Source organism: Stenotrophomonas sp. YJH_SMC_6, from assembly GCF_059371335.1.
The window spans coordinates 333,583-383,453 of record NZ_JCAFUM010000001.1; the positions used below are offsets into that span (position 1 = coordinate 333,583).

36 protein-coding genes are annotated in these 49,871 nt (G+C 66.4%); 12 read left to right on the forward strand and 24 right to left on the reverse strand.

The annotated features are described in order from the left end of the window. Positions 1–243: 243 nt before the first annotated feature. From AC5P9N_RS01630 to AC5P9N_RS01655, 6 genes are all read left to right on the forward strand, one after another. Positions 244–1,920 carry a ShlB/FhaC/HecB family hemolysin secretion/activation protein gene (locus AC5P9N_RS01630; protein ID WP_239498914.1) on the forward strand — a complete coding sequence of 559 codons (1,677 nt, stop codon included), beginning with the start codon at positions 244–246 and terminating at the stop codon, positions 1,918–1,920. A gap of 21 nt (positions 1,921–1,941) precedes the next feature. Further along, on the forward strand, positions 1,942–14,271 hold the full coding sequence (locus AC5P9N_RS01635) for a hemagglutinin repeat-containing protein (RefSeq protein ID WP_239500696.1): 12,330 nt from the start codon (positions 1,942–1,944) through the stop codon (positions 14,269–14,271). A gap of 188 nt (positions 14,272–14,459) precedes the next feature. Continuing rightward, complete coding sequence (locus AC5P9N_RS01640) at positions 14,460–14,822, forward strand: DUF596 domain-containing protein (protein ID WP_158230120.1); 363 nt, start codon at positions 14,460–14,462, stop codon at positions 14,820–14,822. A gap of 424 nt (positions 14,823–15,246) precedes the next feature. Further along, entirely contained in the window at positions 15,247–15,729 is a 483-nt protein-coding gene (locus tag AC5P9N_RS01645) for a hypothetical protein (RefSeq protein ID WP_099484369.1), read from the forward strand. 272 nt (positions 15,730–16,001) lie between these two features. Next, positions 16,002–18,224, forward strand: a complete 2,223-nt coding sequence (locus tag AC5P9N_RS01650) for a methyl-accepting chemotaxis protein (RefSeq protein ID WP_099484370.1) — start codon at positions 16,002–16,004, stop codon at positions 18,222–18,224. A 166-nt stretch (positions 18,225–18,390) separates the two neighbouring features. Beyond that, the gene (locus AC5P9N_RS01655) at positions 18,391–18,759 is read left to right on the forward strand and encodes a glycine zipper 2TM domain-containing protein (protein ID WP_032965667.1); all 369 of its coding nucleotides are present in this window, start codon (positions 18,391–18,393) and stop codon (positions 18,757–18,759) included. A gap of 128 nt (positions 18,760–18,887) precedes the next feature. On the opposite strand, the gene AC5P9N_RS01660 is transcribed toward AC5P9N_RS01655, so the two are convergent. The 5 genes from AC5P9N_RS01660 to AC5P9N_RS01680 form a co-directional block, all read right to left on the reverse strand. Then, a complete protein-coding gene (locus tag AC5P9N_RS01660) occupies positions 18,888–20,015 on the reverse strand; it encodes an ABC transporter permease (protein ID WP_099484371.1) in 1,128 nt (375 codons plus the stop codon). Then, on the reverse strand, positions 20,012–21,199 hold the full coding sequence (locus AC5P9N_RS01665) for an ABC transporter permease (RefSeq protein WP_005412688.1): 1,188 nt from the start codon (positions 21,197–21,199) through the stop codon (positions 20,012–20,014). The genes AC5P9N_RS01660 and AC5P9N_RS01665 overlap by 4 nt, the downstream gene beginning before the upstream one ends. Next, positions 21,184–22,197, reverse strand: coding sequence for an HlyD family secretion protein (locus AC5P9N_RS01670; RefSeq protein ID WP_099484372.1), 1,014 nt, complete (start codon positions 22,195–22,197; stop codon positions 21,184–21,186). The genes AC5P9N_RS01665 and AC5P9N_RS01670 overlap by 16 nt, the downstream gene beginning before the upstream one ends. Beyond that, positions 22,190–23,590 (reverse strand): TolC family protein, encoded by a 1,401-nt coding sequence (locus AC5P9N_RS01675; RefSeq protein ID WP_099484373.1) that lies wholly within the window; start codon positions 23,588–23,590, stop codon positions 22,190–22,192. The genes AC5P9N_RS01670 and AC5P9N_RS01675 overlap by 8 nt, the downstream gene beginning before the upstream one ends. 78 nt (positions 23,591–23,668) lie before the next feature. After that, positions 23,669–24,565: a LysR family transcriptional regulator ArgP gene (locus tag AC5P9N_RS01680; protein ID WP_012479551.1), complete on the reverse strand. Its 897-nt coding sequence runs from the start codon at positions 24,563–24,565 to the stop codon at positions 23,669–23,671. A 106-nt stretch (positions 24,566–24,671) separates the two neighbouring features. Between AC5P9N_RS01680 and AC5P9N_RS01685 the strand changes: the two genes are divergently transcribed. Next, the gene (locus tag AC5P9N_RS01685; protein ID WP_043035546.1) at positions 24,672–25,286 is read left to right on the forward strand and encodes a LysE/ArgO family amino acid transporter; all 615 of its coding nucleotides are present in this window, start codon (positions 24,672–24,674) and stop codon (positions 25,284–25,286) included. On the opposite strand, the gene map is transcribed toward AC5P9N_RS01685, so the two are convergent. The 15 genes from map to AC5P9N_RS01760 form a co-directional block, all read right to left on the reverse strand. After that, entirely contained in the window at positions 25,283–26,065 is a 783-nt protein-coding gene (gene map / locus AC5P9N_RS01690; RefSeq protein ID WP_180863364.1) for a type I methionyl aminopeptidase, read from the reverse strand. The two genes, AC5P9N_RS01685 and map, sit on opposite strands and share 4 nt — an antisense overlap. 10 nt (positions 26,066–26,075) lie before the next feature. After that, on the reverse strand, positions 26,076–26,288 hold the full coding sequence (locus AC5P9N_RS01695; RefSeq protein WP_005412680.1) for a ParD-like family protein: 213 nt from the start codon (positions 26,286–26,288) through the stop codon (positions 26,076–26,078). A 68-nt stretch (positions 26,289–26,356) separates the two neighbouring features. Beyond that, positions 26,357–26,716, reverse strand: a complete 360-nt coding sequence (locus tag AC5P9N_RS01700) for a bleomycin resistance protein (protein ID WP_043035544.1) — start codon at positions 26,714–26,716, stop codon at positions 26,357–26,359. A 145-nt stretch (positions 26,717–26,861) separates the two neighbouring features. Continuing rightward, the gene (locus AC5P9N_RS01705) at positions 26,862–27,746 is read right to left on the reverse strand and encodes an arginase family protein (RefSeq protein WP_043035543.1); all 885 of its coding nucleotides are present in this window, start codon (positions 27,744–27,746) and stop codon (positions 26,862–26,864) included. 3 nt (positions 27,747–27,749) lie between these two features. Beyond that, on the reverse strand, positions 27,750–28,814 hold the full coding sequence (locus AC5P9N_RS01710; RefSeq protein WP_043035542.1) for a GNAT family N-acetyltransferase: 1,065 nt from the start codon (positions 28,812–28,814) through the stop codon (positions 27,750–27,752). 29 nt (positions 28,815–28,843) lie between these two features. Beyond that, a complete protein-coding gene (locus AC5P9N_RS01715) occupies positions 28,844–30,244 on the reverse strand; it encodes an aspartate aminotransferase family protein (RefSeq protein ID WP_099484375.1) in 1,401 nt (466 codons plus the stop codon). Between the two features lie 63 nt (positions 30,245–30,307). Then, complete coding sequence (locus tag AC5P9N_RS01720; RefSeq protein ID WP_099484376.1) at positions 30,308–31,024, reverse strand: MtnX-like HAD-IB family phosphatase; 717 nt, start codon at positions 31,022–31,024, stop codon at positions 30,308–30,310. Positions 31,025–31,198: 174 nt separating this feature from the next. Then, positions 31,199–32,401 (reverse strand): DegT/DnrJ/EryC1/StrS family aminotransferase, encoded by a 1,203-nt coding sequence (locus AC5P9N_RS01725; RefSeq protein WP_099484377.1) that lies wholly within the window; start codon positions 32,399–32,401, stop codon positions 31,199–31,201. 10 nt (positions 32,402–32,411) lie between these two features. Then, positions 32,412–32,810, reverse strand: a complete 399-nt coding sequence (locus tag AC5P9N_RS01730; protein ID WP_005408666.1) for a DMT family transporter — start codon at positions 32,808–32,810, stop codon at positions 32,412–32,414. After that, a complete protein-coding gene (locus tag AC5P9N_RS01735) occupies positions 32,807–33,166 on the reverse strand; it encodes an EamA family transporter (RefSeq protein WP_012479558.1) in 360 nt (119 codons plus the stop codon). The genes AC5P9N_RS01730 and AC5P9N_RS01735 overlap by 4 nt, the downstream gene beginning before the upstream one ends. A gap of 1 nt (position 33,167) precedes the next feature. Continuing rightward, positions 33,168–34,004: an alpha/beta hydrolase gene (locus AC5P9N_RS01740; protein WP_005412675.1), complete on the reverse strand. Its 837-nt coding sequence runs from the start codon at positions 34,002–34,004 to the stop codon at positions 33,168–33,170. Positions 34,005–34,083: 79 nt separating this feature from the next. Then, positions 34,084–35,463 (reverse strand): sensor histidine kinase, encoded by a 1,380-nt coding sequence (locus AC5P9N_RS01745; RefSeq protein ID WP_005412674.1) that lies wholly within the window; start codon positions 35,461–35,463, stop codon positions 34,084–34,086. Beyond that, positions 35,460–36,143: a response regulator gene (locus AC5P9N_RS01750; RefSeq protein WP_076739576.1), complete on the reverse strand. Its 684-nt coding sequence runs from the start codon at positions 36,141–36,143 to the stop codon at positions 35,460–35,462. Before AC5P9N_RS01750 ends, AC5P9N_RS01745 begins: the two co-directional genes overlap by 4 nt. A gap of 131 nt (positions 36,144–36,274) precedes the next feature. After that, positions 36,275–37,402, reverse strand: coding sequence for a metallophosphoesterase (locus AC5P9N_RS01755; protein ID WP_062606839.1), 1,128 nt, complete (start codon positions 37,400–37,402; stop codon positions 36,275–36,277). A gap of 73 nt (positions 37,403–37,475) precedes the next feature. Continuing rightward, positions 37,476–37,925 carry a winged helix-turn-helix transcriptional regulator gene (locus AC5P9N_RS01760; protein ID WP_062606841.1) on the reverse strand — a complete coding sequence of 150 codons (450 nt, stop codon included), beginning with the start codon at positions 37,923–37,925 and terminating at the stop codon, positions 37,476–37,478. 75 nt (positions 37,926–38,000) lie between these two features. On the opposite strand from AC5P9N_RS01760, the gene AC5P9N_RS01765 reads away from it, so the two are divergent. Next, positions 38,001–39,221 carry an MFS transporter gene (locus AC5P9N_RS01765; protein ID WP_099484378.1) on the forward strand — a complete coding sequence of 407 codons (1,221 nt, stop codon included), beginning with the start codon at positions 38,001–38,003 and terminating at the stop codon, positions 39,219–39,221. Between the two features lie 95 nt (positions 39,222–39,316). On the opposite strand, the gene AC5P9N_RS01770 is transcribed toward AC5P9N_RS01765, so the two are convergent. After that, on the reverse strand, positions 39,317–40,732 hold the full coding sequence (locus AC5P9N_RS01770) for a GGDEF domain-containing protein (protein WP_099484381.1): 1,416 nt from the start codon (positions 40,730–40,732) through the stop codon (positions 39,317–39,319). Between the two features lie 287 nt (positions 40,733–41,019). On the opposite strand from AC5P9N_RS01770, the gene AC5P9N_RS01775 reads away from it, so the two are divergent. Next, positions 41,020–43,269, forward strand: a complete 2,250-nt coding sequence (locus AC5P9N_RS01775) for a TonB-dependent siderophore receptor (protein ID WP_043035536.1) — start codon at positions 41,020–41,022, stop codon at positions 43,267–43,269. 45 nt (positions 43,270–43,314) lie between these two features. Here the strand turns inward: AC5P9N_RS01775 and AC5P9N_RS01780 are convergent, their stop codons facing one another. Beyond that, positions 43,315–44,241, reverse strand: coding sequence for a hypothetical protein (locus tag AC5P9N_RS01780; protein ID WP_005408676.1), 927 nt, complete (start codon positions 44,239–44,241; stop codon positions 43,315–43,317). Positions 44,242–44,462: 221 nt separating this feature from the next. On the opposite strand from AC5P9N_RS01780, the gene AC5P9N_RS01785 reads away from it, so the two are divergent. Further along, positions 44,463–45,443 (forward strand): cation diffusion facilitator family transporter, encoded by a 981-nt coding sequence (locus tag AC5P9N_RS01785; protein WP_005412668.1) that lies wholly within the window; start codon positions 44,463–44,465, stop codon positions 45,441–45,443. A gap of 236 nt (positions 45,444–45,679) precedes the next feature. Here AC5P9N_RS01785 and nfi read toward each other — a convergent pair whose 3' ends face one another. Next, positions 45,680–46,354 (reverse strand): deoxyribonuclease V, encoded by a 675-nt coding sequence (gene nfi / locus AC5P9N_RS01790; RefSeq protein ID WP_099484379.1) that lies wholly within the window; start codon positions 46,352–46,354, stop codon positions 45,680–45,682. Positions 46,355–46,448: 94 nt separating this feature from the next. Between nfi and gpmA the strand changes: the two genes are divergently transcribed. Further along, complete coding sequence (gene gpmA / locus AC5P9N_RS01795; RefSeq protein WP_005408679.1) at positions 46,449–47,198, forward strand: 2,3-diphosphoglycerate-dependent phosphoglycerate mutase; 750 nt, start codon at positions 46,449–46,451, stop codon at positions 47,196–47,198. Positions 47,199–47,359: 161 nt separating this feature from the next. Next, positions 47,360–49,453, forward strand: a complete 2,094-nt coding sequence (locus AC5P9N_RS01800; protein ID WP_099484380.1) for a M13 family metallopeptidase — start codon at positions 47,360–47,362, stop codon at positions 49,451–49,453. Positions 49,454–49,743: 290 nt separating this feature from the next. Here the strand turns inward: AC5P9N_RS01800 and AC5P9N_RS01805 are convergent. After that, the coding region (locus AC5P9N_RS01805) for an integrase core domain-containing protein (protein ID WP_146256670.1) at positions 49,744–49,871 on the reverse strand (128 nt) is incomplete at its 5' end.

A 49,871-nucleotide genomic window follows, 5' to 3' on the forward strand; every position in this document is an offset into this window, starting at 1 on the left:
GCAATCTTTCCTATAGAAGTGCCTGAGGCGGCCGATACCCTTTGCGCCTTTCTGCGCTTCGCGTAGCGGCGTGCTGTCGCCTGTGCGTCGGCAGACCCGAATCAAGCCGGCACGTCGATGCGTTGTCCTTTTCCGGACAGAGCGCCTGACGGCCTGCATCAATATCAGGAAAACACTGTGCGGTCAGGGAAGAAGCAGGCACGACAGGCGTGCCGTGGTGGTGGGTGGGTGGTGTTGCTTGGCATGACCTTCGGTGTTGCCGCCCAGCAGGCCGGTGATCCAGCCGCGCAGGAACTGCTGAGGCAACAGGAACGCGAACGCGTGCTGCGCGAGCAGCAGGAACAACGCCCCGACGTCCGCCTGGAGCGGAACGCGCAGAAGGAGGGCGACCGCCTGCCGGCGCAGGAGCGCCCCTGCGTGCGCATCGATCGCATCGTGCTGGAAGGCGAGGACAGCCAGCGCTTCGGCTGGGCACTGGCGGCTGCCGACCCGGTCGACGATCCGGCCACAGGCCGTTGCCTGGGGACCGAAGGCATCAACGTGGTGATGAAGCGCGTGCAGAACGCGATCATCGCCCGCGGCTATGTCACCACGCGGGTGCTGTCGGCACCGCAGGACCTCAACCAGGGCACGCTGACGTTGTCGGTGGTGCCAGGCCGGTTCCGCGAGGCCGTGTTCTCCGACCCGCAGGGACGGCATCCGGCCCTTGCCAATGCACTGCCGATCCGCAGCGGCAGCCTGCTCAACCTGCGCGACATCGAGCAGGGGCTGGAGAACCTGCAGCGCGTGCCCACCGTCAGCGCCGACATCAAGATCGCGCCGGCCGACGGCGAGGGCGCGGCGCCGGGCCAGAGCGACCTGCAGATCGACTGGACGCAGCGTTCACCGGTACGCGCCAGCGTCACCCTGGACGATGCCGGCAGCCGTGGCACCGGCAAGCTGCAGGCCAATGCCACGCTGTCATTGGACAATCCGCTGGGCCTGAACGAGCTGTTCTACATCAGCGCCGGCCGTGGCGTGTTCAATGGCCGAGGCAAGGACACCAACAGCTGGACCGCGCACTACGACGTGCCCTACGGGTATTGGCTGTTCGGTGCCACCGCCAGCGCTTACGACTACAGCCAGAACGTGGTGGGTGCCTTTGAAAGCTATGACTACAGCGGCCGCAGCCAAAACGCCGAAGCGCGGGTAGACCGGCTTTTGCTGCGCAATGCCAAGGTCAAGTTCAGCGCCTACGCGCGCGGCTGGCAGCGAGAGTCGAAGAACTACATCGACGATACCGAGATCGAAGTACAGCGCCGCCGCACCGCGGGCTGGGAACTGGGCCTGACCCACAAGCAGTTCATCGGCAACGCCACGCTCGATGCCAGCGTGGCCTACCGGCGTGGCACGGGGGCCTTCCACGCCCTGCGCTCGCCAGAAGAGATGGCGCAGCAGTGGGATCCGACGCTGCCTCTGGAAGGGACCTCGCGGATGAAGCTGATCACCGTCGACGCGCAGTTCAGCGTGCCGTTCCAGCTGGGCAAGCAGCGCCTGCGCTACACCGCCGCATGGCGGGCGCAGTGGAACCGCACGCCGCTCTCGCCACAGGACCGCTTCGCCATCGGCGGCCGCTATACCGTGCGCGGTTTCGATGGTGAAAGCTCGCTCAGCGGTGAGCGCGGCTGGTCGCTGCGCAACGATCTTTCGCTGGGCATCGGCGGTGGCCAGGAGTTCTACGTCGCCGCCGACTACGGCCGCATCGGCGGCCCATCCGCGCAGTGGCAGTCCGGCCGTGACCTGGCGGGCATGGCGCTGGGCCTGCGCGGCGGCTGGCAGCAGCTTTCCTGGGATGGCTTCGTCGGTTCGGCACTGCACAAGCCCGCCCATTTCCCCACCGACTACACCACATTCGGCTTCAGCCTGGCCTGGCGCTACTGATCTGCCACAAGGACACGTGACATGAACACTATCTATCGTCTGGTTTTCAACCGCGCGCTGCGCGTCTGGCAGGTGGCGTCGGAGCTGGTGAAGGGTGGCGGTGGCCTGGTCGGCCATGCGCCGGGCCGGCGGAGCGCCGCGCTGTCGCCGCTGGGCTTCGCACTGATGTGCTCACTGGGCTGGGTCAGCCTGGCAACTCCTGCACTGGCGCAGTCCGATGCGCGCATCATTTCCGACCCCAATGCGCCGGGCCGTGAACGGCCGACGATGGTGACGGCCCCCAATGGTGTGCCGATGGTGAACATCACCACGCCGTCGGCGGCGGGTGTGTCGCGCAACCGCTATTCGCAGTTCGATGTCGGACGCGAGGGCGTCATCCTCAACAACGCCCGCGGCCAGGTGCAGACGCAGCTGGGTGGCTGGGTGCAGGGCAATCCGTGGCTTGCCACCGGCAGTGCGCGGGTCATCCTCAATGAAGTGAACGGTCCGGCCAGCCGCCTCAACGGCTACGTGGAAGTGGCCGGGCAGCGCGCCGAGGTGATCATCGCCAACCCGGCCGGCATCCAGGTCAACGGCGGCGGCTTCCTCAACGCCAGCCGCGTGACCCTGACCACCGGCACGCCGATGTTCACGGGTGCTGGGGCACTGGAGGGCTACCGCGTCATCGGTGGTGCGATCCAGATCGATGGAGCGGGCCTGGACACCAGCCGCGCTGATTACACCGACCTGATCACCCGGTCACTGAAGGTCAACGCCGGCATCTGGGCCAACCAGTTGCAGGCCACGCTGGGCAACAACGTGGTCAATGCCGACCACAGCCAGGCCAGCCTGATCCCGGCCAATGGCGAGGTACCGACCTTCGCGCTGGACGTGGGCGCTCTCGGCGGCATGTTCGCCAACAAGATCTGGCTGGTCGGCAACGAGCACGGCGTGGGCGTGCGCAATGCCGGCAGCATCGGCGCGCAGGCCGGTGAGCTGGTGGTGACGGTGGGCGGCCGCCTGGAAAACACCGGCGCACTGCAGTCGCTGCAGAACGTGCGCTTGCAGGCGCGCGGTGATCTTGCAAATGCCGGCACCATCGCCGCCACGCGCGAGGTTGCGATCACCACCGGCGGCACGCTGGACAACAGCGGCGGCAAGCTCAACGCACAGCGCCTTCAGGTCGAGGCGCAGGGCCTGCGCAACCATGGCGGCACCATTGAACAGACTGGTGTGCAGGCGCTGGCGCTCAAGGCCGAAGCGGCCCGCAACCGCAGCAACGGTCTGCTGGGTGCGCTGGATGCCGTCGCGTCCGGTGGCAACGGCGGTGGCCCAGGGGGCGGCACGTCGCCGGGCAGCGGCGGAGGAACGCCGGGAACCGGTGCCCCGGGTACGGGGACGCCGGGTACCGGCGGCGGCTCGACCGGCACGCCGACCTCGCCAGTGGTACCGATGGCCGAGGGCCTGATCGCCATCGCCGGCATGCTGGACAATGACGGCGGCAGCATCGCCAATGGTGGTGCGGTATCGCTCGCCGCACGTGCCGGACTCGACAACAGCGGCGGTCGCCTGGGAGTGAGCGCGCTGCAGGCTGGGGGCGAGCTGCGCAATGATGGCGGCACGCTGCAGGTGCATGGCGATGCCGCGTTGCATGTGGGCCTGTTGTCGAACCAGAAGGGTGCGCTGAGCGTAGCCGGCGGCCTGCGGCTGGATGCGCAGTCGCTCGACAACCGCGGGGGTGAACTGCGGCACGCCGGCAAGGCGGCATCGTCGTGGACGGTGCAGGGTCTGTTCAACAATGACGGCGGCCTGCTAGCCACCAACGCCGCGCAGTTGGCGCTGCAAGCAGGCCAGGTCGGCAATGCCGGTGGCCGCATTGAACATGCCGGTGAGGGTGGCCTCACGCTGGACACGGGTGACTGGGCTGGTCCCGGTGGACGGCTGAGCACGGTGGGGCGCCTGCACTGGACGACTGGCAGCGCCGACCTGCGCAACGGTGCGCTCAGTGCGGCGGGATTCGACATCGTGGCTGGCATGCTGGACAACCGCGGCGGCAGCCTGCTGTCGCTCGGAACCGGCGCCAGTTCGGTGAAGGCGTCGAACCTGGATAACGGCGCAGGTGGCACGTTGGCCGGCAACGGCGACCTGATAGTGACCGCGACCACGCTCGACAACAGCAAGGGCCTGGTGCAGCAGGCTGGCACCGGGAGCTTGAGCGTGCAGGCCAATACGCTGCATGGCAGCGAGGGGCGCCTGCTCAGCAACGGTGCACTGGTGCTGTCCGGGGGCGAGCTGGATGTGAGCGGCGGTACGACGTCGGCGCAGAGTGTGCAGATCCACGCCAGGGCACTGCGCAACCGCCAGGGCCAGATCGTCTCGCAGGGTGTCTCGGAGCTGGCACTGGACGTACGCGATGCGCTCGACAACCAGGGCGGCCAGATCGTCGGCAACGGCGGCCTGCGCATCGACGCCGGTCGCATCGACAACCAGAAGGGCACGCTGAAGTCGGCCGGTACGCAGGGCGTGGCGCTGACGGTGCGCGACACGCTGGATAACAGCGGCGGCGGCATCTCCGGCAATGGCCAGGTGCAGCTGCAGGTTGGCGGCCTGGTCAACCAGCGCGGCAAGGTGCTGGCGGCAGGCAGCGGCGCGCTGCAGGTGCAGGCCCGAGAGCGCTTGGACAACAGCGACGGCGGCCGCCTGGCCGGTACCGGTGATCTGCGGCTGCAGGCGGCAAGCCTGGACAACCGCAGCGGTGCAATCGAACACGCCGGCGGCGGTACGTTGCAGATCCGCGCCGACAGCCTGCAGGGTGCGGGCGGCCGCATCCTCAGCCAGTCGGCGCTGGAACTTGAGGGCGGCGACCTGCTGCTGGGGGCCGGCAGCACTACCCAGGCAGAGCGCATTGCCATCGATGCGCAGCGCTTGGACAACACCGGCGGCAACCTCAGCGCGACCGGCAGCGACGCGCTGCGGCTGCACGTGGCGCAGCGCGTGGACAACAGTGGCGGCACGATCGCCGGCAACGGGGCACTGGATGTGCAGGCCGGTGAACTGATCAACCGCACGGGCACGCTCAGCGGCGCCGGAACGGCCGACAGCACGTTGCAGATCGTCGGTGCGCTGGACAATCACGAAGGCACGATCGCCAGCAACGCCAACCGCCTGACGATCGCCGCCGCACGGCTGGACAACAGTGGCGGCAGCATCCGCCAGGCCGGCAACCAGGGCCTGGACATCACCACCGGCCGCCTGGACGGCAGCAAGGGCACGCTGGTCTCCTCGGCCACACTGACCTTGCGCGCCGACGACGTGGATCATCGTGACGCGACGCTGGGCGCCGATCGCTTCGACCTTGAGGCCACCACGCTCGACAACGCCGGTGGCCGCATCATCGCCAGCGGCGAAGGCGCCAGTCGCGTCAAGGCGACGGCGCTGGGCAATGCCGGTGGCACGCTGGCCAGCAATGGCGACCTGACCCTGCTGGCCCGGACGCTGGACAACAGTGCAGGCAGGATCCAGCACGCCGGCAGCGGCCAGCTGCAGGTCTCGGCGCAGGCCCTGCTGGGCAAGGGCGGCAGCGTGCTCAGCAACGGCAGCTTCGTGCTGGATGGCGCCTCGCTCGATCTGAGTGGAGCGACCACCTCGGCGCGTCGCGTCGCCATCAGCGCCGGCACCCTGACCACCGCCGGTGGCACGCTCACCGCAACCGGTGAAGATGCGCTGCGCCTGCGCGTACAGGGTGTGCTGGACAATCGCGGCGGTTCGCTCGCCAGCAATGGCGCGCTGGATGTCATCGCGCAGCAGCTGAACAATGCGCAGGGCACGCTGCAGGGCGCAGGCGCCGGGCACTCCACGCTGGCGATCGGCCAGGCGCTGGACAACCAGAAGGGCCGCATCCTGCTCGGCGGTGCCGGCACGGTCACCGCGGCCAGCCTTGGTAACCAGGGCGGCACCGTGCATGCGGGCGGCAGCACGCTGGTGCTGGGCGTTGACGGTCGTCTCGACAATGGCGAGCAGGGCCTGCTGTCCAGCACCGGCACGGTGACCCTGGACGCCGGCAGTCTCGACAACCGCCACGGCACCCTGGTCGCTGGCAAGGACCTGACGGTGACCACGGCGGCAGGCGTGGACAACAGCGACGGCGCGATGCAGGCCGGCGAACGGCTGCAGCTGCAGGGTAACGGCCTGGACAACCAGCGGGGCACGCTGCTGGGTGGCCAGCTGGACATCGATACCCGCGGCCAGCGGCTGGACAACCGCGCCGGCACGCTGGGTACGCAGAAGGGCGCGCTGAATGTGCACAGTGGCGTTCTGGACAACCAGGGCGGTCGCGTGCAGTCGGCGGCCGACCTGACCATCAACACGGCCGGGCAGGACATCGACAACCGTTTCACGGCCGGCAGCGGTGGGCTGCTGGCGGCCGGGAAGCTGCAGCTGGAAGGCAGTGTGCTGGACAACCGTGGCGGCGCAGTCAATGCACAAGGCGATGCGCGTCTGCTGCTGGCCCGCGTTGACAACAGTGCCGGTGGAACACTTGCCAGCGCTGCGGATCTTTCGCTGCGGGCGGCGAGCCTGGCCAATGCCGGTGGTCGCGTGCAGGCCGGACGCAACCTCGACCTGACCCTCGACGGGCACCTGGACAACGCCGCCGGCGCGATCGCGGCCGGCCAGCGGTTGACCCTCACGGCCGCCAGCGTGGACAACCGCAACACCCGTGGCGGTGACGGCACGCATGGGCTGCAGGCGGGCCAGCTGCAGTTCGGTGCACAGTGGCTGGACAACAGCCAGGGCCAGGTCGTCACCGATGGCAGTGCGCGGCTGCAGATCAACGGCCAGCTGCAGAACACCGGCGGCGTGATCAGCACCGGCGGCAACCTGGACAGCCAGGCGGACAACGTCGCCAACAGCGGTGGCCTGCTGCGCGCTGATGGCAGCCAGACCCTGGTGGCACGTGTGCTCAGCGAAGACGGCCAGGTGCATGCGCAGCGTGACCTCGGCCTTACCCTGCAGCAGGGCATGCGCCATCGTGGCGAATGGATCGCCAACGGCACGCTGTCGCTGAACCTGTCCGGCGACCTCGACAACCAGGGTGTCGTGCGCGGTGGCAACCTCGACCTCAACGCCCAGAACATCACCAACGCAGCCTCGGGTGAGATCTCCAGCCAGGGTACGACCCACCTCAATGCCCGTGGCCAGCTGACCAACCGCGGCCTGATCGATGGCGCGCTGACGCACCTGGAGGCCGGCGAGATCGACAATCTCGGCACCGGACGCATCTACGGTGACCACGTGGCGATCTCCACCGGCGTGCTGAAGAACCGCGCCGAAGAGGCCGATGGTGCCACCCGCGTCGGCACCGTGGCCGCACGCGAGCGGCTGGACCTGGGCGTGCGCGAACTGCAGAACACCGGCAAGGGCCTGATCTACAGCGGCGGTGATGCGGCCATCGGTGGCGCGCTCGGCGCCGACCGGATCGCCAGCGGCATTGCAGGGCGGATCGACAACATCAGCTCGGTCATCGATGTGGGCGGCAATCTGTCCATCGATGCGCAGGTGGTCAACAACATCCGCGAGAACGTGGTCATCTCGCAGACCAGGTCCGTGATGGATCCGGTACGCCTGGATCGCCCCGCATGGTGGCGCAATGGCAAGAACGGCACAGAGGACATCCGCAGTACCAGCCATTACTCCGCTCACGAGGTGTACTACCTCGACCCTGCCGACATCCTCGAAGACACGCCGCACATCACGCCCGATGGATTCGTCGTGCACCGTGCCGTGGTCCGCCTCAGTTCGAAGACCAGTGCCTACTTCTTCGGACGTGGCGGCCTGTATGCCGGTCTGGGTGAGCGTGCACGCCTGAACGTGCAGGACGGCACGGTGGTCATGTACTACGTCGGTCGCCAGGACAACCAGGTCAATCCGGACCAGGTGCGGGTGGGGGCGGATGACCCCTTTACTGAACTTAGCGGCCTGCATCCCAATGCACCCGCATTCCGCTATGTCGACGACAAGCTGACCTATTCCAGCAACTACGGAACCTGCACCACCAACTGCGTGCAGTTGTGGACCTACAAGGACTACAGCGATCCGGACCACACGCTGACCAACCCGCGTGGCTCCGGTGGTAGCGATGTCAGCAGCAACGAGCAGTACCGTATCGCTACCCGGACCGTGACCGAAGATGTGCTCGGCGCCGGGGTGGGGGCCGATGCGGTGATCCGCTCCGGTGGCGCGATGCGCATCGGCACGGATAATCTGAAGAACCACTACGGCAGCATCGCCGCAGGGGGCAATCTGAGCATCGTGGGGCTGACCGCGACGGCGAAGGTGGAGAATCTGGCACAGACGCTGTTCCGCACCCATGAATTCAACAATGTGGGCCACACCTACAGCAACGAACGGGTCACCTGGAGCAATGAGACGATCTCGGAGGAGATCGGCAGGATCGGCGGCAGCATCACCAGTGGTGGCACGCTTGTCATCGATGTCGGTGACCTGAGCAACCTCAACCAGGGGCGCAACGCACCGAACGTGCAGAACGGTTCGGCCATGGCCAACCTCAACGTGCAGGGGCCCAAGGCGCTGCCGGATGGGCCGGGCCAAGGCGGTGCGCAGGGGCCGGGCCAGTCCACCGGCACCGGTGCCGAACGCGCGCTGGCGCAGGCGGCCGATGCCGCCGGCACCCAGCAGGGCGGCAGCGTCGGCGGTGTGACCGGCAACAGCGCCACGTCCGGGCCGCGCGTGGTTGCGGCCAGCGGCGGATCGCCGGACCGCATCGCGATGGGCGCACCGGACACGCGCGCGCCGAGCGCCAGCCTGTTCAACGTCAATCCCAACGGTGGCCACTACCTGGTCGAGACCGATCCGCGCTTCACCGACCACAAGACCTGGCTGAGCTCGGACCACCTGCTGGGCCAGATGGGCTACTCGCCCGATACCGTGCAGAAGCGGCTCGGTGACGGCTACTACGAGCAGAAGCTGGTACGCGAGCAGATCGGCCAATTAACCGGACGCCGCTTCCTCGACGGTTACGCGAGCGACGAGGCGCAGTACCGCGCGCTGCTGGAAGCCGGTGCAACCGTGGCCAGCGAGTGGGGCCTGCGCCCCGGCGTAGCGCTGACCGAAGCACAGATGGCACAGCTGACCAGCGACATCGTCTGGCTGGTCGAGCAGACCGTCACCCTGGCCGATGGCAGCACCGCCACCGCGCTGGTGCCGCAGGTCTACCTGCGCCTGCGCCCGGGCGACCTGGATGGGCAGGGTGCACTGCTGGCCGGCGCCAATGTCGATATCAAGCTGGGTAATGGCCTGGTCAACACCGGCAACATCGCGGGCCGCAAGCTGGTAACCATCGACGCGGGCAACATCGAGCACCTGGGCGGCGGGATTTCCGGCCAGTACGTCGGTCTGTCGTCAGACAAGGACATCCGCATCACCGGTGCCACTGTGACGGCCACCGATGCGCTGTCGGTCAAGGCAGCGGGCAATGTCACGGTAGCCTCCACGGTGGAGACACAGCGGGGCGGTGGCACCTACCAGTACGAGACCAATCGCATTGATCGGGTTGCCGGATTGTATGTGACCAACCCCAATGGTGATGGTGCGTTGTCAGTCGCGGCGGGTGGCGACATCAGCCTGAAGGCGGCGCAGATCCACAACGCCGGAAAGGAGGGCATCACCCAGCTTGTGGCCGGCGGCAACATCGAACTCGGAGCGCTCGCGTTGGATCAGCGCCAGGATGCGACTTTCGATGATCGAAACCATCAGCACGGCAGCCAGACCACCCACGCCGTGTCGTCGGTGCAGGGCGGCGGTGACGTGGTGCTTTCGGCAGGAAAGGACATCACGCTGGCCGCGGCCCAGCTTGCCGCGGCTGGCGGCATGGCGCTGCGCGCGGAGGGGGATATCAACAGCCTCGCAGTAGTGGATGGCAAAAGTTTCGACAGCGCGGTTGCAGGCAAGCGCAGTTCGCGTCAGGTCACCCAGTCCGACGAGGTCGTACGTGGAAGCCAGCTGCAGGCCAATGGCAGTCTGCTGCTCGCGGCCGACCGGGATGTGAATCTGACCGCTGCCAAGGTTGCCAGTGCCGATGGCACGCTGAGCGTGGCGGCGGGACGCGACGTCAATCTTCTCTCGGCGAACGAGGCACATCACTTCACGCTCGATACCTACGACAAGAAGAGAAAGACGCTGTCGAGCACGACTACCACCACGCACGCCGAGAGCGACGGCAGTTACGCGATCGGTACTGGATTGCAGGGCGAGCGCATCAGCGTCAGCGCAGGGCGAGATCTCACGGCCGTTGGTGCGGTAGTCGATGCCACCGGCAATGTGTCGCTGGCAGCGGGCAACAACGTGCTGATCGCCGCCGCAGAGGATCACCTCAGCCGCGAATCGAGCGAAAGCAGGAAAAAGTCCGGCGTTACAGGAGGCTTCTCCAACGGAACGGCCTCGGTGGGCTACTCGAGTTCCAGGAGCAACAGCGCGCAGGCTGAGCAGTCCACCACCCAGGTGGGATCGGCAATCGCGTCGCGCGAGGGAAGCGTGGTGATCAGCGCCGGCAACCAGCTGACCATTGCAGCTTCCGATGTAGCCGCCAGCAGGGATCTGGCCCTGGTCGGCAAGGACATCAACCTGCTCGCTCGCCAGGACACGGTGGACAGCCAGGTCAGCCAATCGAGCAAGTCCAGCGGGTTCTCGGTGGGCGTCACCTATGACCCGGCCAAGGCCTATCGCAGTGCGCGCGATAAGGCCACCGAAGGCATGGCCGACAGCGGCACGATGATGGGGCGTATCACGCGTACGGGCGAGGGGATGGCGGCCGGTGTGGCTGCAGCGGTGATGCCAGCGGTGACAGCGGGCAGCCAGCGCTCGAACAGCAACCAGACCCACTCCAGCAGTGACGCGCGGGTCACGCAGTTGAGCGCGGGCGGCAATCTTTCGCTGATCGCCAACGGTGGATCGATCACCAGCCAGGGTGCGCAGATGTCAGCGGAAGGCGATGCCGTGCTGCTGGCTACGCGCGATATCGCCTTTGACGTGGCCCACAACACCGAGCGCAGTGACCGCGACAGCCGCGGCAAGGGGTGGGGCCTTGCCACCAACAGCTCCGGCCTTCCGGTCGGCACCAACAACGCGCGCAGTGAGGGTATGGGCCAGAGCGACACCATCACCGGCACGCAGTTGTCGGTAGGTGGTAGCGTGCGCATGGCGACCACGGAGGGCGACATCAGCCTGACCGCAGCCAACATCGCGGCACAGAAGGACGTCACGATCCGTTCAGCGGGTGACCTGACGATCCGCAGTGGACAGGATACGGTCACCAATGCCAACCACTCCGACAGCAGGGCGATCGGCACGGTGCAGATCTCCGATACGGAGAAGTTCTCCGGCTGGCATCGTGAGAAGCACAGCGACGACCGGGGCCAGGTCGCGCAGGTGTCCAGCAACGTGGGCAGCCTTGGTGGCAACGTGAATATCATTGCCGATGGCAAGTACACGCAGACGGCCAGCAACGTGGTGGCAGCCAAGGATGTGAACATCAGCGCTGCAGAGATCGAACTGCTGACTGCCGATGAGTCGGGGCACTATTCGCAGAGTAACGATGACCTGAAGATCGGCGCCTTTGCGCGGGTCAAGTCGCCGCTGATCGACCTGATCAACAACGTCGATGCGGCGCGAAAGTCCGATGGGCGCCTCCAGGCCATGCAAAGCATGGCAGCGGGCGGCAATGCGTACCAGGCGGCCAGTGCGATCTCTGCGATGAGCGGCAATGCCGGTGGTGGCTCGCTGCTCAGCGCCGAAGCAGGTGTCGGCTTCAAGACCGCCAGTAGCAGCGCCGATGGCAGCAGCCAGGTATCACGCGGCTCCACCATCCAGGGCGGCGGCAGCGTCAACCTGACCAGCACGCAGGGTGACATCCACGTGGTGCAGGGCAATCTGAGCGCGGGTGGAACGCTCAGTCTGGATTCGGCGGGCGACATCCGGCTGGAAGCAGGCAAGGCACACGTCACGGATCGCAGCAAGAGCAGCAACGCCGGCGCCGAAGTGGGCGTGGGCGTTTCGGTTGGTGCGCAGACCGGTGTGTACGTGTATGCAGAGGCCAGCGTTGGCAGCAGCAAGTCCAACTCGGACAGCAGCACCTGGCAGAACACCACGCTGACCGGCAAGAACATCTCGATGAAAGCCGAGGGCGATACCATCCTGCGCGGTGCAACCGCCACCGCCGACCGTATCGACGTCCAGACCGGCGGCATGCTGACCGTCGAATCCCTGCAGGACATGGCCGAGAGCATGTCCAGGAACAGCCAGGTGGGTGGTCGCGTGCAGGTGTCGTTTGGTACGGCCTGGAATGTGAGCGGCAATGCCAGTGCCGGCAAGGCTGACGGGCACTACCAGGGCGTAGGCCAGCAATCGGGGCTGTTCGCCGGCAACGGCGGCTATCACGTCGATGCCGGGAAGGTGAACCTTGTGGGCGGCGCGATCACCAGCACCAATGCAGCCAACAGTGAACTGTCGGCGCAGAGCCTCACCTTCACCGACCTGCAGAACGAGATGGCGTACAAGGCCAGTTCCGGCAGCATCAGCGGCGGATTCGGAAGCACAGGCAAGGCGCAGACCGACGCCAATGGCAACAAGCTTCCGCCCCCGAGTGGCGGGCAGCAGCTGAAGGACATCGGCAACACACTGTCTTCGGGTGACTTCGGCAAGCTCAATACGGCCAACTTCAGTGGTGGCGTGCCGATGCACGAACGCGGCAGCGACAGTTCCAGTACGCGGGCTACCTTGACCGAAGGCAACATCACCATCGGCGGCAAGAAGACCACGGCGTCGGAGCTGGGACTGAACACCGATGCCACTGCCGCGCACGAGGCCATCGCAGCGCTCCCGAACACCGCCAAGCTGCTGGCTGACCAGCAGGCGCTGGCCGCTGCGGCAGGCACGGTAATCAGCACTGGCCAGCAGATCCGTGGTGATATCAACGCCTCGATTGATCAGGCCAAGCGGCGTAGGGACAACGCCACGGCTGCTATGAATGATCCGCAAACAAGCCTCGAGCAGAAGCTGGCGCTGGCCATTGCTACCGATCGGGCGAACGCGGAGATCGAGCGCCTTCAGAAGGCCGGTGTACTGGTGACTGCCATTGCGGGAGGTCTGGCGGCATCGTCCGGCAGCACCGGCGAGATTCTCGCGGGAACACTGGCGCCTGCCGTCTCCTACCAGATTGGCCAGTACTTCAAGCAGAACCCGGCTCGCAACGTCGCGGACAATGGCGATCGAGGCGGCGAGGGTTCAGCAACACATCTGCTTGCGCATGCGGTGCTTGGTGCTGCGATCGCTTCTGCGGGTGGCGATAGCGCTCTCGTCGGCGCCATCGCAGCAGCGGGCGCAGAGGCTGCTGCACCCGCGGTGTCCAGGCTGCTGTTCGGGAAGGACAGCAAGAACCTCACTTCGGCCGAGCAGGACACTGTGAGCGCGATCGTCAGTGCCAGCGGCGCGGTGATGGGATCCTTCCAGGATGGCTTGATGACCGCAGGGGTGGGCAGCGGCGCTGCAAAGAACGCGGCGGACAACAATTGGGGCGAAGTGGGGCACTACTCGACCATGGCCACTGTCCTGTATCTCGCCGGATTCTCCGAGCAGGATGCCAAGGCAGTTGCGTTGGCCGCCTGGTCGCCCGACACCGATTTCCGTAATGCGATCACGGTAAAGAACTACGTGAAAGGATTGGGATCCAAGGGAGATCAGATTGATCACCACGGGCTGGATGGCAACAAGAGCCCGGAAGAAGTGGTGAAGATGCAGCAGGACCTTGGAGAGAAGGTCACGCAGATCCTGATCCAGCTGAAGGAAAATCAGGACAATCCAACGGCGAAGGCCGATATTCTCTCCAATGCGGAAAACCAGAGGATCCTGCATCTTTTCGGTGATTCATTTGCACATGTCCAGGAGGATGGCACTCATTACAATGGTGGCAACGGCCATCTGAAGCATGGGACGCGACCGGATGAGCCCGACAAGCATCCAGACGCCTACCGCAACTTCGTTTCCGCACTTCTGGGCGCAGCCTCGACAGCGAATGGAAGCGCGGGAGGCCTTGGCAACCTCAACACGTTGACGGACAGTGTGATTGCCAGCACCTCCGAGAAAACGCAGAAGGAGGCGCTGGCCGCAGCTGCAGGTGCTGTGGGGGGTAATGATCGCGGCTTGGTGGATTCGCCGGTAGCCGGGTGTGAGGTGTATCAGAAGTGCGGTCCCAACAAGGCCAATGCTGTTATCCGAGACATATACCAGGTGGCTCCGGTAGAAGCGCCGAACGTCGACTTTTCGAAGCTCAACATGCCGGTCGAGTGGAGTAGAAGATGATTCTCAAGGTTGTCGCCGTTGCTGAAGATGGGGGTGTCAGGAAAGTCCATTTGAGATGATTTATGAGGCAGCCCGGAACGCGCTAGATTACTCCCGTGGATACTCCATGGGAGTGCTTTGGAGGAACATGGCCATGGAGTTGGATGGAGGTGGGATCAACTTCGCGGAGCAGACAGAAGATTTTTTCGATGGTGAAGATGTTGATGACAGACGGAAGGCTGAAGCTTGCCGCTGATGGCGTCTTCGCCGATGGGAATGTTGACGAGCAACTGGATGTTCCACGCCGTGCATGGCCGACCAGAAGAGATCGGGTGGATCTCGACGAGGACAGCATCTGGTTCCTTTCTGATGCGTCGTTTGGACTGGTCTGGATTTCACCTGTGGGCAATGACGATTACCACCTTGGCTTCCCTGAACAACCAGGAATCGCCGCTGTGGAGGGGAGCTGGCTCCAGGTGAAAATGGGTGACAACACGCATCTGGTCGGGGCTGCCTTGGGCCGTGCCGCGGATCCCTCGATCAATTTGTTTTCGACGAGGGGTAACCGTTGAGGATCTCAAAAAATGGAGCGGAGTTCCCTTTCCTGTTGATTGGTGCCATCGGCAGCGGGAGCCCCTCGGACGCGTTCAACTTCCACTGTCAGTGATGGTTGGCGGCCGATGATTGATAGTAAGAGGCTTTCCACCTGTACCATCGGCGTGAAAGGTCTGGGAGATTATTTGTAGCATGGCAAGTAAAGTTGTATCTGCGACCCGGGTGCAGTGGGGTGCCGTTTGATCTGTCCTCGTTGCGAGCAGGGTGAGGTATTGAAGGCCCAGGTAAAGGGGTGCGGTACTCAGATATTTGTCTGCGACGAATGTGATGTCGTGTGGTTCTCCTTGGCTGCCATCGGGGTCTCTCCGTTCAGAGACCTTGAGGAGTATCTTGAGGAAAATTCCGTCGCCCCTTCCTGGGGGTCAATTTCCGTGGATAGGCATGAGTAGAAAGTACGCAATTTCCGCGCACTCCTCGATCGTCTTGCCTCAGCGCAGCGTGTGGCTACGTGCAGCATGGGGTGACCTTCCCGTCTCCTATTTCCAGAGCGACGAGAATCTCAATGATTGCAGTTTCATTGACTTGAAGGTCAACAAGTGGGAGATCAGTGGCAGTGGAGCCCAAGGGGATCTGGATCCCTTCATCAGGGTCGAAATCTTCAAGGGTCGGGAACTCGTGGATTACCTTGGCGATGCAGCGTTTTGCCCACCTGTAGACGTTGCTGAGGAAATTCTGCTTGTTTTCGAGTTGGACGACGGTGGTGATGAATCCGACGAGTGGCTGCTGATGCGGCTTGTATCTGTCCTGGCCGAGGACAACAGGCTCTATTGCTGCAGGGATGGCTTCCAGCAGATCGGCAGAGAGTTCTCCTGCACTGTGCCAGCGTTGGGGGATGTTCGGATGAGGTTGCAGCAGCGCGGGTAGCCCTGCGATGGCAAATGCCAGATTTCAGCTGTGATGGCAATTTCGAACGGAAGACGTTATCTGCGGTCGCGCGTCGTGAGCGCGGCGTGATGATTGCGATTGCCATGCTCGTACATCGATATGCCCAGAAGGAATAACCGTCTCCATTAAGTGTGTTCTTCACGCCTGTCTGCACAGTTCCAGAGTTTTGGATCGATATAATAATATTGGCCCATAAAGTTTCCCCTGTCTGCGCCGCCACCGTTCGTACGGCCACGATCAAGGGAATTGAGATGCTCGCCTTACGCAACCTCCGAGTGGGATCCCGGCTGGGTGCCGGGTTTGGTCTGCTGCTGCTGTTCATCGTGGCCATCGTTGGCCTCGTGCTGTATGGAAACCACCTGAAGTCCGCCCAATTCGAGAAAGTGGTGGACGTCAACATGGTGAAGATGCGGTTGTTGAACGACATGCTGGATACCAACAACGCGGTGCTGATGCATCGCCGGCTGATGGTGATCAAGCGCGGCGAGGATTTCGACAAGGATTATCAGAAGGCGCAGGAGCTGTCGCAGACCTACGATGGTATCTGGGCCAAGTACATCAAGATTCCACGTGATGCCACCGGCGATACCCTGGTGGCGAAGATCGGGGCGGCGCGCAAGGCTACCGACGCTTCCACCCAGCACCTGCATGAGCGCATGAAGGCCGGCGATTTCGACGGCGCGGCCAAGGAACTGCTGGCCGAACATGGCCTGGCGACGGCCTGGAATGAAGCCATCTCGACCCTGCTGCGGCATCAGGATGCGCTGACAGCGCGCAGCCGCGAGGAGTACCGCGCGACCGAATCATGGACCGGTACGTTGTCGATCGTGTTCGGTGTGATGAGTCTGCTGCTGGGCTCGCTGGCGGCATGGGCGATTACCCGCAGCCTGACCCGTCCGCTGGCAGGGGCGGTGAAGCTGGCCGACGGTATTGCCGGTGGCCGCCTGGACAGCAGCATCGACGCGTCCGGCAACGATGAGGTGACCCAGCTGCTCCGATCAATGCAGCGCATGCAGGCGCAGTTGCAGTCGGTGATGGCGGCGCAGGGTGAACTGGCCCGCCAGCACGACGCGGGCAGCCTCAGCTATCGCATGGACGAGAGTGCTTTTCCTGGCGACTACGGGCGCATGGTGCACGAGACCAATGCGCTGGTCGGCTCGCATGTGCAGGTGCAGAACCGGCTGATCGAAGTAATGAAGCATTACGCCCGCGGTGATCTGTCAGTGGACATGGATCCGTTGCCGGGCGAGAAGGCCGCAATCACCCAGGCCATGGACGAAACCAAGACCAGCCTGTCGGCGATCAACGGTGAGATCCGCCGCCTGGCGACGGCTGCAGCCGCAGGCGACTTCAGCCTGCGCGGCGATGAAGATCGCTTCGCCTATGAGTTTCGCGACATGGTGGCCGGGCTCAATCGCCTGATGCAGACCACCGACGAGAACCTGGTGCAGGTGTCGACCCTGCTGCAGGCGATCTCGCGCGGTGACCTCACCGTGCGCATGCAGGGCGACTTCCACGGCGTGTTCGCCCGCATGCGTGATGACTGCAACGCCACCGTCGATCAGCTCAAGCAGATTGTCGGCCGTATCCAGTCCAGCGCGTCCAGCATCAACCTGGCGGCAGGCGAGATCGCTTCGGGCAACACCGATCTGTCGCGGCGCACCGAGCAGCAGGCGGCGAACCTGGAAGAGACGGCTGCGTCGATGGAGGAACTGACCTCCACCGTGAAACAGAACGCCGAGCACGCACGCCAAGCCAACCAGCTTGCCATCGGCGCGCATGGCGTCGCCTCACAGGGCGGCGAGGTGGTCGGACAGGTGGTCACCACGATGTCGGCTATCGAAGCCTCGTCGAAGAAGATCGCCGAGATCATCAGTGTCATCGACGGCATCGCGTTCCAGACCAACATCCTGGCCTTGAACGCGGCGGTGGAAGCTGCGCGTGCCGGCGAGCAGGGCAGGGGCTTTGCGGTGGTGGCCAGTGAGGTGCGCACGCTGGCGCAGCGCTCGGCCGGTGCGGCCAAGGAGATCAAGGGCCTGATCGAGGATTCGGTCGGCAAGGTCGCCGATGGATCGGCGCTGGTTCGCCAGGCCGGCACCACGATGGGCGAGATCGTGGCCTCGGTGCAGCGCGTGACCGACATCATGGCCGATATCTCTGCCGCCTCGCAGGAGCAGAGCTCGGGTATCGAACAGGTGAACCAGGCGGTGGTGCAGATGGACGAGACCACGCAGCAGAATGCGGCGCTGGTGGAAGAAGCCAGCGCGGCGGCACGCTCCATGGAGGAGCAGGCCAACCTGCTGGCCGAGGCGGTTTCGGTGTTCCGCACGGGGGCGGTGACCGCCGCCGCAGCGGTCCGCCCGGCGCTGGCAGCCGTGGCGGCATCGGTTGCACCGGTACGCCGGCCGGCGGTGCTGTCGCCGCGGATGGAACCGACGCTGGCCGCCAATGCGGGTGGTTGGGAAGAGTTCTAGCAGAGGGCAATGCCGGTAGGGAGACGGCGCCCATCACGATGGTTGATCGTGATGGGCGCGGATTCTCTTCCTGAACGCGCGATGGCCGATGAGGCGGCGGACACGCGCATTTCACTTCCGGTTGCCAACCGCAGGAGGACACTTGCGCCATACCGGAACTCAGGAGATGGCCATGAAGACCTCGACCCGATTGCTTGTGCTGGGCACGCTGCTGGCGGCTTCGTCGGTGGCCGGTGCGCAGACGTATGGGCCGCGCGATGAGGGACGCAAGTTCAATGACGGCAGTCGCGTGGTCTGCAAGAACGTGGAAGTGCAGCGCAACTCGCGCGATCCGAACCGCATCACGGGTACCGCTACCGGCGCAGTGATCGGCGGCCTGCTGGGCAACCAGGTGGGCGGCGGTAACGGCAAGAAGCTTGCAACCGTGGCCGGCGCTGTGGCCGGTGGTGCGGCCGGCCGCCAGATCCAAGGCAACCAGCAGCAGAAGAACGGTGACCGCGTGGTTGAACGTCGCTGCGAACGCGTCTATCGCTGATCGATCGCCGAAAGTCCCCGTTTCCCCTTCCACACCGCAGTACCCGAACGCCGGCCCCACGCCGGCGTTCTTCGTTGCAGGAAAAAGGGGACGGAGGGAATTAAGTCGCAATCCCCCAAACCGGCCGTTTACGACTTAATCCCCTCCGTCCCCTTTTTTGCGAGGAGGCGCCAGGTGGCGAGGCTGCCGTAGAGCAGCAGCAGGACGGTGAGGGTGATCAGTTCGTGGCTGACGTCGGCCAGGCTGGCGTCCATCTGGTTCAGGCGCACCATCAGGTTGATGCCGGAGGTGGTAGGCAGCAGCTGCGCCAGCCAGACCAGCGGTTGCGGCGTCATCACTGCCGGCCACGACAGGTTGGCCAGGAAGAACAGCGGGATCGAGGTGGCGATGATGTACTGGAAGGCGCGTTCGCGGGTGCGGAAGAAGCTGCCGACGAACAGGCCGAAAACCACTGTAGCGGCGATGAACAGGGTGCCGCCCAGCAGCTGGCCCAGTGGGTTCCCGCCGCGCGGATAGTCCTGCACCCAGGCGGTGAACCCGGCGTACCAGAACAGGCCGAACAGGCCGATCAGGCCGAAGCCCATCGCCATGCCGGCCAGGGTCGGCAGGTCGAAGCGCAGGCGCCGGCCGAGTGCCAGACGACGACCACCGAGCAGCACGCCGATGCCCATCAGCAGGGTCTGGTGCACGATCAGCTCGGCCACGCCGGGCACGATGGCGCTGCCATAGCCTTCCTGGGTGTTGTACAGCGGGCGCTGCACCACGGTGACCGGCGGCGCCTGTGGCGCGCCCATGAAGGCGGCCTGGCCGACCACGGCGTCACGCCCGAACGCGCCCAGTGCGTCGGCCACGCTGCCCAGCACCCAGCTGGCACGGCCCAGGTAGGCGCCGTTGCCGAGCAGCACCAGCTTGGCCGGGTGGCCGCGCAGGATGTCGCGCTCCAGGTTGGCCGGGATCAGCACGATGCCTTCGGCGTGGCCGGCTTCCAGCTGCTGACGCGCACTGTCGATGTCCGCCGGTTGCCCGACCACGCGTGCAACGCGGAGCGCATCGAGCTTGCGCAGCAGCTCGCGGCTGGTCGCGCTGTGGTCTTCGTCCACCACCAGCACCGGCAGGTTGCCGGCCACCTGGTGACGGTACGCGGCCGGGTAGAAGAAGGAATACAGGATCACCGCGCCGACCATCACCACGATCGCGTAGCGGTCGCAGAGCACCGCCATCAGGGTCTGCCGCAGGCTGCGCCAGAGTGCGCTCATGCGTCGGCTCCCGCAGGCTGCGCGGCTTCCGGCGAGCGCGCAAAGGCGATCAGGCGCAGGCCGCCAATGCCTCCTGCCACCACCGCCATCAGCAGCAATGTGGCCAACGGCCACACCGAAACCTGCAGCGGCGAACCGATGAACTGCTGCTGGGTCTGCAGCTTGATGTAGGCGCTGAGTGGCAGCAGCTGATGCCAGATGCGGGTGAACAGGGGGCCATCCAGCACCGGGAAGGTAGCGCTGGAGAACGCCAGTGCGGTGCCGATGCTGAGGCCGACCGCGGACAGCGCGGTACCCATGTCGCGGGTGACGCCGACGAAGAACAATGCGTAGGCGGCCGTGGCCAGGTAGAACAGTGGCTGTGCGAGCAGCAGCAGGAGCACGCTGCCGGCCACACCATCGCCGCGCAGCCAGGCCAGGTAACCGATGCCGAGCGCGCCATACAGCGAAAACAGCAGGATGTACGGCGCGACCTTGCCGGCAATCGCCGACCACGGCGTTCGACCCAGCCAGGCGGGCAGGGTGCCGTCGCGGATCTCGCGGCCGAGGCTGCCGGCCACCGCAAGTGCCAGTACCAGCGACAGCACGGCTGGGAAGATCAGCGGCAGCAGGAACAACTCGTAGCTGCGCGCAGGGTTGTACAGGATGTCCGACTGCACCGCGATCGGTGCCGCACGCAGCTTGCCGGGGCCGACCTGCAGGCCGATGCGTTCGCGCAGCAGGCGTGCGTTCCAGGCCGAGACTGCGTCGCCGATATCGCGTGACGCAGATTGGCCGGTGGTCATGTAGGTGGCGTTGTAATAGGCGAACACCGTGCCCTGGCGTCCACGCAGCGCCTGCCGGGTGACATCGCGCGGCACCAGTACGATGGCAAACACGTCCAGCCTGCGCAGCTGCGAACGCGCGTCCTCCAGGTCCGCCGGCTGGCTGGCGATGCGTACGCCGGGACTGGCATCGAGCATGCGCAGCAGCAGGCGGCTGTCACTGCTGTGGTCGAGGTCGACCACGGCAATGGGGATGTCGCGCATCACCGACGGCGAGAACATCCACGCCATCACCGCCAGCATCAGCAGGGGCAGCACGGTGACCAGCAGCAGGTCGGCACGGTTGCCGCGCAGCGAATGCAGCTCGCGCCGCCACGAAGCAGCGAAGCCGTTGCGGTCCGGGCTCAGTGCTGGGGCCATGCGAACAGCACGCTCATGCCGGGGCGGAAGCCCTCGATGCGGCGTACCGGGCGCACCCGCACCTCGAAACTGCGGACGTCGTAGCCGGACGACTGGCGGGTGGTACGCCAGGTCGCATAGTCGCCGGCAGGGTTGATGAAGTAGACCTCGAACTCGCCGTCCAGGCCGAGTGCCGGCACGTTGCCCTGCAGCTTGCTGCCGACCTTCAGGCCCTGCATCTGTGATTCGCGCAGGTTCATCGCCACCCACATGCAATCAATGTCGACCAGGGTGAATACCGGGTAGCCGGCCGGCACCAGCTCGCCCGGGTCGGCCATGCGCTTGTTGATCTCGCCCGCCACCGGCGCGCGTCCTTCGACTTCGGCACGGGCGGCGTTGACTTCGGCCACCGCGCCCTGCGCCTGCTGCACCTGGCCCTGCGCGGCACGCTTGTCCTGCTCGCGTGCGCCGGCCAGCGCCATGTCGTACTGCGCGCGCGCGGCACGGGCCAGTTCGCGCGAACTGGTGGCCTGGGCATGCGCTTCATCGCGCTTCTGCCGGGTCATCACCCCTTCGTTGAACAGGTTCTGCACGCGCTGGTAGGTGGCTTCGGCCAGCGTTGCACCGGCTTCGGCGCGCTTCCAGTTCGCTTCGGCGGCGCGGATGTCTTCGCTGCGCGCGCCTTCGTCGGCCTTGTCGGCCACCGCCTGTGCGGCGGCCAACGCGCCGTGGGCCTGCTGTTCCTTGGCGGCCACTTCGGGGCTGTCGAGCAGGAACAGCACCTGCCCGGGCTGCACGCGGTCGCCCTCGCGCGCCTTCAACTCCGCCACGCGCGCGGTGATCTTGGCGGCCACGTTGATGGTGTCCGCGTCGGCCATGCCCTGGATCTGGTCGGCCGGGCTGCGCCAGGCCACCCACAGGCCGAGCACCACCGCGACCAGCAGCACCACTACCAGGATCGGGCCCAGGCGGCGCTTGGCCGGGGGTGTTGTCGCATCGTCGTGCAGCACATCACTCATGGTCGATCACCTCGTCCGCACGGCGCCGGAATTCTTCAAAACGGTCCATCTGTCCACTGACCTCCAGCAACTGTGCCAGCGCAATATCGTATTGGTAGGCGGCCTGTGCGCGCTCTACACGGGCACCGCCCAGGCCGAGCCGCGCGTCGATCACATCCAGCGAGGTGGCCTGGCCCTCGCGGAACGCCAGCTCCTGCAGGCGCAGGTTTTCCTGTGCCTGGGCAATGCTGCTGTCGAGCAGCACGTACTGCTGGCGCGCGGTTTCCAGTTCGTTCCAGGCCTTGCGCACGCCCAGCGCGACCTGGTTCTCGGCCTCGCGCAGGCCCGCTTCGGCCTGGTCCCGCTGCGCGCGCGCGGCGCTGATCTGCGCCGGCCGCGAGTTCGGCGACAGGAAGGTGTACTTCAGGCCGATGCCAAACGCCCAGTCCGGATCGGTCAGCATTTCGTCGCGGCGGCGGAAGTCGTACTGGCCGAAGGCAAAGATCTGCGGTTTCAGCTTGGCCTGCTGCACGCGCACGCCCTGTTCGGCCTGCGCCACCATGGCCCGCAGGCGTGCGATCTGCGGCTGGCGCGCCTGCGCAGTACGCTCGAAGCTGGCCACCGGTTCCAGCGGCACGCGCTGCACGAACAGCGGCGAAACCGGCTGCACCTCGCCACCACTGCGCAGCAGCGTGGCCAGTGCGGCCTTCAGCGTGGCCAGGTCGTTCACTGTCTTCTGGTATTCGCGCTCGGCCTTGTCGCGGGCCACGGTGGCCTGCAGGCGCTGGGCGCGGGTGGCGAAACCCTCGCGTTCCAGCTTCTCTGCATCGGACAGGTGGCGGTTGAGGCCATCGCGCACGTCACGGCGCACGTCCACCGCCTGCTCGGCCAGGCGCTGCCCGAAGTAGGCCTGGGCCAGCTGCACGGTCAGCGATTGACGTTGTGCTTCGCGCTCGGCGCTGGCCTGTTCGTGGGCGGCACTGGCCGCACGCTGCGCGGCCGGAATCACGCCGCCGGTGTACAGCGGCAGCACCGCAGTGACCACTGGACGGGTGCGCCAGTCGCGCTCGGTGAACGACAGCGGCGAATCGATGCCGAAGGCTTCAGCCACCGGCGCCAGTGAGCCCAGCGGCAGAGTGAGCGTCTTCTGGAACTGCAGGCGGCGCACTTCGCCGGTGATCTCCGGCAGGCGCAGCAGCCGGGTGGCGTCCTGCAGGTCCTGCTTGTTGCGAACGGCTGCATCGGCAGCGGCCAGCGCATCGGAGACCTGCTCCAGGCGTTGCCGCGCCTGTTCCCAGTCCAGTGCGGGTGCATCGACACTGCTCTGCGCTGCCGCCGCAAGCGGCAGGCAGGCTGCCAGGGTCAACGCGACTTTCGCGCGGTGCATCCTTGTACGTCGGCCGATCACGCCCATGCCGTCCCAGTGGTAAAGAAGTGCGCAAACGGTAGTGCGCATGGTGTGAAGCCCGGGTCTGCGGTCATCGGTCTTTCCTCAACGAAGGGTGCCGCTGGCCGCAGTACGCAGCGCCTGGGTGATGTGCTGCAGCGTGCTTGAGCGCACGGCGGCATGCTGCCAGTACAACGGCACATCGAGCCAGCGGCGGGGTTCCAGCACCACCACGCGGCCGGCGCGCACAGCGGGCGCGGCCAGGGTTTCCGGGGCCAGGCCCCAGCCGAGTCCGCACGCGGCGGCTTCGACGAAACCGGTGGAGGAGGGCAGGTAGTGTAGCGGCGGCTGCAGCCGCGCGCGGGTCAGGCGACGCACGAAGCGCCACTGCAGTTCATCTTTGCGGTTGAACACCAGCATCGGCGCGCGTGCCAGCGCCGTGGCGTCCATGCCATCGCTGAAGTACTGGCGGGCGAAGCCGGGCGAAGCAATCGCTTGGTAGCGCATGGCGCCGAGCGGGTGCACGTTGCAGCCCTTCACCGGCTGGCTTTCGGCGGTGACCGCACCCAGCACGCTGCCGTCGCGCAGCAACCGCAGGGTGTGGTCCTGGTCGTCCATGCGCAGGTCGAACAGGTAGCCATGGCGCTGGTGCAGGTCGGCGATGGCCGGCACGAACCACGTATCGAGCGAATCATCATTGACCGCCAGCGGGATCGGGGTGCGCGCAGCGTCGCTGCTGCCACGCTCGGGAAGCAGCTCGGCCAATGCCTCGGCCTCCAGCGCCTGCATCGGTCGCACTCGGCGCAGCAGCGCCTCACCGGCGGCGGTGGGGCGGCACGGCGCCTGGCGCACCACCAGCACCTGCCCGAGCCGGTCTTCCAGAGCCTTGATCCGCTGCGACAGTGCTGATGGGCTGATCGACAGGCGGCGTGCCGCAGCCTCGAAGCTGCCTTCCTCCAGCACCGCGGCAAACGCGGCCAGTTGCGGGTGTACCAGGTCCATGCCGGTGCCTCTTCAGTTTTCCTGCACAGGATAAAGAAAAATCAGTTTGTCTAAACAAGGCTGTTGGCCGCACCCTGCGCGTCCCCTCGCTGCCTGGCCTGTCCCGATGTGGATTGCCGCTACCGTCGCGGGCCTGTTCGCAGGTGCCGGCCTGATCATCGCCATCGGCGCACAGAATGCCTTCGTGCTGCGCCAGGGCCTGCAGCAGCGCCATGTGGGGAGGGTAGTGCTGGCCTGCGCAGGTGCGGACATCGCGCTGATCCTTGCCGGCGTTGGCGGCATGGGCGCGCTGGTGCTGCAGTGGCCGTTGCTGCTGCAGGTGCTGCGCATCGGTGGTGCGGTCTTCCTGCTCTGGTATGGCCTGCAGGCCGGGATGCGTGCGTGGCGCGGTGGCAGTGCACTGGCGGCGGGTGACGTGGACGGTGGCGATCGACGGCAGGTGCTGCTGACCTGTCTGGCCTTCACCCTGCTCAACCCGCACGTCTATCTGGATACGGTGGTGCTGCTGGGCAGCCTGTCCACGCGCTACCCGGGCAATCTGCGCTGGGCCTTCGCCGCCGGTGCGTGCGTGGCCAGCGTGGCCTGGTTCTGCACATTGGGCTATGGCGCGCGCCTGCTGCAGCCGGTGTTCCGCAGGCCGGCTGCATGGCGGATGCTGGACACCGGCGTGGCGATCTTCATGTTCTGTCTCGCCACGCTGCTGCTGTTGCGCCCGCTCTAGGCCGCGTCCACCGCGCACTGCGGGGTTTCGCCGGGGCGCAGGGTCAGCACGCGCACGCCGCTGCGGGTGACCGCCACGGTGTGCTCGAACTGCGCCGACAGCTTGCCGTCGCGGGTGTAGACCGGCCATTCGTCCGGCTGCTGGCGGATCGCCGGCTTGCCCTGGTTGAGCATCGGTTCGATGGTGAACACCATGCCTTCTTCCAGCACCATTCCGGTGTTGGGATGGCCGTAGTGCAGGATCTGCGGTTCCTCGTGCATTTCCTGGCCGATGCCATGGCCGCAGTATTCCTTCACCACGCTGTAGCCGTGGCTGCGCGCGTGGCGGGCGATGGCGTGGCCGATATCGCCCAGGCGCGCGCCCGGGCGCACCGCGGCGATGCCTTTCCACATCGCCTGGTAGGCGGTCTGCACCAGCCTGCGCGCGGCGTAGTCGACCTCGCCCACCAGGTAGGTGGTGCTGGAGTCGGCGATGTAGCCGTTCTTTTCCAGGGTGATGTCGAGGTTGACGATCTGGCCGCTGCGCAGCACGTCGGTGGTGCTGGGCACGCCGTGGCAGATGACGTTGTCGATCGAGGTGTTGAGCACGTACGGGAAGCCGTACTGGCCCTTGCTGGCCGGCCGCGCCTGCAGCTCATCGACGATCATGCGCTCGACGAATTCGTTGATCTCCATCGTGCTGCGGCCCTGCAGCGGCAGTTGGTCGAGCGCGGCGAACACCTGCGCCAGCAGGCGCCCGGATTCGGCCATCAACGCGATTTCGTGCGGCTGCTTGATGATACCCATGGGCTCAGACCTGGCCCGGAGGCAGCAGCGGCGGCTGCACACCGGCCGCGCGCAGCTCGCTGGCGACGATGTCCTGGAAGCTCAGCGTGGGGTTCAGCTCGCAGAGCATGCCGACCCGGATCCAGAAGTTGGCCTGGGCATTGATCGAGCGGCTGGAGACGGTGCAGGCACGGCGCAGCTGGTCGTGCAGGGTGTCATCGATGTTGACGATGCCCATGGGTGGCCCTCGAAGTATGAATATACGAATCGTATATGTTTCGTATATCCATCTCAAGCCGACGTTATTCAGTCCGTGTGGGTGGCGAAGCGCAGCCGGTTGCCATCCGGGTCGCGCAGCAGCATTTCGCGGCTGCCCCATTCGGTGTCATGCGGGGGCTGCTCGATCGGCACGTTGGCGGCACTGAAGGCGCGGTGCAGGCTGTCGACGTCGTCAACGATGAAGTACACCGCGCCGCCGACCTCGCAGTCGCCGCTGTGTTCGGTAAGGAAGATCGTCTGGCCGTCGCGGGTGAGCTGGGCGAACAGCGGGAAGCCGGGTTCGAAGCGATGTTCCCAGTCGACCACGAAGCCCAGCCCCTGCACGTAGAACGGCAGGGTGGTGTCGGCGTGGCGCATGCGCAGTTGCGGAATGACGGTCTGGGGCATGGCGAGGGCTCCGGGACGGGAGCCCAGTGTAGTGCCGGCCGCTGGCCGGCATTGGTCTGGTAGATGCCAACCTTGGTTGGCATTGCCGGCCAGCGGCCGGCACTACCGAAGCCATGCCGGCCAGCGGCCGGCACGACCGGCGCGGTCAGCAGGCCGTCGGTACGGCGGCGATTGCCGCCAGCAATTCGCGGTTCACCTGCTGGTGACGCGCCTGCCAGGCAGGAAGATCTTCGGCGCTGATGTCCGGTTGGCCATCCAGCGACGACAACCAGCGCTTGAAACGACTCTGGTAGTTGGCCAGCGACACTTCCCCGGTGATGTCACTGCCGACCAGGCCGCCGGCACGCAGCGCCTCGATCACCACCAGTGCGTCTTCCAGCTGGAATCGGCCCTGGTCCCAGTTGCTGCGCGCGACGTCCTCGGCGAACACGTCCTTGTCGATCGACAGGTAGGTCGGCTGGGGCGACTTGGCCTGTTCGGCAGCGAACGCGGCCACCAGCGCTTCGGGGTGCTCGAAGCGGCGGAACGCGTGGCCCATGCCGAGGCGATGGCCCCAGCTGACATCCACGTCCATGCACCAGTACGTCAAGCGACCGCCCAGCAGCGGACGCCAGTGGTTCTCCCAAGCATGGCCGAGGCCGATGTCGCTGGAGGTAATGCCGAGCACGTGGATGTGCGAGATCTGCGGCAGCTTGCTGGCGGCATTCACCCATGAGCCGCAATGCATGCCGAACGGAAAACGCATGTTGTCCGGATGGTTGTCCAGCACTACCAATTGGAACGGCGCCTGTGTGCGCATGCGGCGCAACAGCGGCAGGCTGAGATGATGGAAGTCGCCACTGCCCAGCATCACGGTGCCGAGCTGCGCGGGCAGCGGCGCCAGCACTTCGGCGGCGAAACGGTGCAGCGTGGCACTGCTGCAGGCGAAGCGCAGCGGGTCGTGCCACTGCGGAAGGGCCAGGGTCTGTGCCTGGGGCAGTGGCAGCACGCCACCGTCCAGGTCGAGGATCAACGGAGAACGCAACGGCATCGTTCAACCGCCTCCATCGGGTTCGCCCTGCAGGTACGGGGCCAGCCGGCGCAGGGCGGCGCGCAGCAGCGGGGAACGGGCGTGGATCGCATGCCGGGTGGAGGTGAAGCTTGCCCCCAGCTCGGCTTTGATCCGCGAGTCAGTCCAGCCGGCCACATAGTGGCTCAGGCCGTGCTGCAGCGCGTACTCAAGGTTGTGCATCCAGCTGACCGCGTACAGGTTGTGCTCGCGCGACTGCGGATAGGCCAGCCCGATGTACTTGTCCACCAGCTTTCCGGCGTGGATGTAGCACAGGTTCCAGCCGATCAGCTGGCCCTGGTGGCGATACAGGAACATCCGTCCCTGGCCCTGGCTGTCGGCCAGCAGATGCTGGAAGTAGGGCAGGTCGAGCTGGTCGAAATGCACCGCGCTCTGCGCATACACGCCCAGGTACAGCGCATACAGTTCGGCCTGCAGCTGCGGGTCGGCGAGGACCGGATCGCCGGTGGCGATGCAGTCGATCTGCAGGTCATCACGCGAACGGAGCTTGCGCCGGATGTTCTTGCGGCGCGAGGACGACAGGCGGCCGAGGTAGCCATCGAGCGAATCGAAATCGATCGCCACCCAGGCAAGCGGCATGCCTTCCAGTTCAACGAAGCCGCGCGCCAGCAAGGCCTGCAGGAACGCCGCGCTGTGCGCGTTGGCCGCGTCGTCCAGCAGCGGTGAATCGATGGCCAGGTCCTTGACCACCAGCAGCCGGGTATCACCGATCGCGTGACGCGTCACGTCCTCGGCCAGCGCCTCCGGCGCCACGTGCGCCGGCAGCGGGGTGTACTCGGTGCTGGTGGCACCGACGAATCGGGTCTTCCAGGTGATCCAAGGCCGCCACAGGCGCGACAGCGGCAGGCCGAGCAGCTTGCTGCGCAGCGCGTCGTCCATCGTGGTGGTCAGGTCCAGCGGCGCACGGAAAGTCGGCAGGCCGCTGGGAAGGCGGCCTGCCTCGAATCCGAGCGGCGGGTGGGCCAGGAAGCCCTCCAGCAGCGCGGCCGGTTCCAGCGCGGTGCTGGATGCGCGTGACGTCATCTCCATCGGCACGGGAACCGGCAGCGCATCCAGCCTCAGCCCTTGGCCTTGGTCAGCGCCTGGTCGAGCAGGGTGATCGCCAGGTCGATCTCTTCGTAGCTGATGTCCAGCGACGGCGCGAAGGTGATCACGTTCTTGTACCAGCCACCCACGTCGAGCACGAGGCCCATGCGCTTGCCGTCGTGCAGGAGGTCACCGGCCAGGCCGATGTCGACCATGCGGTCCAGCAGTTCCTTGTTCGGGGTGTAGCCGTCGGCCTGGCAGATTTCGGCGCGCAGGGCCAGGCCCAGGCCGTCGACGTCGCCGATTTCCGGGTGGCGCTTCTGCAGGCCACGCAGGCCGTCCAGGAAGTACGCGCCCTTTTCCGGCACGGTGCGCTCGTAGCCCATTTCCTTGCCCAGCTTCAACACTTCCAGGCCCAAGCGGGTGCCCAGCGGGTTGGAGTTGAAGGTGGAGTGGGTGGAACCCGGCGGGAACACGGTCGGGTTGATCAGCTCTTCGCGTGCCCACAGGCCGGACAGCGGGTTCAGGCCGTTGGTCAGCGCCTTGCCGAACACCAGCACGTCCGGGGTCACGCCGAAGTGCTCGATCGACCACAGCTTGCCGGTACGCCAGAAGCCCATCTGGATCTCATCGACCACCATCAGGATGCCGTACTTGTCCAGCACGCGCTTGAGGCCGGTGAAGAAGTTGCGCGGCGGAATGACGTAGCCACCGGTGCCCTGGATCGGCTCGACGTAGAACGCGGCGTACTCGGCCTGGCCGACCTTGGGGTCCCACACGCCGTTGTATTCGCTTTCGAACAGGCGCTCGAACTGCCATACGCAGTGGTCGGAATACTCGTCCGGGGTCATGCCCTTCGGGCGACGGAAGGGGTATGGGAACGGGATGAACATCGCGCGCTCGCCGAAGTGGCCGTAGCGGCGGCGGTAGCGGTAGCTGGAGGTGATCGACGAGGCACCCAGGGTGCGGCCGTGGTAGCCGCCTTCGAAGGCGAACATCAGGCTCTTGCCGCCGCGCGCGTTGCGCACGATCTTCAGCGAGTCTTCAATGGCCTGCGCGCCACCGACATTGAAATGCACGCGACCGTCGAGGCCGAACTTTTCGTGCATGTCCACGGCAATGGTCTTGGCCAGCTGCACGCGGGTCGGATGCAGGTACTGGCTGGCGACCTGCGGCAGGGTGTCGATCTGGTCCTTCAGCGCGTCATTCAGGCGCTTGTTGCTGTAGCCGAAGTTGCAGGCCGAGTACCACATCTGCAGATCGAGGTAGGGCACGCCCGCACCGTCGAACATGTAGCTGCCTTCGCCGCGCTGGAAGATCTTCGGCGGGTCGACGTAGTGGACGGTATCGCCGAAGGAGCTGTAGCGGGCTTCGTCGGCCAGCAGCTGCGCGTCGGAGGCAGCGGCGTCGGCGTTCTTGTCAAAAATGTTCATGCAGTTCGGTTCCGTGAAGGACGTTCGAAAGGGGCGACGGGGGAGCGTGCTTGGAGGGAGTGCTCAGGCGGTGGCCAGCAGCGGGGGCAGTGCGGCGGGCTGCGGGCGGGCGTCGATGCGACGTGGCTGCAGCAGGCTGCCATCGAGCAGGCGCGGCAACAGTGCGACTGCATCGTGGAAGGTGTCGATGGCGGCATGCTCGATGCCGGCATTCGTGCAATGGGTAATCAGGCGGCGCTTGGCGAACACGAAGTCGGCGTCTTCGGACACGCAGAAATCCGAGCTGCCGTCACCGATCATCAGCACGCGCGGTGCTTCGTTGGCGCGCGCCTGCGCGGCGCAGGTGCACTTGCAGGTGCCACTGCGGCAGCCTTCGGCCTGGTAGGGCGACTCCAGTTCCCAATGGTCTTCGCACCAGCGCAGGTGGTTGGCCACCACCGGCAGCTGCGACAGGCCGTGGTTGGCCAGGATGCGGTGGATCGCATAGTCCAGGCCGTCACTGACGATGCGCAGCGGCAGGCCCAGCTGTTCGGCACGGCTGACAAAGGCGGCGAAGCCCGGATCGATCTGTACCTGGTCCAGATGGGCGTCGAGCGTGGCCGGGTCCAGCTTCAGCAGCCGCACCTGGCCCTGCATGCATTCACGCGAGCCGATCTTTCCCACTTTCCACTGGTCTTCCAGTTCCTGCCAGCCCGGCTGGCCGTACTTTTCCAGCAGCGAGTCGATGACATCTTCGAGGCTGATGGTGCCGTCGAAGTCACACAGGATGCTCCAGTGCATGGGCAGGTCCGTCGATGAAAGAAACGCCCGGCCCGATGCCGGGGCAGGCTCAATGTAGGCAGGCCGCCTTTCTCGTTCCTTTCCTGTTGAAAGGCTCTTCTGACAGGCTGGGAAAACGTTCAGGAAGGTGCACGGATGAATGCGCGGAGGGCAGGCCACGCGTGCACGTTCGGGTCAGGCGCGGGCCAGTACCTGCAGGATTTCGGCCGTGTCTTCACGGGTCTGCCAGGCGCTGTTGCCCAGGGTGAGCATGCGTGCGGCGAAGTCGCGCGCGTTGGGCATGTCGTCCTGCGGCACGATGCCGCGCAGGTACGTGTAGTCGGGCAGGGCATGGATGAACATGCGGCTGGCGCCGAGACCACGTGGCCACAGGTCTTTCAGCACGGCATCGCGGGCGCGCTGGCTGGGCAGCAGCAGCATCAGCAGTGGCCAGGTGCCACCGCTACCGGCGAGGCCGTCGACCACTTCTACGGCTGGCAGCTGTGCCAGCTGCACGCGCAGCTGCAACGCACGCAGGCGACCGGCCTGCAGGAACGCCGGCAAGCGCCGCGCGGCACGCGCGCCGATGTTCTGCCGCCAGTGGCTGACCCGGTGCTGCGGTATATCAAGCGGGAAAATGTCACCGACCGCTTCTTCCAGATCGTCGCGTTGAAGCGCACTGCGCAATGGATTGCCATACACCAGCGACAGCAGCGAAGGGCGATAGCAGGCAGCAAGGCCGATCAACTGCACGCTGCGCAGCAGCTCCCAGCGCAGGCTGGAGCGAACGTGCTGGACGGCATGTCCGGCCAGCGCGGCACGCAGTTCGTCATCGCGGCTGACCAGCAGGCCGCCTTCGTGCAGGCTCAGGCCCTTGCCGGCGGCCAGGCTGAAGAATCCGATATCGCCGCGCAGGCCGACACTGGTGTTGCCAACGCGTGCGCCGAGCGCCTGCGCGGCATCCTCGATCACCCAGGCGCCGGCGTTGCGGGCGACTTCGCAGGCCAGTTCGACATCGGCGATGCGCCCGCCCAGGTGGGTCGGCAGGATCGCCAGCGTGCGCGCATCGGCCAGACGCCTGAGCTGGCCGGGATCAAAGTCGAAGTGACCACGACGGGTATCGCACAGTTGCACGCGCAGGCCCAGGCTGTGCACCGCGATCGGCACCAGCGGGCAGGTATAGGCCGGCATGATCACGGTGTCGCGCCTTGGCGCGCGCTTGCGCAGCGTACGCAGCGCGATCAGCAGTGCGTGCGTGCCGGAACAGGTCAGCTGCAGTGGCGGTGTGCCGAGCTGGCTGGCCAGGACTTCGCGCAGGTCGCCACCACCGGGCAGGAAATCGCTGGCCTGAATCGGCAGGCCAGCGGTAGGTGGCAGTTCGCGCGCGAACAGGCTCATCGCAGCCCGCTCACGACGCGCTTTCGGCGGGACTGTGCGGGTCGTCCGCTTCAGCGCGGCCGAGGCAGACGATGCCGGCCACGATCAGTACCGCACCGAGCAGATGGTGCAGGGTCAGCGGCTCGTTCAACAGCCACGCCGACAGCAGCAGCACGCTGATCACTTCCAGGTGCGAGGCGGCAAACGCGGGGCCGATCGGCGCATGGCGCAGCAGGCTCATCCAGGTGAAGAACGCACCCACGTAGCCGAGGATGGCGCCATACACCCACGGCTGCGACAGCACGCGCAGCAGCCAGGCGGTGTTGGCCTCGACCGGCAGCGCGGCGTCACCGGCGTACTTGAAGCACAGCTGGGCCAGCGTGTCGAAGGCCATCAGCAGCGGGAAACCGATCACATACAGGCGCCTCATGAGCCGGCCCCCACCACCGCCACGCCCGCGGTGACCAGCAGCATGCCGGTCACCCGCAGCGGCGTGAGCTTCTCGCGGAACAGGAAACGACCGGCGATCATCAACGCAACGATGTTGATCGAGCCCAGCAGCACGCCCTTGGACAGCGGCACCAGCGACAGGAACGCAATCCAGGCCACGAACTCGAGCACGTAGCAGGCGATGCCGATCCACAGCCAGGGGCGGCTGAGCATGTGTTTCCAGCGTTGCAGTCCTTCGCCTTCCTGCGGATCGCTGGCGGCGGCCTTGAAGGCGAGCTGGCCACCGGTATCGAGTACCACATTGGCCAGCCACAGCAGGGTGGCGAGTGCCCCCATCTCAGGCCACCGCCTTGAGCACGCCCGTGCGTTCACCGATCTCGGTGAAAAAGCGCGCGCTGCGACGGATCACATCGCGGCGTTCGCGATCGATGGTGATCATGTGGTAGCTGTCTTCCAGCACCACCAGTTCCTTCGGGCCGCTGACCCGCGACATCACCAGCTCAGCGTTGCCCATGCTGGCCACATCGTCTTCGCGGGCGTGCATCACCAGGCACGGTGCGGTGACCTGGTGCAGGTGGCGGCGGGTCCAGTTGCTCAGCGCACGCATCTCGGCCAGCGCATGCCAGGGATTGCCCGGCAGGCCGGCGGCGGCGCTGTCGCCGGACAGCATGGCGGCGCTGACCTGCGCGCGCAGGCGCTCGTCGCGCAGGCCGTACGGCGGTTCTTCCATGAACATGCGGTCGCGGCCGATGTTGAAGCGCTTGAACCACGGCAGCAGGAACGAGAAGCGGGCCACGGCGGGAATGTTCCAGCCGTCGTAACGGAAAGTGGCGCCGTACACGCCCACGCCGGACACCCACTCCGGGCGACGTGCCGCCAACGCCAGCGAGAGTACCGCGCCCATCGACAGGCCACCCACGAACAGCTGGTCGACCTTGCCGCGCAGGGCGGCCGCCGCATCTTCCACGCCCTGGTACCACTGTTCCCAGGTGGTCGCCAGCAGGTCATCCACGGTGCCGCAATGGCCGGGCAGCTGCACGCCGTGCACCGTGAAGCCGGCATTGTTCAAGCCCTTGCCCAGCATGCGCATTTCCGCCGGGGTGCCGGTCAGGCCATGGACCAGCAGCACGCCCTGGGGGCCACCGGGGAGGAAGAAGTCGTGCGATTCGGTCACCTGGCGGCTCCGGGACGGCAGTGGGGATGGCAGGATCGCAAGCGCGATTTTCACCAGCCTTTCAGCGCGCCGGGCCGGGTCAGGGGGCCTTCAGCAGCGGCAGCGTGATGGCGACCTTGAGCCCCCCGCCCGGGCGGTTGAGGAAGCTCAGGCGGCCGCCGAAGTGCTCTACCGCCTCGTGCGCGATGGCCAGGCCGAGGCCGGTGCCGCTGGCAGCGGTGCCCGGCGCCCGGAAGAAGCGCTCGCCCAGCCGTGGCATCACGTCGTCGGGCACGCCGGGGCCGTTGTCTTCCACATAGAGTTCGACATCATTGTCGTCCAGCGCGTGCACGCCCACCGTGACGGTCGCATTGCGGCCGGCATAACGCAGGGCGTTGTCGATCAGGTTGTCCAGCGCCTCCTGCAGCATGGCGCCGTTGCCGAGCACACGCAGCGGATGGGGGCTGCCGCGGTAGCCGAGGTCGATGCCATCGCGGATCGCCTCCGGCACGCGCATGCCAACCCACTGCGGCACCAGCTCGCACAGGTCCAGTGCTTCCACGGTATCGGGCACGGTCTGCGCCCGGCTCAGCGCCAGCAGCTGGGTGCTGACCCGGGCAGTGCGCTGGTTGAGCCGGCGGATGTGCTGCAGCGCCTCGCGCACCGTATCGGGGTCACCGTGTGCCAGCGCCTGGTCCACGTGCAGGGCCATGCCCGCCAGCGGCGAACGCAGCTGGTGCGCGGCATCGGCAATGAAGCGGTTCTGCAGGGTGATCATTTCCGCCTGGCGGGCAAACAGATCGTCGATGGTGCTGATCAGTGGCTGGATCTCCTCCGGTACGTCGGCGTCGGAGATCGGTGCCAGTTCGCCACGGCGCTGCGCCAGGCGGGTCCTCAGCGGCGTGAGGATGCGCAGGCCGTAGGTCACGCCGAACCAGACCAGTGCTGCGGTGCCCAGCGCCAGCATGGTCATCAGCGGGATGATGATCATCAGGATCTCGCGCGCCCGCTGTCGGCGGTCGGCCATGCTCTCGGCCACGGTCACCGCCAGCTGGTCCTGCGGATCGTTCATCGCCTGCGTGCAGACCGTGGCCATGCGCACCTGCTGGCCATTGAGGTTGCCGTCGTACAGCGCCGGATGCACGCCGGTGCAGTCCTGAGAAGGGGCATACGGGCTGAAGTCGGCATTGCCGCTGAGCGTACCCATGCGGCTGCTGTCGACGTTGAAGTAGCGATGGCCGTCGGGGTCGTACTCGATCAGGAAGCGCGCCTGCGGCGACAGGTCGCTGGTCACCGGCATGGTGCTCAGCATCTGCGCGAACGAATGCGTGTCGTCGATCAGGTTGCGGTCGTGGATGCGGTTGGAATAGTCCAGCGCAACGTAGTAGGCCAGGATCGTGTTGAAGGTGAGCAGACCCAGCATCGGCAGCGCCAGGAAGGCGAGCAGGCGCCGGCGCAGGCTGGGCGGTCCACTGATCACGGGGTGCTGTCGTCCTGCACGTCTTCCAGCATGTAGCCCAGCCCGCGCACGGTGCGGATGCCCATGCCGCCGGGCTGCAGCTTGCGGCGCAGGCGGTGCAGGGCGATGTCCAGACCGTTGTCGGTCAGGTCCTGGCCCCAGTCGCACAGCGCTTCCACCAACTGCGCGCGTGACACGATGCGCTCGGCGCGCACTGCCAGTGCCGACAGCAGGCCGAACTCGCGTGCGGTCAGTTCCAGCGACTGGTCGTCGATCCACACCCGATGCCCGGCCAGGTCGATGCGAAGGCGGCCGATGCGCAGGTCCGGGTTGCCATTGCTGGTGACCCGGCGCAGCTGGGCGCGCACGCGCGCTTCGAACTCGTCCAGCGCGAACGGCTTGACCAGGTAGTCATCGGCACCCAGGTCGAGCACACGCACGCGCTCGGCCAGGCCGTCACGGGCGGTCACCACCAGCACTGCGAGGCCATCACCGCGCTGGCGCAGGCGCTGCAGCACGTCGCGGCCATCCAGCTGCGGCAGCCCCAGGTCCAGTACCAGCAGCGCGTACTGCGTCGAGCCCAGTGCAGCATCGGCGTGCGCACCGTTGTCGACGTGGTCGACCACGTGCCCCTGCCGGCGCAGCGAGGCGCACAGGCCGGAGGCGATATCCGGGTCGTCTTCAGCAATCAGAACGCGCATGCGCGGGGCTCCTGTAACGGTCAGGCCCACCGGATGGACGGGGTGGGCCTCTCGGCTGCCGAGGGTAGCCGCAAACCGGCTGCAGGTGGAGCGCGCCGGCACCTCCCGGCACCGTCGCGCTGTCCCTCCATTCAGTCCTGCAGGCCCGGCTCACCCAGCGCCAGCGGCACCCGCGAACCATCCAGCAGGCCACGGCTGAGCTTGCCACCCTCGATGAACAGCAGTTCGCCGTTCTCGCCGTTCTTGATGCTGCTGTCGATGGCGATCACGCGGTCGCCGTGGAAGCTGCTGACGTGCGGCATCGAGGTATGGCCAACCACGATGCGCTTGAGCTGCAGGCGGTCGAGCACAGCCTGCACACCCGCGGTGTCGAGGCGGCCATCGAAATAGCCGCGGTACCAGATCGGGCTGGTCTTGCCGTCATACAGCGGTGCGGTGGCCGGGTCGGCCTTCACTTCGGCCTTGGGCAGGCCCAGCGAGGCCTGGTAGGCCGCGTTGGTGCGTGCCGGGTCCAGCGCCAGCTGCACCGCCTCGGGCGAGATGCCGCCGTGCAGGAACAGGGTATCGCCGATCTTCAGCAGCACCGGGCGGGTGCGCAGCCACTGGCCGATCACCGAGTCGGCGCCATACAGTTGCGGGTAGCTGCGGCCGAGCAGCTGGGCGCTGCGCAGGTATTTCGGGTTGACGTAGCGCAGGTCGTCGTACAGCACCATGGTCTCGTGGTTGCCGAGCACGAAGTGCACCGCGCCGCCGGCGGCGGCCGCCTGCTGCTGCAGGCCATACAGCAGCCAGAAGGCTTCGGTTACCTGCGGGCCGCGGTCGAACACATCGCCGGCGATGACCAGGGTGTCCTTGCCCAGCGCCCAGCGGTCCTGTGCGTCGATGACCTTGTGGGCACGCAGCAGGCGCACCAGCAGCCCGTACTGGCCGTGGATGTCGGACAGCGCCACGATGCGCGGCACGGCCGGCAGCACGGAGACCGAAGGTGCATTCGGGGCGGCCACGTGCACGCTGTGTTCGTAGCCGCAACGCGGGGCGATGTCGGCGCCTGCGGCCTGCGTGGCAAGTGTGTGCGACTCGACCTTGTCGTCGCAGATCCAACTGGCCTGCAGCTGGTTGCCCTGGCGGAACACATAGGGGCCATCGGCCTGCACGTGGTCGGCGGGCGCGGCAACCTCACGGGCCTGCGTGGTTGCTGTGGCGCAGGCCAGCAGCGGCAACAGCAGGGCGGTCAGCAGGGAAGGGCGACAGCGCGACATCGGCGGCATCCAGCGGCGGAAACATCCGATGCTAACCGGCGCGGGCGTCCGTCGGTGTGCGCGAATGGGCGGATCAGGTGTCGCGCCCGTCGCCCTTGAGCTTGCGCACGCGGGTGGCAGTGGGCTGAAGCGGCTGGCCATCGCGCCCGCGCGGCTGCATGTAGGGCAGCGGCCGCCGCGTCGCCAATTCGATCAGCTGCGAATGGGCTTCGCCTGCACCGAAGCGATGGCGCTCCCCCCACTGGCGCAGTGCGACCAGCAGCGGGAACAGTTCCAGGCCTGCGGCGGTGAGCACGTACTCCTGGTAGGCCGATCCATCGGAGGCTGGCTGCAGCTGCAGGATGCCGGCCTCGACCAGCCGGCGCAGGCGGTCGCTGAGGATGTTGCGCGCCGCGCCGAGGCTGCGCTGGAAATCACCGAAGCGGGTGATGCCGTCGAAGGCGTCGCGGATCACCAGCAATGCCCAGCGGTCACCGAGCAGGTCGGCACTGCGGGCTACAGGGCAGGGGCTGTCGGCGTGCATGCTGGGTATCTCCGAATGTGGTTGCAGTTTAAAACCAATGGCGATAGCCTGCATCTGGTTTCAAATTGCAACCATATGGTGAGTGCCACATCGCTTCCCCGCCCGCTGCTGGTCCTGCTTGCGGCTGCCGCCGGCGCCAGCGTCGCCAACGTCTACTACGCGCAGCCGCTGCTGGATCAGCTTGCACGCGCCTTTGCGCTGGACCGGGCGGTGGCCGGCGCAGTGCTGGCTGCCACCCAGGCCGGCAGCGTGCTGGCATTGCTTGGCCTGCTGCCGCTGGCAGACCGCGGCGACCGGCGACGCCTGCTGCGGCTGCAGTTGATCGCGCTGGTGCTGGCCCTGTTGTGGCTGGCGGCGTCACGCACGGCGAGCTGGCTGTTGTCGGGCATGCTGCTGGCAGGCTTGCTGGGCACCGCGCTGACCCAGGGCCTGATTGCCTATACCGCCATGCTGGCACCGCCCGAGCAGCGCGGTCGCGTGGTCGGTGTGGTGCAGGGCGGCGTGTTCATCGGCCTGCTGCTGGCGCGCGTGGTGTCCGGTACGGTGGCGGCGGCCTTTGGCTGGCAGAGGGTCTACCTGCTGTCAGCGGTGGTGATGGCAGCGTTGGCGGCGCTGCTGTGGCGGCGCCTGCCCGCAGTACCGGTGCCGTCGGTCCCTCCACGCTGGCGCGAGCTGCTGGGCTCGATGCAGGGCATGCTGCGCCGCGATCGAACGCTGCGCGAGCGCGGGCCGCTGGCATTGCTGCTGTTTGCCGGCCTCAATGTGTTCTGGGCGGCGGCACCCTTGCCGCTGTCGGCACCGCCGCTGCACTGGTCAACCGCAGCCATCGGCGCGCTCGGCCTGGCCGGCGTGGTCGGTGCGCTGATGGCGGCGCGGGTCGGACACTGGATGGACCGTGGTTTCGCGCATCGGGTCAGCCTCGGCGCGCTGTTGTTGATGCTGGTCGCGTGGTGGCCGCTGCTGGGCCTGCCGCATTCGCTGTCCTTGCTGTTGCTGGGTGTGGTCGTGCTCGACCTGGGCGGCCAGGCACTGCATGTCTCGAACCAGGCATCGTTGCTGCGTGCACCGGCAGAACAGCATGGGCGCCTGATGGCGTTGTACATGCTGTTCTATGCGGTGGGCAGTGGTGCAGGCGCGGCGGCGGGGCCCTGGATGCAGGTGCGGCATGGCTGGCCCGCTGTGTGCCTGCTGGGGGCAGGCATCGCGTTGCTGGCGCTGCTGTGGTGGGCAGCATGGCGGGTGGGGGCGGTGAAAGCAGCGGCTGGGCGCCGTATCGGTCGAGCCGGCTGTCGGTAGAGTCGACTGTCAGTCGACCGCTCTTCGCCCCGCGTGCGAAAAATCCCGCGCTGCGCGCGATAGTCGACCAGCGGTCGACTCTACCTGTCCTGCCGTCATCGCTGCAGTGCACGCCGCCCCGGGGCTTCCTGCAGGTCAGCGCTGGCGACCACCACGCGGTTGCGGCCGCTGCGCTTGGCCTCGTACATCGCGGCGTCGGCACGTGCCATCAGCCGCTCGTAATCCGGATGACCATCGTGACCGGCCACGCCGATGCTGGCGGTCAGCTCCAGCACCTGGCCGTTGGCCAATGCCACGGGTGATTGCGCGATCTGCCGGCGCAGGCTCTCGGCGATCACCGCGGCCTGTGATTCGCTGGCCGCGACCAGCACCACCACGAACTCCTCGCCGCCATAGCGGAACAGGTAATCACTGCTGCGGGTCAGCTGGCCGAGCAGGCCGGCGACGTGCTGCAACGCGCGGTCGCCGGCATCGTGGCCGTGGCCGTCGTTGATTGCCTTGAAATGATCCAGGTCGAGCAGCAGCAGCGAGAACGGCGTGCGGTTGCGTGTGGCCAGCTCGATTTCCCGGCGCAGCACGGTGGGCAGGAAGCGGCGGTTGAGCAGGTTGGTCAGCGCGTCGCTGCCGGCATCCAGTTCGCCGATGCGCTCGAACAGCAGCGTCATCAGGGTGCGGATGGCGGCCAGGTCCTCGCGGATGGCCGGCAGCACCGCCAGTCGCTGCACCGGAGCATCGCCACTCGCGCGCTGCAGGTGGCCGTCAATGCGGGCCATCAACTGGCCCACCTGCTGCGTTTCGCTGCTTTCGCCGAAGCTGGGGATGCCCTTGTGGGTGAACCACAGGCCGAACTCCGAGGTGGCCAGGCTGGCGTTGTCGCTGGCCTGCACGTGGCCGGCGAGTGCGTAGAGCAGGGCGTTCTCCCAGTCCAGCAGCAATGCGCGCTGGCGCTCGCGTTCGGTACCGACGTTCTGTACCAGCGAGAACAGCCGGTAGGCGGCGTCGGCACGGGTGGAGCGCTCGCGCGCATGGGTGTAGGCCAGGGTCATGCCTTCCATGGCGATGTCCATGATCGCGCTGAGGCAGGCGATGGCGGCGAACGCGGTCGCGCTGTCGGGCGCGTCGTCGCGCAGGCGCACGAACAGCTCGTGCTTGAGCACGCGCGCACCGCGGGTGACCAGGTCGACCGGGATGCCGACCCGTGCGTGTACGTCGCCGATCACCCGCTGCGAGGCGACCGTGGTGGCGATGCCAGCGGCGTCGGTGGTCAGCAGCTGTACCAGCCAGCGCTGCATGGCCGGCTGCAGGCGCTGCTTGACCTGGTCGTGGGACAGGAAGCGGCGTGCGCGCCCGTCCTGCAGCAGCACTTCGTAAAAGCGCTGGGCCAGCGCGGGTGGGGCATCGGTGGCAGCGGCCTTGAGCAGCGCGGTGGCGGCAGGGCCGGCCTGTAGCAGGCATTGCTGCCAGGCCTCGGCCAGCGGCTGGCTGGCATCGTCCAGTTGGGGTGGTTCCACGTCGATCTCTGACTGCGTACGGCAAACCACGGGTATCGGCCGCGGCGGCATACGGTTGATGGCGGGGTAGCCGGCCAGTTTACGCGCGGTGCAGGCTTGCACGGTGCGCAAAGCACATCGACGCCGCTGCGGCAATGAGTGAACGCATTTGAGAATCACTCGCATTGATGGGAGAATGCGCGCACGGAGCGGGCTGCAGGTGCCTGCAGGACGGCTCCGCCTCCCCCCTCGTCGTTGCCTCAAGCCCTTTGCCAGAGGCCCCGCAGCCCTGCCAGAAGGTCCTGATCATGTCTCCTGCCGTTGTCCATTCACCGCGCCCGCTGGCGCTTGCCGTCGCCGCCCTGCTGGCGGGCAGCGCCCTGACCGCCCAGGCCGAAACCGACGCCACCGATATCGACACGGTGCACGTCACCGCCTCGCAGATCGCGCGCCAGGCACTGGGTACCTCGACCATCACCGCCGAGGATATCGCCCGGCGGCCGCCAGCCAACGACATCGCCGAGCTGTTGCGGACCATGCCGGGCGTCAACCTGACCGGCAACAGCGCCTCGGGCCAGTACGGCAACAACCGCCAGATCGACCTGCGTGGCATGGGCCCGGAAAACACCCTGATCCTGGTCGATGGCAAGCGCATCGGCGCACGCGATGCCGTGCGCATGGGGCGCAGCGGCGAGCGCAATACCCGCGGTGACACCAACTGGGTGCCGGCGGAAATGATCGAGCGCATCGAAGTGCTGCGCGGCCCGGCGGCGGCACGCTATGGCTCCGGTGCCTCCGGCGGCGTGGTCAACATCATCACCAAGCGCCCGACCGGCGACCTGACCGGTGCGGTGGACCTGTATGGGCTGGTGCCCGAACACAGCGCCGAAGGTGGCAGCGAACGCGTCGGCCTGCAGCTGAGTGGGCCGATGACCGACACCCTGTCGTTCCGCCTGTACGGCAATCTCAACAAGACCGACGCGGACTCGCTGGAGCTCAACCGCCAGTACGCTACCAACCCCAACGCGGTGCCGCCGGCCGGCCGCGAGGGCGTCAAGAACCGCGATGTCAACGCGCTGCTGCGCTGGGACGTGACCGCCAACCAGGTGGTGGAGTTCGAAGCCGGCACCAGCCGCCAGGGCAACATCTACGCTGGTGATCGCGCGGTCAGCACCACCGGTACCTCGACCGGCGTTGACCTGGCGGCACTGGCCGAGGGCGAAGCGGAGACCAACCGCATGTACCGCAACACCGGCGCGATCACCCATCGTGGCCGCTGGGGCGACGTGACCTCGCGGGTGACGGCCGCAGTGGAGGCGGTGAACAACTCACGCATCAACGAAGGCCTGGCCGGTGGCCCGGAAGGCAGCTTCAACGGCACCGACTGGTCGACTTCGCGACTGCGCAACTACCAGCTGGACGGCGAAGTGAGCTTCCCGACCACGCTCGGTGGTGCCGAGAACATCTGGACGCTGGGCTTTGAATACCTGGACAGCCGCCTGACCGACCCGTACTCGATGAGCCAGTCCAGCAGCAGCGGCGGCGGCATCCCGGGGCTGTCGGCCGATCGTGCGCGGGGCAAGGCCGATGCGCAGACCACCGCCGTGTTCGTCGAAGACAACATCTACCTGGGTGAGCGCTGGATCGTTACCCCGGGCCTGCGCTTCGACCACCACAGCCAGTTCGGCAACAACACCAGCCCCAGCCTCAACGCGCAGTTCCGCATCAACGGCGACTGGGTGGTGAAGGGCGGCATCGCCCGGGCGTTCAAGGCGCCGAACCTGTACCAGTCGAATCCGGACTATCTGTATTACACCCGTGGCAATGGCTGCCCGAATGCACTGCCGAGCCTGGGCGCCGGCTGCTACATGCGCGGCAATGCGGACCTGAAGGCGGAAACCAGCCTGAACAAGGAACTCGGCATCGAGTGGGCACCGCAGAGCGGCTGGCAGGCCTCGTTGACTTACTTCCATAACGACTACAAGGACAAGATCCAGGCCGGCTACACCCAGATCGGCCTGACTGCCGACACCAGGGGCCGCATCTTCCGCTGGGAGAACGCGCCGAAGGCGATCGTGCAGGGGCTGGAAGGCAACCTGGTGATCCCGCTGCTGGGCGAGCAGGGCAACCGCCTGAAGTGGAGCAACAACTTCACCTACATGGTGGAAAACGAGAACAAGCGCACCGGCCAGCCGCTGTCGGTGATTCCGAAGTACACCGTCAACACGATGCTGGACTGGCAGGCCACCGACAAGCTGTCGCTGCTGCTGACCGGCACGTTCTACGGCAAGCAGAAGCCGGCCACCACCAACATCAACAATGATCCGCGCTGCACCGGCAGCTGCGACCCATCGATCGCACTGCAGGATCGCGGTGCGTACAACATCTGGGGCGTGAGCGCGCGCTACAAGGTGACCGAGACGGTCAGCTTCGGCTTCGGCGTGAACAACCTGGCCGACAAGCGCCTGTTCCGCGAGGCCAACAGCAGCGATGCCGGCGCGGCGACCTACAACGAGCCGGGCCGCGCGTACTGGGCCAGCTTGCGCTTCGGGTTCTGACCCGATGAAGCCTGCGCCGGGGCGTTCCCCGGCGCAGCCTGAAGGCTACTTCACCTGCCGGCAATCGCGCAGGTGGACGCCACCGGTGTCCATCTTGTCGACCACGCCTTCCAGTTTCACCCAGTCGTTCTCGCGCAGGGTGGCGCCCAGCGCCATCTGATCCGGCGCCAGCGCACAGTGCACGGTGAAGTTGGCATTGTTGTCGTCGTTCGACTGGCGTCCGCCGATGCCACCGATGCCCTTCATCTTGGTGACCAGATAGCCCACCTCGAAGGTCTTGGCAAAGCGGTTGGGCTGGGCGGTGTAGACCTGGCCATCGATGATGAAACGACGGCCGAAATACTTGACGAGCAACGGCTGGTACATCGCATCGGTATCCGGCGGGGTGCTGGTGCCGGAGAACAGCGCCCTGAGCGGTGCGGTGTTGATTTCCCGCTGCAGCCGCTTGGCGTCCTTGCCCATTTCGGTGGACATGCCGACCGCAGTGGCCTGGATCGGCTTGTCGAAACCGCTGGAGACACGCACGGCTTCCGCGATCGCCTCGCCTTCGGGGCCGGTCTTGAGCTTGTCCAGCCAGCCACACAGCGCGCTGCGTGCGTCCTCTTCCTTGGCGGTCTGCCCGCGTGACAGCTTGGTGCCGACCACCACGTTGCCGCCATTGGAGGCGGTGATGATGCTGACCAGCGGCATCTTGGTGTCGGTCTGCAGCACGTACATCTGGCCTTCGGTCTCGGTGATGACATCTCCGCTGACGAAGTTGTTGCCCTCATCAAGCGCTGCCTTGCGCAGCTGGCCCAGGGCGCTGCGGGGCTTCAGGCCGGGGAGGGTGACTTCGGAGGTGAAGAACTGGCCATTGCGGGGATCGCCTACCGCCTGGAAGTTCTGCTGGCAGGTCTTGGCCGAGGCGCTTGCGGCCGTGCCCAGCGCGCAGGCCACGGCGACGGCGACCCAGGGGGTCTTGGTAGTCCACATGTTCCGGATTCCTTGTGCTTGGGTGTCCATTGCGGGCAGCAACGCCGAAGCGATCCGGCTGCCCGTTCCCCATCCAGAGGGGATGCGGTCATCATAGTGTGGCCCGGCACGGGCGCAAGCTGCGGCGAGCCGCGACGTACAGTCTGCAATGTTATAAACACCGTGATAGTTTCCCCACGGCCGCCGGCGTAGCCTGCCTCCATCGCAAAGGAGCTGTTGCCATGGGCCACGACCACGATCACCTGCCATCCGAGATCCGCCACGAGAAACCCTTGTGGTGGGCGCTCGGCCTGACCTCCACCTTCCTCTTCGTCGAAGTGGTGGGCGCGTTCTGGACCAACAGCCTGGCGCTGTTGTCCGACGCGGCACACATGGCCACCGACGCGCTGGCCCTGATGATCGCGCTGGTCGCGGTGCGGCTGAGCCGGCGCCCGCCGGATGCGCGTCGCACCTACGGCTATGCGCGCCTGGAAGCGCTGGGCGCAATGATCAACGGCGCGATGCTGTTCGTGGTTGCCGGCTACATCCTGTGGGAAGCCGTCGGGCGCTTCAGCAAGCCGCAGGAGATCGCCTCCACCGGCATGCTGGTGATCGCCTCGGCCGGCCTGGTCATCAACCTGATCTCGATGCGCCTGCTGCAGGCCGGCAGCGGCGAGAGTCTCAACGTGAAGGGCGCCTACCTGGAAGTGTGGGCGGACATGCTCGGCTCGGTGGCGGTGATTGCGGGTGCGGTGCTGATCCAGTTCACCGGCTGGAAGCCGATCGATCCGATCCTGGCGGTGCTGATCGGCCTGTGGGTGTTGCCGCGCACCTGGGTGCTGATGCGCGAGGCGATCAACGTGCTGCTGGAAGGCGTGCCCAAGGGCATGGACGTGGCCAAGGTGCGCGACAGCCTGTCCAGCCACGCCGCGGTAATGGACGTGCATGACCTGCACGTGTGGGCGCTGGCCTCCAGCACGCCGGCGCTGACCGCGCATGTCGTTACGCGCGACGGCACCGATGCCGATGCGCTGCGCCGTGAGCTGAGCGGGCGCCTGCACGATGACTTCGGCATCGAGCACGTGACACTGCAGCTTGAAGCGGACCACTGCGGCGAAGCCTGTGGTGAGCCGGCGCCGGTGAAGGGCGGCGAGCACGAGGGCCATGAAGGTCATGACCACGGCGAAGACGCACAAGGGCATCGCGGCCACGTGCATCGTTGAATGGGATGTGCCGTCACGCGGATCGGGTGAAACCGGCCGGGCAAAACCGCATGGATGAAACCGCTTGGACGAAACCGACCGGGCGAAACCGCCTTGGTAGAGTCGGCTGTCAGTCGACTGCTCTCCGGCGAGGCTGCGACGAAGCCCGCGCTGCGCGCGTTAGTCGACTGACAGTCGACTCTACCCTGTCGTCCCGACGCGACCGTGCAGGCTGCATCCGTCGAGAACAGCGAAGGTCATTCGTCCCGTCGCGAGGCCAGCCGATCCGCCAGCCGGGTCGGCTCCGGCAGCCGGTAACCGCGCAGCGTGCGCTGCACCCAGTCCAGCGCGGTATCGGCACTGACCCGATGGCCGCCGGCCACGAACAGCGGCTTGCAGCGCACCTTGCTGCGCAGCACCCAGCCCAGTTGTTCGTCGCCATCCTGCAGCGGCGCATGTGCACCGGCCTCGGCGCCCGGTTCGACGAACCGGCCCACCAGTTTCGACTTGGCCACGCCGATGCTCGGCAGGTCGGTGACCACGCCCAGATGCGCGGCCACGCCCAGTCTGCGCGGATGGCTGATGCCGTGGCCATCGACGAACACCAGATCCGGCGCCCGCGGCAGCAGTGCCAGCGCGGTCAACAACGCTGGCAGCTCGCGGAAGCTGAGCAGGCCGGGAATGTACGGCATCACCGTGGGAATGCGCGCTATTTCCTGCGCCACGGGCTGCAATGTCTTCGCATCCAGCAGGACCGCTGCGGCGCGGGTGGTGGCACCGTTGTCCTCGAAACCCACATCCAGCCCGGCCAGCCAGCGCACGTCGTTGGGCAGGCGGTCCTGGCGCTCCACGCGGCTGGCAAGCTGGGTCTGCTGCGCGCGGGCAGCGGCGACGCTGCCTTCCCAGCGCCCGGGGTCGATCACCGTATTCATTGGCTGGAGCATCGCATGGGTGGCGCCACGGCCCGGTGAGCGGCAGCCGGGGCTACAATGGCGGCCTGCCTTTCCTCGCGTTGGAGACCCTGCAGTGACCCGTAAACTCGTACTGTTGCGCCATGGCCAGAGCCAGTGGAACCTGGACAACCGCTTCACCGGCTGGGTCGATGTCGACCTGACCGAGCAGGGGCGCCGGGAAGCGGCCGCCGCCGGTCGCCTGATGCGCGAGGAAGGCCTGCAGTTCGACGTCGCCCATACCTCCGTACTGAAGCGCGCCATCCACACCCTTCAGGGTGCGCTGGCCGAGCTGGAGCAGGACTGGCTGCCGGTGAACAAGTCCTGGCGCCTCAACGAGCGTCACTACGGCGGCCTGCAGGGCCTGGACAAGGCCGAGACCGCCGCCAAGCACGGCGAGGAGCAGGTCAAGGTGTGGCGCCGTTCGTACGACATCCCGCCGCCGCCGATGGAGCTGGAAGATCCGGGCCACCCGATCCATGACCGCCGCTACGCCGGCCTGGACCGCAACGCGCTGCCGGGCACCGAATCGCTGGCCACCACCCTGGATCGCGTGCTGCCGTACTGGCACGACGCGATCGCGCCGCAGCTGAAGGACGGCAAGACCGTGCTGGTCACCGCCCACGGCAACTCGCTGCGCGCGCTGTACAAGTACCTCAACAATGTCTCGCGCGAGGAAATCCTCGAGCTGAACATCCCGACCGGCATCCCGCTGCTGTTCGAACTGAACGACGACCTGACGGTGCAGTCGTTCCGCTACCTGGGCGACCCGGAAGCGGCGCGCAAGGCTGCTGAAGCCGTGGCCAACCAGGGCAAGGCGAAATAAGTAGATACCCACCGTTGGTGGGTATTCTTCTGCTGGGTGTGTGCGGACCGTTGGTCCGCACACACCCGCTTGCGACCACGGGCGTTCCCCCTGTGACCTTTGGCCGGTCCCTGTCGTGGGCCTCCCCGGCTACCCTGTGAAATTACCCGCAGGAGAGCCTCATGAACGTCCGCAACCTGGTCCCGCTGGGCCTGACCATCGCCATCGCTGCCTCGCTGGCGGCCTGTGGCAAGAACGAAACCGCACCGGCGGCCGGTGCCGACGCCAAGCCGGCCTTCGACCTGTCGCAGATCAAGACGCCGCTGATCTCGCTCAACAGCGCCGACCTCGATCCGGCCATCTCGGCCTGTACCGACCTCAATGGCTTCGTCAACAGCAAGTGGCTGAAGGCCAACCCGGTGCCGGGTGACCAGACCACCTGGGGCAGCTTCGAGATCCTGCGCGAGCGCTCGCTGGAAGTGCAGCGCGCGCTGGTGCAGCAGGCCGCCGCCAGCCAGGCCAAGGCCGGCTCGGTGGAAGCCAAGATCGGTGACATCTGGAAGACCGGCAATGACGAAGCCAAGATCGAATCCGCCGGCCTCGCGCCGCTGCAGCCGCAGCTGGACAAGATCACCGCGCTGAACGATACCGCCGCCATCACCCAGTACCTGCGCGACAGCCAGGCCGAGGGCAAGGGCGTGCTGTTCTCGCTGTTTGCCAATGCTGATTACAAGGATTCGGCCAACGTCATCGCCTACGTCGGCCAGGGCGGCCTGGGCCTGCCGGAGAAGGGCTACTACTTCGACGATGCGCAGGCCAAGATCCGCGACGCCTACGTGGCCTACATCGCGCAGGTGCTGACTCTGTCCGGCGTGGACGCCGCGCAGGCCGCCGAGCAGGCCAAGGCCGTGATGGCCTTTGAAACCCGCCTGGCCAAGGCCTCGATGTCGCGCATCGAAATGCGTGACCCGGCCAAGCGCTACAACCCGCTCAGCGCCGCAGACGCCGACAAGCTGACCCCGAACTTCAGCTGGACCGCGCTGTTCGACACCCTGAAAGTGCCGGCCGCACAGAAGTTCTCGCTGGCCCAGCCGGGCTTCTTCGGTGAAATGGACAAGATGCTGGCCGATGTGCCGGCCAGCACCTGGCAGGCCTACCTGCGCTTCCACACCATCGACGACGCCTCGCCGTACCTGAGCAGCCAGTTCGAGAAGGCCAACTTCGAGTTCTATGGCAAGACCCTGCGCGGCCAGCAGGAAATGCAGCCGCGCTGGAAGCGCGTGCTGGAGTCGGTCAACAGTGGCATGGGCGAAGCCCTTGGCCAACTGTACGTCGACGCCGTGTTCCCGGCCGAGTCGAAGGTGGCCATGCAGCACCTGGTGGAGAACCTGTCGCAGGCATTGAAGGCGCGTCTGGAGCAGCTGCCGTGGATGGGCGAGGAAACGAAGAAGAAGGCACTGGAAAAGTGGGCCAGCTTCACCCCGAAGATCGGCTACCCGGACAAGTGGCGTGACTGGGCGGGGCTGCAGACCAACGGCGACAGCTACCTCGGCAACATGCAGGCAGCGCGTGCGTTCAACTACCGCTACATGTTGGACAAGATCGGCAAGCCGGTGGACAAGACCGAGTGGGGCATGACCCCGCAGACGGTCAACGCCTACTACAACGCCACCAAGAACGAGATCGTGTTCCCGGCGGCGATCCTGCAGGCGCCGTTCTTCGACGCCAAGGCCGATCCGGCGCTGAACTACGGCGGCATCGGTGCGGTCATCGGCCACGAGATGATGCACGGCTACGATGACTCTGGCAGCCAGTTCGCCGCCAACGGCAATTTCGACAACTGGTGGACCGACGCCGACCGCAAGGCCTTCACCGAGCGTACCGACCAGCTGGTTGCACAGTTCGATGGCTACGAGTCGGTGCCGGGCGTGTTCGTGAAGGGCAAGCTGACCCTGGGCGAGAACATCGGCGACCTGGGTGGCCTGACCGTGGCCTACGACGCACTGCAGATGGCGCTGAAGGAAGACCCGAAGGCGAATGTGGAAGTGGATGGCCACAGCCAGGACCAGCGCTTCTTCATGAACTGGGCCACCGTGTGGCGCCGCAACTTCACCGACGGTGAGCTGCGCGTACGCCTGAACACCGACCCGCATGCGCCGGCCAACTTCCGAGCCAACGGTGCACCGTCGAACATGCCGTCCTTCGCTGCGGCGTTCCAGTGCAAGGCAGGCGACGCGATGGTGCGTGCCGACGACAAGCGCGTGGTGATCTGGTAACCGATCACCCGTGATGCGTGATGCGAAAGGCCCGGCGAACGCCGGGCCTTTTGTTTGCCGGCACGATGACACCGGATCGGTAGAGTCGACTGTTAGTCGACTATCGCGCGCAGCGCGGGATTTCTCGATCTGGACGAAGAGCAGTCGACTAACAGTCGACTCTACCGCCGGGTCGTTTCACGTGCCGGGAGTCGACCAACCGGTTCGACGGAATCCGCTTGGTAGAGTCGACCGTTGGTCGACTATCGCGCGCAGCGCGGGATTTCTCGATCTGGACGAAGAGCAGTCGACTAACTGTGTAAACCCACCACGTTGTTCAGCAGGACTCTGGAAATAGGTGGCTGGCCACCGATCCCCATGTGAGGGCGGTGCCAGTTGTAGTGGTGCAGCCATTGGGTCAGCACGGAATTGCGCTGGT

Coding starts and splice junctions, on each gene's coding strand:
- AC5P9N_RS01630 (WP_239498914.1), top strand. CDS start 244: ATGACCTTCGGTGTTGCCGCCCAGCAGGCCGGTGATCCAGCCGCGCAG.
- AC5P9N_RS01635 (WP_239500696.1), top strand. CDS start 1,942: ATGAACACTATCTATCGTCTGGTTTTCAACCGCGCGCTGCGCGTCTGG.
- AC5P9N_RS01640 (WP_158230120.1), top strand. CDS start 14,460: ATGGTGAAGATGTTGATGACAGACGGAAGGCTGAAGCTTGCCGCTGAT.
- AC5P9N_RS01645 (WP_099484369.1), top strand. CDS start 15,247: ATGAGTAGAAAGTACGCAATTTCCGCGCACTCCTCGATCGTCTTGCCT.
- AC5P9N_RS01650 (WP_099484370.1), top strand. CDS start 16,002: ATGCTCGCCTTACGCAACCTCCGAGTGGGATCCCGGCTGGGTGCCGGG.
- AC5P9N_RS01655 (WP_032965667.1), top strand. CDS start 18,391: ATGGCCATGAAGACCTCGACCCGATTGCTTGTGCTGGGCACGCTGCTG.
- AC5P9N_RS01660 (WP_099484371.1), bottom strand. CDS start 20,015: ATGAGCGCACTCTGGCGCAGCCTGCGGCAGACCCTGATGGCGGTGCTC.
- AC5P9N_RS01665 (WP_005412688.1), bottom strand. CDS start 21,199: ATGGCCCCAGCACTGAGCCCGGACCGCAACGGCTTCGCTGCTTCGTGG.
- AC5P9N_RS01670 (WP_099484372.1), bottom strand. CDS start 22,197: ATGAGTGATGTGCTGCACGACGATGCGACAACACCCCCGGCCAAGCGC.
- AC5P9N_RS01675 (WP_099484373.1), bottom strand. CDS start 23,590: ATGGGCGTGATCGGCCGACGTACAAGGATGCACCGCGCGAAAGTCGCG.
- AC5P9N_RS01680 (WP_012479551.1), bottom strand. CDS start 24,565: ATGGACCTGGTACACCCGCAACTGGCCGCGTTTGCCGCGGTGCTGGAG.
- AC5P9N_RS01685 (WP_043035546.1), top strand. CDS start 24,672: ATGTGGATTGCCGCTACCGTCGCGGGCCTGTTCGCAGGTGCCGGCCTG.
- AC5P9N_RS01695 (WP_005412680.1), bottom strand. CDS start 26,288: ATGGGCATCGTCAACATCGATGACACCCTGCACGACCAGCTGCGCCGT.
- AC5P9N_RS01700 (WP_043035544.1), bottom strand. CDS start 26,716: ATGCCCCAGACCGTCATTCCGCAACTGCGCATGCGCCACGCCGACACC.
- AC5P9N_RS01705 (WP_043035543.1), bottom strand. CDS start 27,746: ATGCCGTTGCGTTCTCCGTTGATCCTCGACCTGGACGGTGGCGTGCTG.
- AC5P9N_RS01710 (WP_043035542.1), bottom strand. CDS start 28,814: ATGGAGATGACGTCACGCGCATCCAGCACCGCGCTGGAACCGGCCGCG.
- AC5P9N_RS01715 (WP_099484375.1), bottom strand. CDS start 30,244: ATGAACATTTTTGACAAGAACGCCGACGCCGCTGCCTCCGACGCGCAG.
- AC5P9N_RS01720 (WP_099484376.1), bottom strand. CDS start 31,024: ATGCACTGGAGCATCCTGTGTGACTTCGACGGCACCATCAGCCTCGAA.
- AC5P9N_RS01725 (WP_099484377.1), bottom strand. CDS start 32,401: ATGAGCCTGTTCGCGCGCGAACTGCCACCTACCGCTGGCCTGCCGATT.
- AC5P9N_RS01730 (WP_005408666.1), bottom strand. CDS start 32,810: ATGAGGCGCCTGTATGTGATCGGTTTCCCGCTGCTGATGGCCTTCGAC.
- AC5P9N_RS01735 (WP_012479558.1), bottom strand. CDS start 33,166: ATGGGGGCACTCGCCACCCTGCTGTGGCTGGCCAATGTGGTACTCGAT.
- AC5P9N_RS01750 (WP_076739576.1), bottom strand. CDS start 36,143: ATGCGCGTTCTGATTGCTGAAGACGACCCGGATATCGCCTCCGGCCTG.
- AC5P9N_RS01755 (WP_062606839.1), bottom strand. CDS start 37,402: ATGTCGCGCTGTCGCCCTTCCCTGCTGACCGCCCTGCTGTTGCCGCTG.
- AC5P9N_RS01760 (WP_062606841.1), bottom strand. CDS start 37,925: ATGCACGCCGACAGCCCCTGCCCTGTAGCCCGCAGTGCCGACCTGCTC.
- AC5P9N_RS01765 (WP_099484378.1), top strand. CDS start 38,001: ATGGTGAGTGCCACATCGCTTCCCCGCCCGCTGCTGGTCCTGCTTGCG.
- AC5P9N_RS01775 (WP_043035536.1), top strand. CDS start 41,020: ATGTCTCCTGCCGTTGTCCATTCACCGCGCCCGCTGGCGCTTGCCGTC.
- AC5P9N_RS01780 (WP_005408676.1), bottom strand. CDS start 44,241: ATGTGGACTACCAAGACCCCCTGGGTCGCCGTCGCCGTGGCCTGCGCG.
- AC5P9N_RS01785 (WP_005412668.1), top strand. CDS start 44,463: ATGGGCCACGACCACGATCACCTGCCATCCGAGATCCGCCACGAGAAA.
- nfi (WP_099484379.1), bottom strand. CDS start 46,354: ATGAATACGGTGATCGACCCCGGGCGCTGGGAAGGCAGCGTCGCCGCT.
- AC5P9N_RS01800 (WP_099484380.1), top strand. CDS start 47,360: ATGAACGTCCGCAACCTGGTCCCGCTGGGCCTGACCATCGCCATCGCT.